The 55,673-nt window shown below is 71.8% G+C and carries 53 protein-coding genes and 1 pseudogene (1 of these 54 running past the window's edge); 40 read left to right on the forward strand and 14 right to left on the reverse strand.

What is annotated here, in order from left to right:
* A partial coding sequence (locus tag MKK64_RS22995) for a DUF2786 domain-containing protein (protein WP_243937728.1) occupies window positions 1-571 on the reverse strand: 571 nt, incomplete at its 3' end.
* 246 nt (window positions 572-817) lie between these two features.
* On the opposite strand from MKK64_RS22995, the pseudogene MKK64_RS23000 reads away from it, so the two are divergent.
* The 8 genes and pseudogenes from MKK64_RS23000 to MKK64_RS23035 all read left to right on the forward strand — a co-directional run.
* Window positions 818-961: pseudogene (locus tag MKK64_RS23000) on the forward strand (phage BR0599 family protein); the annotation flags it as partial.
* A gap of 11 nt (window positions 962-972) precedes the next feature.
* Window positions 973-1,428: a peptidase P60 gene (locus MKK64_RS23005; RefSeq protein WP_243937730.1), complete on the forward strand. Its 456-nt coding sequence runs from the start codon at window positions 973-975 to the stop codon at window positions 1,426-1,428.
* A gap of 146 nt (window positions 1,429-1,574) precedes the next feature.
* Window positions 1,575-5,468 (forward strand): glycoside hydrolase/phage tail family protein, encoded by a 3,894-nt coding sequence (locus MKK64_RS23010; RefSeq protein WP_243937739.1) that lies wholly within the window; start codon window positions 1,575-1,577, stop codon window positions 5,466-5,468.
* A 28-nt stretch (window positions 5,469-5,496) separates the two neighbouring features.
* Window positions 5,497-7,092, forward strand: a complete 1,596-nt coding sequence (locus tag MKK64_RS23015) for a DUF2793 domain-containing protein (protein ID WP_243937741.1) — start codon at window positions 5,497-5,499, stop codon at window positions 7,090-7,092.
* Window positions 7,093-7,141: 49 nt separating this feature from the next.
* Entirely contained in the window at window positions 7,142-7,768 is a 627-nt protein-coding gene (locus tag MKK64_RS23020; RefSeq protein ID WP_243937743.1) for a lysozyme, read from the forward strand.
* A gap of 71 nt (window positions 7,769-7,839) precedes the next feature.
* On the forward strand, window positions 7,840-8,346 hold the full coding sequence (locus MKK64_RS23025; protein ID WP_243937745.1) for a hypothetical protein: 507 nt from the start codon (window positions 7,840-7,842) through the stop codon (window positions 8,344-8,346).
* A gap of 81 nt (window positions 8,347-8,427) precedes the next feature.
* Window positions 8,428-8,850 carry a hypothetical protein gene (locus MKK64_RS23030; protein WP_243937274.1) on the forward strand — a complete coding sequence of 141 codons (423 nt, stop codon included), beginning with the start codon at window positions 8,428-8,430 and terminating at the stop codon, window positions 8,848-8,850.
* Complete coding sequence (locus MKK64_RS23035; protein ID WP_243937747.1) at window positions 8,847-9,356, forward strand: hypothetical protein; 510 nt, start codon at window positions 8,847-8,849, stop codon at window positions 9,354-9,356. Before MKK64_RS23030 ends, MKK64_RS23035 begins: the two co-directional genes overlap by 4 nt.
* Here the strand turns inward: MKK64_RS23035 and MKK64_RS23040 are convergent.
* Window positions 9,316-10,602, reverse strand: coding sequence for a family 16 glycosylhydrolase (locus MKK64_RS23040; protein WP_243937755.1), 1,287 nt, complete (start codon window positions 10,600-10,602; stop codon window positions 9,316-9,318). The genes MKK64_RS23035 and MKK64_RS23040 overlap by 41 nt on opposite strands.
* A gap of 447 nt (window positions 10,603-11,049) precedes the next feature.
* Here MKK64_RS23040 and MKK64_RS23045 point away from each other — a divergent pair, with 447 nt between their 5' ends.
* The 8 genes from MKK64_RS23045 to MKK64_RS23080 all read left to right on the forward strand — a co-directional run bounded on the left by MKK64_RS23045 (window position 11,050) and on the right by MKK64_RS23080 (window position 19,407).
* Window positions 11,050-11,424, forward strand: coding sequence for a PepSY domain-containing protein (locus MKK64_RS23045; RefSeq protein WP_147844218.1), 375 nt, complete (start codon window positions 11,050-11,052; stop codon window positions 11,422-11,424).
* A 36-nt stretch (window positions 11,425-11,460) separates the two neighbouring features.
* Window positions 11,461-12,138, forward strand: coding sequence for a response regulator transcription factor (locus MKK64_RS23050; RefSeq protein WP_147729507.1), 678 nt, complete (start codon window positions 11,461-11,463; stop codon window positions 12,136-12,138).
* A 124-nt stretch (window positions 12,139-12,262) separates the two neighbouring features.
* Complete coding sequence (locus tag MKK64_RS23055) at window positions 12,263-13,681, forward strand: sensor histidine kinase (RefSeq protein ID WP_147729508.1); 1,419 nt, start codon at window positions 12,263-12,265, stop codon at window positions 13,679-13,681.
* Window positions 13,682-13,947: 266 nt separating this feature from the next.
* A complete protein-coding gene (gene ccmI, locus MKK64_RS23060; RefSeq protein ID WP_243937757.1) occupies window positions 13,948-15,432 on the forward strand; it encodes a c-type cytochrome biogenesis protein CcmI in 1,485 nt (494 codons plus the stop codon).
* Between the two features lie 144 nt (window positions 15,433-15,576).
* Window positions 15,577-16,098, forward strand: coding sequence for a cytochrome c maturation protein CcmE (gene ccmE / locus MKK64_RS23065; protein ID WP_147729140.1), 522 nt, complete (start codon window positions 15,577-15,579; stop codon window positions 16,096-16,098).
* Window positions 16,099-16,150: 52 nt separating this feature from the next.
* Complete coding sequence (locus MKK64_RS23070; RefSeq protein ID WP_243937759.1) at window positions 16,151-18,154, forward strand: heme lyase CcmF/NrfE family subunit; 2,004 nt, start codon at window positions 16,151-16,153, stop codon at window positions 18,152-18,154.
* The gene (locus MKK64_RS23075) at window positions 18,151-18,621 is read left to right on the forward strand and encodes a cytochrome c-type biogenesis protein CcmH (RefSeq protein ID WP_147859380.1); all 471 of its coding nucleotides are present in this window, start codon (window positions 18,151-18,153) and stop codon (window positions 18,619-18,621) included. Before MKK64_RS23070 ends, MKK64_RS23075 begins: the two co-directional genes overlap by 4 nt.
* Window positions 18,622-18,750: 129 nt before the next feature.
* On the forward strand, window positions 18,751-19,407 hold the full coding sequence (locus tag MKK64_RS23080) for a glutathione S-transferase family protein (RefSeq protein ID WP_147728451.1): 657 nt from the start codon (window positions 18,751-18,753) through the stop codon (window positions 19,405-19,407).
* A 64-nt stretch (window positions 19,408-19,471) separates the two neighbouring features.
* On the opposite strand, the gene leuC is transcribed toward MKK64_RS23080, so the two are convergent.
* Both leuC and MKK64_RS23090 read right to left on the reverse strand, forming a co-directional pair.
* A complete protein-coding gene (gene leuC / locus MKK64_RS23085; protein ID WP_147728450.1) occupies window positions 19,472-20,884 on the reverse strand; it encodes a 3-isopropylmalate dehydratase large subunit in 1,413 nt (470 codons plus the stop codon).
* 156 nt (window positions 20,885-21,040) lie between these two features.
* Window positions 21,041-21,250, reverse strand: a complete 210-nt coding sequence (locus MKK64_RS23090; RefSeq protein ID WP_243937768.1) for a DUF1127 domain-containing protein — start codon at window positions 21,248-21,250, stop codon at window positions 21,041-21,043.
* A 115-nt stretch (window positions 21,251-21,365) separates the two neighbouring features.
* Here MKK64_RS23090 and MKK64_RS23095 point away from each other — a divergent pair, with 115 nt between their 5' ends.
* The 3 genes from MKK64_RS23095 (at window position 21,366) to MKK64_RS23105 (ending at window position 24,642) form a co-directional block, all read left to right on the forward strand.
* Entirely contained in the window at window positions 21,366-22,706 is a 1,341-nt protein-coding gene (locus tag MKK64_RS23095) for a PLP-dependent aminotransferase family protein (RefSeq protein WP_243937770.1), read from the forward strand.
* A gap of 125 nt (window positions 22,707-22,831) precedes the next feature.
* Entirely contained in the window at window positions 22,832-23,785 is a 954-nt protein-coding gene (locus MKK64_RS23100; protein ID WP_243937834.1) for a 2-hydroxyacid dehydrogenase, read from the forward strand.
* Window positions 23,782-24,642: an AprI/Inh family metalloprotease inhibitor gene (locus MKK64_RS23105; protein WP_243937772.1), complete on the forward strand. Its 861-nt coding sequence runs from the start codon at window positions 23,782-23,784 to the stop codon at window positions 24,640-24,642. The genes MKK64_RS23100 and MKK64_RS23105 overlap by 4 nt, the downstream gene beginning before the upstream one ends.
* 42 nt (window positions 24,643-24,684) lie before the next feature.
* On the opposite strand, the gene MKK64_RS23110 is transcribed toward MKK64_RS23105, so the two are convergent.
* A complete protein-coding gene (locus MKK64_RS23110) occupies window positions 24,685-25,299 on the reverse strand; it encodes a PRC-barrel domain-containing protein (protein ID WP_313898936.1) in 615 nt (204 codons plus the stop codon).
* 216 nt (window positions 25,300-25,515) lie between these two features.
* Between MKK64_RS23110 and MKK64_RS23115 the strand changes: the two genes are divergently transcribed.
* Window positions 25,516-26,082 (forward strand): glutathione peroxidase, encoded by a 567-nt coding sequence (locus MKK64_RS23115; protein WP_243937779.1) that lies wholly within the window; start codon window positions 25,516-25,518, stop codon window positions 26,080-26,082.
* 17 nt (window positions 26,083-26,099) lie between these two features.
* Here MKK64_RS23115 and MKK64_RS23120 read toward each other — a convergent pair whose 3' ends face one another.
* The gene (locus tag MKK64_RS23120) at window positions 26,100-26,666 is read right to left on the reverse strand and encodes an NAD(P)H-dependent oxidoreductase (RefSeq protein WP_409567998.1); all 567 of its coding nucleotides are present in this window, start codon (window positions 26,664-26,666) and stop codon (window positions 26,100-26,102) included.
* A gap of 758 nt (window positions 26,667-27,424) precedes the next feature.
* On the opposite strand from MKK64_RS23120, the gene MKK64_RS23125 reads away from it, so the two are divergent.
* Window positions 27,425-27,832, forward strand: coding sequence for a DoxX family protein (locus MKK64_RS23125; RefSeq protein WP_147842910.1), 408 nt, complete (start codon window positions 27,425-27,427; stop codon window positions 27,830-27,832).
* On the opposite strand, the gene MKK64_RS23130 is transcribed toward MKK64_RS23125, so the two are convergent.
* Together MKK64_RS23130 and MKK64_RS23135 are read right to left on the reverse strand one after the other, a co-directional pair.
* Window positions 27,826-29,016, reverse strand: coding sequence for an SMP-30/gluconolactonase/LRE family protein (locus MKK64_RS23130; protein ID WP_243937262.1), 1,191 nt, complete (start codon window positions 29,014-29,016; stop codon window positions 27,826-27,828). The two genes, MKK64_RS23125 and MKK64_RS23130, sit on opposite strands and share 7 nt — an antisense overlap.
* A gap of 13 nt (window positions 29,017-29,029) precedes the next feature.
* Entirely contained in the window at window positions 29,030-30,013 is a 984-nt protein-coding gene (locus tag MKK64_RS23135) for an SMP-30/gluconolactonase/LRE family protein (protein WP_243937781.1), read from the reverse strand.
* 347 nt (window positions 30,014-30,360) lie between these two features.
* Between MKK64_RS23135 and MKK64_RS23140 the strand changes: the two genes are divergently transcribed.
* A complete protein-coding gene (locus MKK64_RS23140; protein WP_279593334.1) occupies window positions 30,361-31,062 on the forward strand; it encodes a ParA family protein in 702 nt (233 codons plus the stop codon).
* A 27-nt stretch (window positions 31,063-31,089) separates the two neighbouring features.
* On the opposite strand, the gene MKK64_RS23145 is transcribed toward MKK64_RS23140, so the two are convergent.
* Window positions 31,090-32,475, reverse strand: coding sequence for a M20/M25/M40 family metallo-hydrolase (locus MKK64_RS23145; RefSeq protein ID WP_147727411.1), 1,386 nt, complete (start codon window positions 32,473-32,475; stop codon window positions 31,090-31,092).
* A gap of 270 nt (window positions 32,476-32,745) precedes the next feature.
* Here MKK64_RS23145 and MKK64_RS23150 point away from each other — a divergent pair, with 270 nt between their 5' ends.
* The 14 genes from MKK64_RS23150 to MKK64_RS23215 all read left to right on the forward strand — a co-directional run bounded on the left by MKK64_RS23150 (window position 32,746) and on the right by MKK64_RS23215 (window position 45,220).
* Window positions 32,746-33,273 (forward strand): (2Fe-2S)-binding protein, encoded by a 528-nt coding sequence (locus tag MKK64_RS23150; RefSeq protein WP_147727412.1) that lies wholly within the window; start codon window positions 32,746-32,748, stop codon window positions 33,271-33,273.
* Window positions 33,270-34,283 (forward strand): FAD binding domain-containing protein, encoded by a 1,014-nt coding sequence (locus MKK64_RS23155; RefSeq protein WP_243937783.1) that lies wholly within the window; start codon window positions 33,270-33,272, stop codon window positions 34,281-34,283. Before MKK64_RS23150 ends, MKK64_RS23155 begins: the two co-directional genes overlap by 4 nt.
* A 7-nt stretch (window positions 34,284-34,290) precedes the next feature.
* A complete protein-coding gene (locus MKK64_RS23160; RefSeq protein ID WP_147727414.1) occupies window positions 34,291-36,546 on the forward strand; it encodes a xanthine dehydrogenase family protein molybdopterin-binding subunit in 2,256 nt (751 codons plus the stop codon).
* A 210-nt stretch (window positions 36,547-36,756) separates the two neighbouring features.
* Window positions 36,757-37,125, forward strand: a complete 369-nt coding sequence (gene crcB, locus MKK64_RS23165) for a fluoride efflux transporter CrcB (protein ID WP_147841999.1) — start codon at window positions 36,757-36,759, stop codon at window positions 37,123-37,125.
* Window positions 37,126-37,138: 13 nt separating this feature from the next.
* A complete protein-coding gene (locus tag MKK64_RS23170; RefSeq protein WP_243937785.1) occupies window positions 37,139-37,576 on the forward strand; it encodes an EamA family transporter in 438 nt (145 codons plus the stop codon).
* 203 nt (window positions 37,577-37,779) lie between these two features.
* Window positions 37,780-37,926: a hypothetical protein gene (locus MKK64_RS23175; RefSeq protein WP_243937793.1), complete on the forward strand. Its 147-nt coding sequence runs from the start codon at window positions 37,780-37,782 to the stop codon at window positions 37,924-37,926.
* A complete protein-coding gene (locus tag MKK64_RS23180; RefSeq protein WP_243937802.1) occupies window positions 37,923-38,243 on the forward strand; it encodes a hypothetical protein in 321 nt (106 codons plus the stop codon). The genes MKK64_RS23175 and MKK64_RS23180 overlap by 4 nt, the downstream gene beginning before the upstream one ends.
* 129 nt (window positions 38,244-38,372) lie before the next feature.
* Window positions 38,373-38,528 (forward strand): hypothetical protein, encoded by a 156-nt coding sequence (locus MKK64_RS23185; RefSeq protein ID WP_187274828.1) that lies wholly within the window; start codon window positions 38,373-38,375, stop codon window positions 38,526-38,528.
* 268 nt (window positions 38,529-38,796) lie between these two features.
* Window positions 38,797-40,134 carry an MFS transporter gene (locus tag MKK64_RS23190; RefSeq protein WP_147728166.1) on the forward strand — a complete coding sequence of 446 codons (1,338 nt, stop codon included), beginning with the start codon at window positions 38,797-38,799 and terminating at the stop codon, window positions 40,132-40,134.
* Between the two features lie 94 nt (window positions 40,135-40,228).
* A complete protein-coding gene (cyoA, locus tag MKK64_RS23195) occupies window positions 40,229-41,425 on the forward strand; it encodes a ubiquinol oxidase subunit II (protein WP_409567999.1) in 1,197 nt (398 codons plus the stop codon).
* Between the two features lie 43 nt (window positions 41,426-41,468).
* The gene (gene cyoB / locus MKK64_RS23200) at window positions 41,469-43,472 is read left to right on the forward strand and encodes a cytochrome o ubiquinol oxidase subunit I (RefSeq protein ID WP_147728168.1); all 2,004 of its coding nucleotides are present in this window, start codon (window positions 41,469-41,471) and stop codon (window positions 43,470-43,472) included.
* 4 nt (window positions 43,473-43,476) lie between these two features.
* Entirely contained in the window at window positions 43,477-44,103 is a 627-nt protein-coding gene (gene cyoC, locus MKK64_RS23205) for a cytochrome o ubiquinol oxidase subunit III (protein ID WP_147728169.1), read from the forward strand.
* Window positions 44,100-44,516 (forward strand): cytochrome o ubiquinol oxidase subunit IV, encoded by a 417-nt coding sequence (gene cyoD, locus MKK64_RS23210; RefSeq protein WP_243937808.1) that lies wholly within the window; start codon window positions 44,100-44,102, stop codon window positions 44,514-44,516. Before cyoC ends, cyoD begins: the two co-directional genes overlap by 4 nt.
* A 44-nt stretch (window positions 44,517-44,560) precedes the next feature.
* Entirely contained in the window at window positions 44,561-45,220 is a 660-nt protein-coding gene (locus MKK64_RS23215; protein WP_409568000.1) for an SURF1 family protein, read from the forward strand.
* A 346-nt stretch (window positions 45,221-45,566) separates the two neighbouring features.
* On the opposite strand, the gene MKK64_RS23220 is transcribed toward MKK64_RS23215, so the two are convergent.
* Window positions 45,567-46,856 (reverse strand): PQQ-dependent sugar dehydrogenase, encoded by a 1,290-nt coding sequence (locus MKK64_RS23220; protein WP_243937843.1) that lies wholly within the window; start codon window positions 46,854-46,856, stop codon window positions 45,567-45,569.
* A gap of 297 nt (window positions 46,857-47,153) precedes the next feature.
* On the opposite strand from MKK64_RS23220, the gene trxA reads away from it, so the two are divergent.
* Entirely contained in the window at window positions 47,154-47,483 is a 330-nt protein-coding gene (gene trxA / locus MKK64_RS23225) for a thioredoxin (RefSeq protein WP_147751865.1), read from the forward strand.
* A gap of 199 nt (window positions 47,484-47,682) precedes the next feature.
* On the opposite strand, the gene MKK64_RS23230 is transcribed toward trxA, so the two are convergent.
* From MKK64_RS23230 to trpA, 4 genes are all read right to left on the reverse strand, one after another.
* On the reverse strand, window positions 47,683-48,534 hold the full coding sequence (locus tag MKK64_RS23230) for an outer membrane protein (RefSeq protein ID WP_147728404.1): 852 nt from the start codon (window positions 48,532-48,534) through the stop codon (window positions 47,683-47,685).
* Window positions 48,535-48,701: 167 nt separating this feature from the next.
* A complete protein-coding gene (locus MKK64_RS23235) occupies window positions 48,702-50,027 on the reverse strand; it encodes a bifunctional folylpolyglutamate synthase/dihydrofolate synthase (protein ID WP_243937810.1) in 1,326 nt (441 codons plus the stop codon).
* Window positions 50,028-50,041: 14 nt separating this feature from the next.
* Window positions 50,042-50,953 (reverse strand): acetyl-CoA carboxylase, carboxyltransferase subunit beta, encoded by a 912-nt coding sequence (accD, locus tag MKK64_RS23240; protein WP_147728406.1) that lies wholly within the window; start codon window positions 50,951-50,953, stop codon window positions 50,042-50,044.
* 106 nt (window positions 50,954-51,059) lie between these two features.
* Complete coding sequence (gene trpA, locus MKK64_RS23245; RefSeq protein ID WP_243937627.1) at window positions 51,060-51,896, reverse strand: tryptophan synthase subunit alpha; 837 nt, start codon at window positions 51,894-51,896, stop codon at window positions 51,060-51,062.
* Between the two features lie 330 nt (window positions 51,897-52,226).
* On the opposite strand from trpA, the gene MKK64_RS23250 reads away from it, so the two are divergent.
* The 3 genes from MKK64_RS23250 to MKK64_RS23260 form a co-directional block, all read left to right on the forward strand.
* Window positions 52,227-52,772, forward strand: coding sequence for a hypothetical protein (locus MKK64_RS23250; protein ID WP_243937819.1), 546 nt, complete (start codon window positions 52,227-52,229; stop codon window positions 52,770-52,772).
* 168 nt (window positions 52,773-52,940) lie between these two features.
* Window positions 52,941-53,789 (forward strand): oxidoreductase, encoded by an 849-nt coding sequence (locus tag MKK64_RS23255; protein ID WP_243937821.1) that lies wholly within the window; start codon window positions 52,941-52,943, stop codon window positions 53,787-53,789.
* Window positions 53,790-53,903: 114 nt separating this feature from the next.
* Window positions 53,904-55,673: the 5' portion of an ATP-binding protein gene (locus tag MKK64_RS23260; RefSeq protein ID WP_243937829.1), read on the forward strand. It continues 255 nt past the right edge of the window; only the first 1,770 of its 2,025 coding nucleotides appear in the window; its start codon is at window positions 53,904-53,906; its stop codon lies beyond the right edge, outside the window.

Here is a 55,673-nt window from a genome sequence, read left to right on the forward strand (position 1 = left end):
TCAGCTTCAACTTGAGGGCGAGGTACTGCTTCTCGACGACAGCATCCTTGACGAGAACGAGGGACGTTCCATCCGCTGTCGTCGCTGTCCTCCCGCGAGCCGCGGTCATGTCGTCGAAGCGCTCCGAGAGACGGTAGGCCATCGCGACCATGAACGGCTTGCGCAGCGTACGAACGTCTTTGTCCCAAGGGCACAGGTCTGACTTAGCGAATCCTTTGAAGCCGACGTCCATCGCCGATCGGCACAGATCCGTCATATAGGTCGCGATGGTGACGTCGACCGGCAAGCCAAAATACTGGATGCGTCCACTCTCCAGCCAGTGCCGGCAGTTGCAGAACCGGGCGATCGCACAGGCCACCAGGTCGACATCGTGCCGGCGATCCGTGGCTTCTCGCTGTCGACAACGCGCCTGTTTGATCTCGAAATCCGAATAGGTCAGCCCGTAGCGATCCATGAGCTCGCTGACTTTGGCTGCGGCAGCCATCGCTTCGCTCTCGCTGCAGCCGTTCGCGACGGTTTTCGCCATCAGAGCGCGGATCCGTTGCATGGCAGCTAATCTGTTGGCGTTCATCCTAGCCGATCTCCGTAATTGCCTTTTTGGCAATGCCGCTCTCACTCCTCAAGCAGTCTCGTAGTGCTCCCAAACGGAGAATGGGTTTGTCGGCCCGGCTGCGAGGCATGAAGAGGGAGTAGCCAACGAGATATCCAAGCAATGACGAGCCGATCGACGTCAACCTTTATTTGATGCGGGCCAACTATACGTCACATCGCGGGCTAACTACCCCAATTTGCGGGCGAGCTTGACGCTCGGCACAGCGACAAGCGCCTCGCCACCTGCCGCGGCACCTTTGCGAATGCCCTGAACTTCCAGGGCTTCCCGCACATGCCGGGCAACGATTTCGTCGTGCGCTACGCGCCCGGCGCGGGTCCCGGCCTCGACGGCGGCTCGCTGTTCCGCTGAAAGGACGCCCCATGCGCGACCCGCTCGACGGTGCCGCGGTCGCGGCCGAGGCCCGGCTCTGGCTCGGCACGCCCTACCGGCACCAGGCCTCGCTGATCGGCGTCGGCTGCGACTGCCTCGGCCTGCTGCGCGGCGTCTGGCGCGGCCTTCTGGGCGACGAGCCCGAGGCGCCGCCGCCCTATTCCGGCACCTGGGCGGAGTCGGCTGCCCCCGGCACCGACCCGCTGACGGAGGCCGCCGCCCGCCACCTCGTCCCGGTCGCGGCCGACCTCGCGCGCTACGGGCCGGCGCCGGGCGAGGTGCTGCTCTTCGCCTTCCGCGCGCACCTGCCCGCCCACCACTGCGCCATCGCCACGCAGGCCGGGATGATCCACGCCCACGACCGCGCCGCGGTGACGGAGGTGGCCTTCACGCCGTGGTGGCGGCGGCACCTGGTCGGGGTGTTCCGTTTCCCGGGGGCGGGGTGAGGGCGTGGCGCGCGGGAAGTCTCCAGGAGCCGGTTCGCCTCGGAGTCTAGCCCTGTTCCTCCCCTGCAGAGAGGGGAGGGAAGCACTTGCGCTGCGATTTTCGATTGAAGCGGCAATCCCATCGAGCTGAAGCCCCGGAGCCCGCCATGGCCACGCTGATCCTGTCCACGGCGGGGGCGGCGGTCGGGACCGCGCTCGGCGGGCCGATCGGGAGCGTGGTCGGGCGGGTGGCCGGCGCGGCGGCGGGGGCCGGGCTCGACGGCGCCCTGTTCGGGGCGGGGACGAGCCCGCGCTTCGTCGCCGGGCCGCGGCTGTCGGACGTCGCCGGCCTGTCCTCGACCGAGGGCGATCCGGTGCCGCGCGTCTACGGCCGGGCGAAGCTCGGCGGCACCCTGATCTGGGCGACGCGGCCGCTCGAGGTCGCCAACACGGCCGTCGAGCGGGCGTCCTCCCCGGCGAAGGGCGGCGGCGGGCAGAAGACCGTGCGGACGCGCTACGCCTACTTCGCCAACCTCGCGGTCGGCCTGTGCGAGGGCGAGATCGCCCTCGTCCGGCGGATCTGGGCGGACGGGATCGAGCTCGACCGCACCGCGATCACCTGCCGGGTCCATGCCGGCGCGGCCGACCAGGCGCCCGATCCGCTGATCGTCGCCAAGGAGGGCGCCGACGCGCCGGCCTATCGCGGCCTCGCCTACGTGGTGTTCGAGGGGCTGCCGCTGGCCGATCACGGCAACCGCATCCCGCAATTCGCGTTCGAGGTGGTGCGGCCGGTCAACGGCGTCGCGCCGCTGATCCGCGCGGTGAACCTGATCCCCGGCGCGTCCGAGTTCGGCCTCGACCCGATGCCGGTCACGGTCGATCTCGGCCTCGGCCGGACGCGGGCCGCCAACCGGTTCCAGCTCCAGGCGGCGACCGACGTGGTCGCGTCGCTCGACGCGCTGCAGGCGTTGTGCCCGAACCTCGCCCGCATCGCGGTGGTGGTGGCGTGGTTCGGCGACGACCTGCGCGCCGGGCACTGCACGGTCGCGCCCCGCGTCGAGATCCGCGACAAGGCGACCACCGGCGACGGCTGGCTCGTGGCCGGCCTCGACCGCACGCAGGTCGCGCCCGTCTCCGCCGCGCCGGACGGCACGCCGGCCTATGGCGGCACGCCCTCCGATGCCGGCCTCGGCCGCCTGATGCCGGAGCTGGCCCGGCGCGGCCTCGCGGTGGTGCTCTACCCGTTCGTGATGATGGACGTCGCCGCCGGCAACGCGCTGCCCGATCCCTACGCGCCCGGCAGCGTCGGCCAGCCGGCCTACCCCTGGCGCGGCCGCATCACCTGCGATCCCGCCCCCGGCCAGCCCGGCAGCCCGGACGGGACGGCGGCGGCCGAGGCGCAGGTGCTGGCCTACTTCGCCGGTGCGCAGGGCTATCGCCGGCAGGTGCTACACTATGCCGACCTCGCGGCCGGCTGGGCGGCCGCCGGCACGCCGCTCTCCGGCTTCGTCCTCGCCAGCGAGCTCGTCGGCCTCACCCGCGTGCGCGGCGCGGGCGAGACCTGCCCGGCGGCAACGGCGCTGATCGACCTCGCCCGAACGGTGCGCCGGAGGCTCGGGCCGTCGGTGAAGCTCGTCTACGCCGCCGACTGGACCGAGTACGGCGCCCAGGTCCGCGACGGCGGCGCCAGCGTGCGCTTCCCCCTCGACGCGCTGTTTTCCGACCCGAGCATCGACGCGGTCGGGATCGACTATTATCCGCCGATCTCGGACTTTCGCGACACGCCCGCGCAGGCCGACCTCGCCGAGACCGACACGATCTACGACCGCGGCTTCCTCAAGGCCCGGCTCGGCGGCGGCGAGGCGTTCGACTGGTACTACGCCGACGACGAGGCCCGCGCCGCGCAGCGCCGCAGCCCGATCACCGACGGCGCCTACGGGAAGCCGTGGACGTTCCGGCCCAAGGACCTCGTCGGCTGGTGGTCGAGCGCGCACGTCGAGCGGGCGGGCGGGGTCGAGACCCGCGCCACGGCCTGGGTGCCGCGCGGGAAGCCGATCTGGTTCACCGAGATCGGCGTGCCGGCGGTCGACAAGGGCACCAACGGACCCAACGTCTTCCCCGACCCGAAATCCTCCGAGAGCGCCTTTCCGCCCGCCTCGCGCGGCCTGCGCGACGAGCTGATCCAGCTGCGCGGCCTGGAGGCGATCCTGTCGCGGTTCGATCCCGCCGCGGCGGGCTTCGCGGCCGCCGACAACCCGGTCTCGCCCGTCTACGGCGGGCCGATGGTCGACCCGGGCGCGGTCTTCGTCTGGGCCTGGGACGCGCGGCCCTACCCGGCCTTTCCCGACCAGGGCTCGGTCTGGGCCGATGCCGGCAACTGGCGGGTCGGCCACTGGATCACCGGCCGGATCGAGGGCTGCGACCTCGACCGGCTGATCGAGCGGATCCTGTCCGACCTCGGCGTCGCCGTGCCGATCGCGATCGAGGCCGCCGCCTACCTCGACGGCGCGGTGATCGACCGGCCGCTCTCGGCCCGCGCCGCCCTGGAGCCGCTGGCGCAGCTCTACGGCCTCGACGTGTCGGCGGTCGCCGGCACCCTGCGGCTGCGCGGGGCGCGGCGCGAGGCGGCGGTGATCATCGCCGACGACGACCTCGTGCGCGTCTCCGAGGACGAGGCGCCGCTGCGCCGGGTGCGCGCCGAGGAGAGCGGCCTGCCGCGCTCGATCGAGATCGGCTTCACTGATTCCGAGAACCCGGACTATCGCCGCGCGTCCGCCGCCGCGATCCGGCCGGCCGGCGGCCGGCGGCGCGAGACCCGGATCGAGGCGGCGGTCGTCACCCGGCGCGAGACCGCAGAAAACCTTGCCGAGGCGCTCCTCGACCGGGCCATCGCGGGCCGCGACACCGCCGGGCTGACGCTCAGCCCGCGCCGCCTCGATCTCGAGCCCGGCGACCTGCTGGCGACGTCGGCCGGCCTCCAGCGCATCGTGCGCATCGACGACGGGCCGGCCGGCCGCCGGCTTGAGACCCGCGGCGTGCCGTTGCACGGGCCGGGCACGCGGCCGGCGCGCCGCGCGTCGACGACCCGGCCCGTCCGGCCTCCGCTGCTCGCCGGCGCCCCGTTCGCGCTTGCCCTCGACCTGCCCGCCGACCGCGGAACCCCGACCGCGCTTCAGTACCTCGCGGCGACCGCCGAGCCGTGGCCCGGCGCGCTGGCGATCTGGCGCTCGGACGGCGCGGGCGCGCCGCTGACGCTCCACGGCACCGCCGACTACCCGGCCTGCCTCGGGCGGACGCTGACGGCGCTGCCCCCGGGGCCGCTCTGGCGTCTCGACCGCGCGACGCGCCTCGATGCGACCCTGCGCAACGCCGGCGCGCTCGGCAGCCTCGACCTGCCTGCGATGCTGGCCGGCGGCAACCTGTTCGCGGTGATCGCGCCGGACGGCAGCGTGGAGGTGATCGCGGCGCAGGAGGCCGTGCTCGTCGGGCCCGAAACGTTCCGTCTCGGCCGTTTGCTGCGCGGGCTCGCCGGCAGCGAGGCGGCGGCATCGCGCCCGGCCCCGGCCGGAAGCCTGATCGTGCGCCTCGACGACGGCGCGGTGATTCCCCTCGTCGACCGGCTCGACGAGGCCGGGCGCCGGTTCCGCTACCGGATCGGCCCGGCCTCGCGCGATCCCGGCGACCCGTGCTTCGTCGAGATCTTCGCCGCCGCCGGCCTCGCGGCGCTGGCGCCGTCGAGCCCGGTCCACCTCCGCGCCCGGCGCGAGCCCGGCGGCGTGCGCCTGTCGTGGATCCGCCGGGCGCGCCGCGACGCCGACAGCTGGGACGTCGCGGACATTCCCCTCGACGAGGCGGTGGAGGCCTACGCCGTCACCGTCTTCGCCGCCGACGGCCACGGGCTTCGCAGCCTCGCCGCCGCCGGGCCGAGCTTGCTTTACGCCGACGAGGCCGCGGATTTCGGCGGCCCGCAGGCGGTGCTCGACATCGCCGTCGCGCAGGTCGGGGCGGTGTTCGGGCCGGGTCCGGCCACCCGCGCGCCCGTCGCCGTGCGCCGGGGGTGACACCTCGATCCCTCGACGGAGCCCGCCGATGCCGGACACCACGCAGAACCTCGCGCTGCCGCTGATCGCGGCCAACCAGGCGCAGAAGCACGTCACCCACAACGAGGCCTTGGTGCAGCTCGACGCGCTGGTGCAGCTCGCCTGCCTCGACAAGGACCTCGCCGCGCCGCCGGCCGCCCCGGTCGAGGGCGACCGCTACCTTGTCGTCGCGGCCGCGCCCACCGGGGCCTGGGCCGGGCTGTCGGGCCAGGTCGCCTGCTTCCGGGACGGGGTCTGGGTCGGGCTCGCGCCCCGACCGGGCTGGCTCGCCTTCGTGGCCGACGAGGGCGACCTCTACATCTTCACCGGCAGCGCCTGGACGAGCTTCCGCGCCACCCTGGCGAGCCTCCAGAACCTCGCCCGCCTCGGGATCGGCACCGCGGCCGACGCCGTGAACCGCCTGGCGGTGAAGTCCGAGGCCGCTCTGCTCTCCTGGGACGACGCGACGCCGGGCTCGGGCAGCGTGCGGCTCACCCTCAACAAGCAGGCGGCGGCGCGCGATGCCGGCCTGGCGTTCCAGACCGGGTTCTCGACGCGGGCGCTGCTCGGCACCTTCGGTGCCGACGACGTGGCCCTGAAGGTGAGCCCGGACGGCGCGAGCTTCTCGACCGCGCTCTCGGTCTCGGCGGCGACCGGCCGGCTCGCCCTCGGCCGGATCGCCGGGCCGGTGGAGATCGGCACCCATGCCGGCGCGCTTCCCGACGCGCCGCCCCAGACGGTGCTGCGGGTCTCCGGCGCCGACGGGACGACGCCGCGGCTCGTCCTCGACGGCTACGGCGCCAACGCCGCGGGACACCTCGCCTTCCGGGCCGCGGCCGGGAGCGCCGCCGCGCCGGCTGCCCTCCCGCCGGGTGCCGCGATCGGGCAGCTCTCCGCATACGGCTACGGCGCCTCCGGCTACGCGTCGGCGCCGCGGGTGCAGGTCGCCTTCCTGGCCTCGGAGGCGTGGTCGGACGCGTCGCAGCCGACGCGGATCAGCCTGCGCACCACGCCGGCCGGCGCCACGGCCACGGTCGAGGCGTTCGCCGTCGAGGCCAGCGGGGCGGTGCGCCTCGCGCCGCTGGCCGCCGACCCGACGACGGGGCTCGCGCAAGGGCAGCTCTACGCCGACAGCACCGCGACCGCGCTCAAGTGGTACACCGGCACGGGCTGGGCGCGGATCAGCAACTTCGCCAAGGCGGCGGCGACCACGAGCTTCGACAACTACGTCCCGGCCGGCGCCTGGACGAAGGTGCAGTTCAACATCGCCGACAGCAACGACCAGGGCGCGTTCGCGGCCGCGACGAACCGCTTCACCGCCCCCGAGGCCGGCCTCTATCGGGTCTCGGCCATGCTCACCTACAAGCGCAACAACGCGAGCGCGCCGACGGCCTTCGAGGTCCAGCTCTACCGGAACGGCGCCCCCGCCGGGCGCGGCCGCGCCGCCGCGACCGGTGCGCTGGTGGACGGGGTCACCGCCCTGTCGCTCGCCACGACCCTGAAGCTCGCGGCCGGCGACGGCGTCGAGGTCTGGGTGCGGTTCACGGGGGCCGACGGCTACGTGGCCGCGGCCGACGCGTCCTTCGGCGCGCAGCAGCTGGGCTGAGGCCGGGCGCCCGCCGCACCGTCCGCCGTTCCCCGCCCCGGAGATCCCCATGAATCTCACCCCCATCGGCGAGGCGTGCCTCATCGCGCGCGAGGGACGGCGGCTGACGGCCTACCGCGATTCCGTCGGCGTCTGGACCATCGGCGTCGGCCACACCTCCGCGGCGGGGCGCCCCCGCGTCGTCCCCGGCCTCGCGATCACCGCGGCCGAGTGCGACGCGATCTTCGCGCGCGACGTCGCGGCCTACGTCGCCGCGGTCCGCGACGGCCTGACGGCGGCGGTCGGGCCGCACGCCTTCGATGCCCTCGTCTCGCTCTGCTACAACATCGGCCCGGCGGCCTTCGCCGGCTCGACCGTCCTGAGACGGATCAACGCCGGCGACGCGGCCGGTGCCGCCGACGCGCTGCTGCTGTGGCGCAAGCCCGCGGCGATCCTGCCCCGCCGCCGCGCCGAGGCCGAGCAGCTCGTCACCGCCTACGCCGTCGCCCTGCCGCGCCCGACCGTGAACGCCGCGCGGCTCCGGATCGCGGCCCCCGTCGCCGCGGTCACGGACCCGGGCGTCGCGACCCCGGTCCTGGTGCCGACCGTGCCGCGGCCGGGTCGGCTCGCGCGGCTGCGGCACCGAATCGAGGCCTGGCTCGCCGCGGCGGCCGCGTCGGCGAAGGCCCGGGCCTGATCCGCCGCGCCCGATCCCAGATCCCGTGCCGGCCGGGTCCAGCCGCGCAACCCCAGCCGAAGGATTCGACCATGTCCCGCTTCTCCGCGGCGCCGGCGCTCGCCGGTGCCCTCTCGATCGGCCTCGCGGCCCCGCCCGCCCTCGCCGCGGCGGGGGGCGCCGTCGTGCTGCCCTGGGGCGACTGGATCGTCGGCTTCGCCACGACGGCGCAGGCGGTGCTGACGCCGCTCCTCGTCGCCCTGGCGACCGGGCTGATCGCCCGGTTCGCGCCGCTGCTCGGCTATGTCCTGTCGAAGTCCGTCGTGGAGGGCATGGTCCGCCGGGTCACCAACTACGCGCTCAACGCGGTGGCCGGCGCCGCCAAGGGGCAGGTGCTCACCGTGCCGGTCGGCTCGGCCGTCATCGCCGCGGCCGTGCAGCGGGCGTCCGACCAGGTGCCGGGCTTCGTCGTGAAGGCCGCCGGCGGCCTGCCCGGCATCGCCGAGAAGGTGTTCCGCCGCCTCGCGCTGGAAGACCGCGCGACCGCCGCCAACACGCTCGCGCCGGCCCTCGCCGCCGCCGGCCTCGCGGCGCGATAGCGCCGGAGCGACGGCCCCGTCCGCGGCCGGGACGCCCGTGCGGGTGCTCGAACGACACGCTGGCATCCGCGGAGGGACGGCATGGACGCGACACCACGAAGCCCGGCGGAGCGCGACCCCGCCTGCCGCCGGGCGGCCCTCGCGGCGATCGGCGAGGGTGTCGGCCGGGTGCTGCCGCCCCCCGACGACGGCCTCGGCGAGACCCTGATCCGCCGCGCCTACGCCGAGCGTGCCGCGACCGAGCCGGACGAGGACCGGCTGGTCGTCCGGTTCGGCACCGAGTGGCGCAGCTTCATCCGGCACCAGACGCCGGACCGCCTCGCCGCCCTCGACGCGGTGATCGACGACCGGATCGAGCGGCGGGCGCTGGCCCGGTACTACCGGCGGATGAAGCATGCGGCGGTCGCCGTCGCCGTCACGGCCTTCGCGCTGGCGCAGTTCGGGATCGACCGGCTGCCGCTCGTCCGCCAGATCTGGCGGCTGTTCCGGGGAGATCTGCGATGAGCGCCGCCCTCGACCGCTGGCTCACCCGGCTCTACCACGCGGTCGGCGGGAGCCTGTTCCTCGCGCTGTGCGCCTTCGTCTCCTACACCGCCGGCGACTGGCACGGGCCCTACCGCGTCCGCTCGACGGACCTGCTGACGCCCGAGGTCGCGCCCGGCGGCGCCCTGCGCCAGACGCGGGTGATCGCCTACGGCGCCGAATGCGCGCTGCACGTCACGTGGGGCCTGCAGAGCCTCGGCGCCGACGGGCGCCGGGTGATGCTCCCCGAGATCGCCTTCGATGCGCCGCCCTGGGACCGCGACGGCCGGCCCCAGACCATCGAGACCGAGATCCCGGCCGACTTCCCCTGCGGCCCCGCGATCCTGGTCGAGAGCCCGTCGGCCGCCTGCAACTGGCTTCAGCGCACCGTCTTCCGCCAGCGCCAGCCGGACGCGATCACCCCCTTCCGGGTGACCTGCGGCGGGGTCACAGGTCCAGCATTCCGGGCGACGGCGCGTGCACCGTGAAGGCCGCCCCCTCGTGAACCCAGCTGCCGCCGGCCTGGGCCTTCTCGAAGGCCGCCGTCTCGGCGGTGCCGGCCGTGTAGTGGTGCTCGCCGGTCGCGGTGTCGAGGAAGCGCTGCACCGTCAGCGCGTCTGCGCCGGCCAGCGCCGGGTCGGCATAGGCCTGGAACGCCACGCCCTCGTCGTGGAAGCTCGGCATCATCGCGTCGATGTGGTCGCGCTCCGTGGGGCTCGCCGTATAGAAGTGCTCGCCCGTCCGCGTATCGACGAAGCGGAACACGTCCACCGTGTCCGCGCTCGCGGCGGGCGCCATCCAGGCCACGCCCTCCGCGGTGTAGGACGGCAGGTTCTGCGCGACGTAGGCCCGTTCGCTCGCGCTCGTCGTGTAGAGGTCGTCGCCGGTGCTCGCGTCGCGGAAGTGGAAGGTGTCGCTCGGCGACGCCGCGGTCGGCGCGCTCGCATAGGCCCGGATGTAATCGATCGTCATCTGCGCCGACGCCGCGTCCGGGTCGCCGGCCCAGGCCCCGCCGACGGCGAGGTTGGCGATCAGGTACATCGGCTTGTTGAGATCGGCCGGCGTGGCGGCCTGGAAGGTCGGGTGCCCGTCGTAGTACCAGGTGATGGTGTCGGGTTCCCAGTCGACGCCGTAGGTGTGGAAGCCCGACGTCATGTCCGGCACGGCGACGTTCGCCTCGTCCAGGTAATGCGTCGCGTCGACCCGCTGGCTGCCCGAGACCTGGCTGTGGACGGTGTTGCGCAGGGTGTTCGGGTCGCCGCCGACCATCTCCATCACGTCGAGCTCCGGCGGCCAGCTCCCGTCCGCGGGCAGCATCCAGAACGCCGGCCACATGCCGTGGGCCGCGGGGAGTTGCGCGCGGATCTCGAAGTAGCCGTAGGTCTGGCTGAAGCTGTGGTAGGTGTTGATCATCCCCGACGTGTAGGTCTGCCCCTCGATCGAACCCTGGATGTCGGGGGCGGCCGGCGCGGCGGAGATCGTCAGCGCGCCGTCGGAGACCTGGAACGGGTCGGGCAGGCCGGCCGTGCCGCCCGCGGCGCCGTCCGCGCCGGCGACGTAATATTGCAATTCATCGTTGTATGGCATCGTCCCGGTCGCGCGGACCTTCGTCGACCATTGCGGCGCCCCGACCGTGTCGAGGCCCGTCGTGCCGTTCCACGGCGTGAACGCGTCGAACTCCTCGGCGAAGGTCAGCGTCGCGGTCTGCGACAGGTGGTTCGGATCGATCGCCATGACAGGTCCCGCCTCACGCGGGCGGCCGAAGCCGCCGCGCATGATGAATACAACCGAGAGTAGAATAATCGGTTTACAAACTTGGTTCCGCGGTGCGCTGGGTCGTTTGCGGTCTTCGGCCGCCGCTTCGGGCGCCATCTGCGTCTTTGTTGGGCGGGTTCGCGTATAAACTACCGACGGCCTCGGCGTTCGACAGTCGTCGCGCATGGCCTCTTCGTCGCCGATCCTCGCTCCGTCCGGCGGCGGCCGGACGCGCATCCCCGTGGATCGCACGGGGCATGATGGAACCGCTGCGGTTCTCGGCCGTAACGCTTCGCAGCTTCCCACGGACCTTCGATGAGACCCGCCGCCGCCCGAGCCGCCCTCCGCCCGCACGGCCCCGGTCATGGGTCCGCGGCCGGCGGCATTCAGGGCGCATTCAGTGCCTCGGGCCGACAGTCCCTCCCCATGCGCTACCCCCTCGCCCTCGCAGCGATCTGCCTGACCGCCGCGGCCCTTGCGGCGGGCGGCCTCGGCATATCGGCGGAGGAGACCCGCGAGGCGGCCCCGGCCGTCGCCGCGCCCGGCCCGCCGCAGCTGCGGGTCGAGGAGTGCCTGTCGCCCGCCGACATGCGCGAGGAGGTGTCCGAGCGCCGGGTGATCGCGCCGGTGACGGCGATCAAGGCCGCGCGCACGGTGATCCCGCGGGCCGAGATCCAGCGGGCGAGCCTGTGCCGCCACGCCGACGGCCTCGTCTACATGCTGACCGCCTTGCGTCGGGACGGCCACTTCGTGCACGTGATGGTCGACGCCAAGACCGGCCAGGTGGCGGGCCAGTACTGACGGCCGGGAAGGTCGTCGCTCGAGGGAGGGTGATCCGTGCGTCTGCTCGTGGTCGAGGATGACCGGGACATCAACCGGCAGGTGGTCAGCGCGCTGGAGGAGGCGGGCTACGTCGCCGACAAGGCCTTCGACGGCGAGGAGGGCGGCTACCTCGGCGAGAGCGAGCCCTACGACGCGATCATCCTCGACATGGGGCTGCCCAAGGCCGACGGCGTCAGCGTCCTGCAGAAGTGGCGCCGCGCCGGGATCAAGACCCCCGTCATCATCCTCACCGCGCGCGACCGCTGGTCCGACAAGGTCGACGGGTTCGATGCCGGCGCCGACGACTACGTCACCAAGCCGTTCCACATGGAGGAGCTGATGGCGCGCGTCCGCGCGCTGCTCCGCCGCGCCGCCGGCCACGCCACCAGCCAGATCGCCTGCGGCCCCGTCACCCTCGACACCCGCTCGGGGCGGGTGTTCGTCGACGGCAACCCGATCAAGCTGACGAGCCACGAATACCGGCTGCTCTCCTACCTGATGCACCACACCGGCCGCGTCGTCTCCCGCGCCGAGCTGACCGAGCATCTCTACGACCAGGATTTCGACCGCGATTCGAACACCATCGAGGTGTTCGTCGGCCGCCTGCGGAAGAAGCTCGCGGTGGACCTGATCCAGACGGTGCGCGGGCTGGGCTACCTGGTCGACCCGAGCCAGCCGCCGGCACGGGTGTGACGGAGCGGGCTACGACCGAGCGCGACCGTCATGTCGGCTCGAGGGGAAGCCTTCCCGCCGAGCCGGATCACGGTATCCCACCCGGCGGTCGGTCCCGCCGCCCGTGCCGCAGCATGCGCCACCCATGAACGCCGTCCTCAGCCTGTTCTCGCTCCGCCGTCGCTCGATCGCCGTGCGGCTCGCCGTCTCGGCGCTGCTCGCCAGCTCCGCGATCCTGCTGATCGCCGCCTGGATCCTGACGACGCTGTATCGCGAGACCACCGAGCGGGCCTTCGACAGCCGGCTGCTGGTCTTCGCCAACAACCTCGCCACCGACCTCGTCACCCCGAGCGACACCGAGAGCCGGGCCTTCACGCTCGGCGACCCGCGCTTCGACCTGCCGCTGTCGGGCTGGTACTGGCAGGTCGGCAAGCCCGACGCCCGGCCGCGGGACCTGCGCACCTCGCGCTCCCTGGTCGGCGTGCCCCTGAAGCCCGCCACCGATCCCGACGGCAAGGCGGGGGTCGGGCAGATCCGCCAGGGCTACGGGCGGGCGCAGGACGACCGGCTGCTCCGCATCATCGAGCGCGACGTCGACCTCGGCGAGGACGGGCGCTACACCGTGCGCGTCGCCGGCCCCGCCGACGAGATCGTCAACGACGTCGAGCGCTTCCGAAATTCCCTGTTCATGACCTTCGGCCTGCTCGGCCTGTCGCTCGCGCTGACGACCCTGCTGCAGATTCGCTTCGGCCTGGCGCCGCTGAAGAAGATGCGCGCGGCCTTGGGCGCGATCCGGCGCGGCGAGGCCGACCGGATCACCGGCACCTATCCGCGCGACATCGCCCCGCTCACCGGCGAGGTGAACCTCCTGATCGAGACCAACCGCGAGATCCTGGAGCGCGCCCGCACCCAGGTCGGCAACCTCGCCCACGCGCTCAAGACGCCGCTCTCGATCATCGTCAACGAGGTCGGCGCCTCCGACGCCCCGGCCGACCTCGCAGAGAAGATCCGCGAGCAGGCGGCGGTGATGCGCGACCAGGTGAACTACCACCTCGACCGGGCGCGCGCCGCCGCGCTCGCCGGCACGCTCGGGACCTCGACCGACGTCGAGCCGGCGCTCGCCGGCCTGGTGCGGACCTTCGGGAAGATCTATCGCGACAAGGACATCGCCTACGAGGTCCACGTGCCGCCGGGCCTGCGCTTCCGCGGCGAGCGCCAGGATTTCGAGGAGATGGTCGGCAACCTCGTCGACAACGCCTCGAAATGGGCAGCCGGCCGCGTCGCGATCCGGGCCGAGGCGGTAGATGCCCACGATTATCCCCACCTTCTCGTGGCGATCGAGGACGACGGCCCCGGCCTGCCGGAGGAGGCGCGCTCGGCGGTGCTCGGGCGCGGGCGGCGGATGGACGAATCGAAGCCCGGCTCCGGCCTCGGCCTCTCGATCGTCGCCGACCTCGCCACGCTCTATCGCGGCCGCTTCCGCCTCGAGCAGGCGGCGCTCGGCGGCCTGCGCGCCGTGCTCGAGGTGCCGGGCGACGTGCCCAAGGGCGCCGCCGGGCATTGATCCCTGCGGCCGTGGCGGCGGCCGCCCCCGCCCCGTCGCTCCCGTCCCGTCGCCCTTGCCCTGTTTGCTCTCGTCCCGTCCGCCCTTGTCATCGCGAAAAACTTGCGTGACACCGTGACGCCGAGGGCGGGCATCGTGCCGCCCGTGCCCGCTCTCTACCATCGGCGGCACGGCCATTCGGCTCCAGCGGGGGCCGTCTTATCAATCGAAGGGATGGAGCGGCCGCGGCCTCGCCTTGCGCGAACCGGGACCGCTTCGAAGGTGCGATGACGGCGATCTGGTTCATTCTGGCGGGCATGACCGCCGCGGCCGTCCTGGCCCTGCTCTGGCCGATGTCGCGCCGCGTCGCCATCGTCCCCGATGCGGCCGGCACCGTCACCGAGACGGCGTTCTACGAGGACCAGCTCGCCGAGATCGAGCGCGACCTCGATCGTGGGCTGATCGCCCCGGCGGAGGCGGAATCCGCCCGCACCGAGGCCGCCCGCCGGCTCCTGCGCGCGAGCCGCGCGCCGGGCCCCGGAGAGGCGAGCGTGGCCGAGCCGCGCCTGCGCCAGCGCCGCGCGGCCTCGGCCTTCGCGCTCTCGACGATCCCCCTGGTCGCCCTGCTCGCCTATGGCCTCTACGGCTCGCCCGACCTGCCGGCCCAGACGCCGGCCGACCGCCAGGCGGTGCAGTCGGGCGCGCAGGACCTGATGAAGGCCGTCGGCCAGATCGAGGCGCGGCTGGCGGCCGACCCGAACGACGCGCGGGGCTGGGCCGTGCTGGCGCCGGTCTACATGCGGCTCGGGCGGTTCGAGGATGCCGCGCGGGCTTACGCGGCGATCGTCCGGATCAAGGGCGAGACCGCCGAATCCCTGTCCGACTGGGGCGAGGCGATGGTGGCGGCCGGCAACGGCATCGTGCCCGAGGAGGCCAAGGCCGCCCTCACCCGCGCCCTCGCCCTCGACCCGAAGGCGCCCAAGCCCCGCTTCTACCTCGCCCGTGCCGCCGAGCAGAACGGCGACACGGCCGAAGCGATCCGCCAGCTCACCGCCCTGAACGACACGAGCCCGGCCGACGCGCCCTGGCTCGGGCTGGTGCGCGAGAACCTGGCGCGGCTCAAGGGCGAGCCCGCACCGCAATTGTCCGGGACGCCGTCGAAATCCGCCCCCGGGCTGCCGCCCGAGCAGCGCGCCGCGATCCAGGGCATGGTCGACGGCCTCGACGAGCGGCTCGCGGCCAAGGGCGGCAGCGCCGACGAGTGGCTGCGGCTCGCCCGCTCCCGCGGCGTGCTCGGCGAGCCCGAGCGGGCGCAGGCGGTGCTGGAACGCGCCCGCGTCGCGCTGAAGTCCGATCCCGCGGCGCTCGCGAGCCTGGAAGCGGGCGCGCGCGACCTCGGCCTGTCCGGCAGGCCGGCCGACGGCATGGCGCGCGATGGGCGCAGCGCCGCGCCTCCGGCCGCCCTGAACGCCACGACACCCGAATCCCGCGCCGAGACCGAATCGGCGGCCGCCGCGGTGTCGGCGATGCCGCCGGCCGAGCGCGACGCCGCGATCCGCGGCATGGTCGCCGGCCTCGATCGCCGGCTCGCGGCCAAGGGCGGCAGCCTCGACGAGTGGCAGCGCCTGGTGCGCTCCTACAGCGCCCTCGGCGATCCCGAGCAGGCCGGCAAGGTCCTGAGCCGCGCGCGGATGGCGCTCGCCGCCGACCCGGGCGCGGCCGAGAAGCTCGACACCCTGGCCAAGGAGCTCGGCCTTCCGGTCCGCCCCTGACGATCTGTCCCGGCACGGGCGACTTGACCCGGGACGCGCCGCGTCCGACATCCGAGGAACAAGAATGAGGACGGTCCCGCACCGGGCCGACCTCCGTGAGGTCGGCACCGGGGCCGGACCAACCCGCCGGGGACGGACCCACTCGTGACGCGCAAGAGCCGCCGCCTGATCCTGATCGCCGCCTGCGGCGCCGTCCTGGCGCTCGCCGTCGGGCTCATCCTGTCGGCGATGAGCGGCTCGATCGTGTTCTTCCGCTCCCCCAGCGAGGTGGCGGCACAGGGCGTCGGGCCGGGCACGCGCTTCCGCCTCGGCGGCCTGGTCAAGGACGGCTCGCTCCAGCGCGGGCCGAACCAGACGGTGGACTTCGCCGTGACCGACACCAACGCCACCGTCCAGGTCCAGTATACCGGCCTTCTGCCCGACCTGTTCCGCGAGGGGCAGGGCGTGGTCGCCGAGGGGACGCTCGAGCCGGGCGGCATCTTCCGCGCCGACACCGTGCTGGCCAAGCACGACGAATCCTACATGCCGCGCGAGGTCGCCGACGCGCTCAAGGCGCAGGGGCGCTGGCAGGAGGGCGGCAAGGACGGCAAGGGCTCCGTGAGAATGGACCCGCCGAAGGCCGCCGACGCCGCGCCCCCGAACCTCGGACCGCGCACCGAGCGCTGAAACCGATGTCCGAACGCCGAAAACCGATGTCATTGACTCGAGGAACCGCCGCTTGATCGTCGAGGTCGGACATTTCGCGTTGGCGCTCGCGCTGGCGCTCTCCCTGGTCCAGTCGGTGATGCCGATCTGGGCCGCCCGCTCGGGCGACGCCGCCCTGCGGCAGGTGGCGACGCCGGCCGCGCTCGGCGCCTTCGCCTGCGTGCTGTTCGCGTTCGCCGCGCTGACCTACGCCCACGCCACGTCCGACTTCTCGGTCCAGAACGTGGTCGAGAACTCGCACACGACGAAGCCGTTCATCTACAAGCTCTCCGGCGTCTGGGGGAACCATGAGGGCTCGATGCTCCTCTGGATCCTGATCCTCACCCTGTTCGGCGCGATGGTGTCGGTGGCGCGGGACTCGGTGCCGCCGGTGCTGCGGGCCAACACCCTGGCGGTGCAGGGTTTCATCACCTTCGTCTTCGTGCTGTTCGTGATCACCACCTCGAACCCGTTCACGCGGGCGGTGCCGGCGCCGGTGGAGGGCAACGACCTCAACCCGCTGCTGCAGGATTTCGGCCTCGCGGTGCATCCGCCGCTGCTCTACGTCGGCTATGTCGGCTTCTCGATCACCTTCGCCTTCGCCATCGCCGCGCTGATCGACGGGCGCATCGACGCCGTCTGGGCCCGCGCCGTGCGCCCGTGGACGCTGACCGCCTGGAGCTTCCTGACGCTCGGCATCGCGATGGGCAGCTACTGGGCCTATTACGAGCTCGGCTGGGGCGGCTGGTGGTTCTGGGACCCGGTCGAGAACGCCTCGCTGATGCCGTGGATCGCCGGCACGGCGCTCCTGCACTCGACCGTGGTGATGGAGAAGCGCGACGCGCTGAAGGTCTGGACGGTCCTGCTCGCGATCCTCACCTTCTCGCTCTCGCTGCTCGGCACCTTCATCGTGCGCTCCGGCGTGCTCACCTCGGTGCATTCCTTCGCCACCGACCCGACCCGCGGCATCTTCATCCTCGCGATCCTGATCCTGTTCATCGGCGGCTCGCTGACGCTGTTCGCGTGGCGCGCCCCGATGCTGCGGCAGGGCGGCTTGTTCGCGCCGATCTCGCGCGAGGGCGCGCTGGTGATGAACAACCTGTTCCTGGTGGCCGCCTGCGCCACCGTGCTCGTCGGCACGCTCTACCCGTTGCTGCTCGAGATGCTGACGGCGGAGAAGATCTCGGTCGGGCCGCCGTTCTTCAACTACACCTTCGTGCCGCTGGCGATCCCGCTGCTGCTGATCGTGCCGTTCGGGCAAACGCTGGCCTGGAAGCGCGGCGATGTGCTCGCTGCCTCGCAGCGCCTGTTCGCCGCGCTGGGCCTCGCCCTGGCGATCGGCCTCGGCACCCTGGCCTGGACCTGGGGGGGGCCGGCGATGGCGCCCGTCGGCGTGGGCCTGGGCGCCTACCTCATCGTCGGCTCCGTCCTGGAGATCGTCTCGCGGGCCCGCGGATACGGCAGCAGCCGCACCCGCGCGGTCGGCGTGGTCTGGCGCCGGGCGCTCGGCCTGCCGCGCTCGGCCTGGGGCACGGCCATCGCCCATGCCGGCGTCGGCGTGGTGGTGCTCGGCATCGCGGCGCAGGGCTGGGCCACCGAGGGCCTCGCCACCCTGAAGCCCGGCCAGACGCTGGCCACCGGCCCCTACGTCGCGACGCTCGATCGCGTCGCGCCGCGCCCCGGCCCGAACTACGAGGAGGTCGCGGCCTTCCTCACCATCCGCAACAAGGCCGGCGACGAGATCGGCCGGGTCGACACCGGCAAGCGCTTTTACCCGAGCCGCAAGATGACGGTGACGGAATCGGGCCTGCTCACCCGCGGCGTAAGCCAGGTCTATGCCAGCCTCGGCGAGATCGCGCCCGACGGCAGCATCGGCCTGAGGCTGTACTACAAGCCGCTGGTGCTGCTGATCTGGCTCGGCGCTGTGGTGATGGCCCTCGGCGGCGGCCTGTCGCTGACCGACCGGCGCATGCGCGTCGGGGCGCCCGCTCGCGCCAAGCTCAAGCCGGTTCCCCCGCACGCGGTCCCGGCCGAATGAGCCCCGCGCGCGCGCTCCGCCGCGTCCTGCTCGCCGGCCTCGTGCTCGGGGGGGCGACCGCGGCCCAAGCCGTGCAGCCGGACGAGGTGCTGAAGGACCCCGCCCTCGAGCATCGCGCGCGGGACATCTCGTCGGGCCTGCGCTGCCTGGTTTGCCAGAACCAGTCGATCGACGATTCGGATGCGCCGCTGGCCAAGGATCTGCGGCTGATCGTGCGCGAGCGGCTCAAGGCCGGCGACACCAACCAGGGCGTCGAGGATTACGTGGTGAACCGCTACGGCGAGTTCGTGCTGCTGCGCCCGGTCCTGGCCCTGCACACCGTCCTGCTGTGGCTGACGCCGCTGCTCGCGGTGCTGCTCGGCGGCTTCGGCATCTGGCGCCTGTCGCGCCGGAAGGCGCCGGCGCCGGAGCGCGGCCTGTCCGCCGCCGAGGAGGCCGACGTCGCGGCGCTGCTCCGCCGGGAGTGATCCGCGCGCCGTGGCGTTTCCCGGACGTTCGGCGCATGATGCGCGCCGGCGGATTCGAGACGGCGCGTTCAAAACGGCACGAGTCTTGGATCCGCCTTTCGCGAGAAGAACCCGCGAAGGGGAACGCGCATGGCCACGGCGACTCTCACCATCTCGAGCCGAAACTACTCGTCGTGGTCGCTCCGCGGCTGGCTGATCTGCAAGATGGCCGGTCTCGACTTCGAGACCGAGGTGCTGCCCGGCGGCGACGAGACCTCCCGCGCCGAGCTCCTCCACCTGTCGCCCTCGTTCCTCGTGCCGCGCCTGCACCACGAAGGCATCGTGGTGTGGGACACGCTGGCGATCGCGCAATACCTCAACGAGACCTTCCCCGAAGCCGGCTTCCTGCCGAAGGACGCCGCCGCGCGGGCGCATTGCCGCTCGATCAGCGGTGAGATGCATGGCGGGTTCATCAACCTGCGCTCGGCCCTGCCGATGAACCTGAAGGCCTTTCACCCGCGCTTCCGTGTGTTCAACGGCGCCAGGGGCGACATCGAGCGCATCGTCACGATCTTCGACGATTGCCTCGCCCGCTACGAGGGCCCGTTCCTGTTCGGCGAGCGCCCGACGCTGGCCGACGCGATGTACGCCCCGGTCTGCACCCGCTTCCGCACCTACGACGTGACCCTGCCGCCGCGCGCCACCGCCTACCGCGACGCGATCCTGCACTGGCCGCTGATGGTCGAGTGGGCGGAGGCCGCCGCCGAGGAGCCGGAGGAGATCGAAGAGCTCGACATGGAGTTCTGAGGACGGGCTTCTTCCTCCCCCCGCAGAGGGGGAGGGGAGGTCGCGCGCGAACCTGCCGAAGTGCCTACCCCTTCGGCCAAGCCCGGATGTCGACGAAGCGGCCCGCCACCGCCGCCGCCGCGGCCATGGCCGGGGAGACGAGGTGGGTGCGGCCGCGATGGCCCTGGCGGCCCTCGAAGTTGCGGTTCGAGGTCGAGGCGCAGCGCTCGTTCGGGCTGAGGCGATCGGCGTTCATGCCGAGGCACATCGAGCAGCCCGGCTCGCGCCAGTCGAAGCCGGCGGCCTTCAGCACCGCGTCGATCCCCTCGGCCTCGGCCTGCGCCTTCACCAGCCCGGAGCCCGGCACCACCATCGCCGAGACGCCCGCGTGGACCTTCTGGCCCGCGACCATCTTGGCGACGATGCGCAGGTCCTCGATCCGGCCGTTGGTGCAGGAGCCGATGAACACCCGGTCGAGGGTGATGTCGGTGATCTTGGTGCCCGGCGTCAGCCCCATGTAGGACAGCGCCTTCTCCTTCGAGGCGCGCTTGTTCTCGTCGAGGATCGTCGCCGGATCGGGCACCGAGCCCAGCACCGAGATCACGTCCTCGGGGCTCGTGCCCCAACTCACGATCGGCGGCAGGCTCGCGGCGTCGAGCCGGACCTCGCGATCGAAATGCGCGCCCTCGTCGCTGACGAGGCTCTCCCAATAGGCGCGGGCCCGTGCGAAGGCCTCGCCCTTCGGCGCCATCGGCCGGCCCTCGCAATAGGCGTAGGTCGTGGCGTCGGGCGCGACGAGGCCGGCGCGCGCGCCGCCCTCGATCGACATGTTGCAGATCGTCATCCGGCCTTCCATCGACAGCGCGCGGATCGCCTCGCCCGCATATTCGATGACGTGGCCGGTGCCGCCGGCGGTGCCGATCTCGCCGATGATCGCGAGCACGATGTCCTTGGCGCTCACGCCGGCCGGCAGCGCGCCGTCGACGGTGACGCGCATGTTCTTGGCTTTCTTCTGCAGCAGCGTCTGCGTGGCGAGCACGTGCTCGACCTCCGAGGTGCCGATGCCGTGGGCCAGCGCCCCGAACGCGCCGTGCGTCGAGGTGTGGCTGTCGCCGCAGACGATGGTCTGGCCGGGCAGGGTGAAGCCCTGCTCGGGGCCGATGATGTGGACGATGCCCTGGCGGCGATCGAGCGCGTCGTAGAACTCGATGCCGAAATCCTGGACGTTCTGCGCCAGCGCCTCGAGCTGGATCCGGCTCTCCGGGTCCTCGATGCCCTTGGAGCGGTCCGAGGTCTGGACGTTGTGGTCGACCACCGCCAGCGTCTTCTCCGGGGCGCGCACCGTGCGGCCGGCCACGCGCAGGCCCTCGAAGGCCTGCGGGCTCGTGACCTCGTGGACGAGGTGCCGGTCGATGTAGAGCAGCGTCGAGCCGTCGGCCTCGACGTCGACGACGTGGTCGTCCCAGATCTTGTCGTAGAGGGTGCGCGGGCTCGTCATGGCTCTGGTCGCTTCGCGGCGTGTCTGTGGCCGGCCTCTAGCCGGCGCGGAGGTCTTTAGTAAGGTTCGAAACGCGATTTCGGAAGTGCTCGCCGGCCGGCCGCCGCAAATGGCTGACCGGCATCGGCTGCAGGGGTGGCGGCCGGCCGCCTCCGGTCACGGCCGCCAGAACGGCTTGTCGGCCTCCGCGCGGACGGCACGGCGGTCGAGGCCGGCGTCGCGAAGCTGGTCGTCCCGCAGGCCGGCGAGCTCGCGGCGCGCCCGGTGGCGCCGGATCCAGGTCCGCACCACGGACGGATCGAGACCGAAGATCCGCCCCAGGTGGGAGGCAGGTGGCGACTGGGGTAGGGACGTGACGGCGGGCATGATCAGCGGTCCGAAGCGGGGAGGGGAAAGCGATCCGGCCGGGATTGCCCGGGCAGGATTGAACCGATACGAACCTCGGTTCAATGTGTTTATTGGCCTCGGATCAATTTGGCGGATGACCGATTATCGGAGCGTCGCCGACGCGGTCGCGGCGGAGATCGCCAGCGGGCAGATCAAGCCGGGCCATCGCCTGCCGCCGCAGCGCGCCTTCGCCTACGAGCGCGGCATCGCGGTCTCGACGGCGAGCCGCGTCTACGCCGAGCTGGCCCGGCGCGGCCTCACCCTCGGCGAGGTCGGGCGCGGCACCTACGTCCGCTCGGACCTGAGCGCTCCGGTCCGGATGCAGCCGGAGCCGGCCCCGGGCGCGGTCGACCTCCAGCGCACCCATTCCAACCTGCCGGAACAGGACGTCGTGCTGACCGAGGGGCTGGCCGCCCTCTCGCGAGCCGGCGCCACGGGCGCGGCCCTGAACCAGTACGGACCGGCGGGCACGCCCCGGGCGCGGGCCGTCGCCGCGCGCTTCCTCGCACGCGGCGATTTCGCCCCCGATCCCGACGGCGTCCTGTTCACCGGGAACGGGCGGCAGGGCTTGGCCGCGGTCCTGGCGGCGCTGGCGCGGCCCGGGGACCGCATCGGCTGCGAGCCACTGACCTATCCGGTGGTGAAGGGCATCGCCGCCCGCCTCGGGATCGCCCTCGTCCCGCTCGCCCTCGACGCGGAGGGCATCCGGCCCGACGCGATCCTGCAGGCGCATCGTGCCGCCCCCTTGAGCGGCCTCTACCTCCAGCCGACCCTGCAGAACCCCCTCGGCCTCACCATGGGGGCGGGCCGCCGGTCCGAGATCGCGGCGGTGCTGGCCCAGACAGGCCTCGTCGCGATCGAGGACGCGGTCTACAGCTTCCTCTCGGATGCGGTGCCGCTGGCGGCCCGGGCGCCGGGCCGGACGATCGTGATCGACAGCCTGTCGAAGCGCGTCATGCCGGGGCTGACGGTCGGCCTGATCGCGTCGCCGCCCGATTGGACCGACCGCCTCTCGGCCTCCGTCCGCCAGGGCGGATGGGCCGCGACCGGGTTTCCGCTCGCCGCCGGAACGCACTGGATGGGCGACGGCTCCGCCGCGCGGCTCGCCGTGGTCAAGCGCGCGGATGCGGTCGCGCGGCAGAACCTGGCCCGCGACTGCCTGGGCGACCTGTCGATCGGCGGCGACCCCTGTGCCTATCATCTCTGGCTCGACCTGCCCGAGACCTGGCGCGCCGAGGCCTACGCGGCGGCGGCCCTGCGGCAGGGCATCGCCATCACGCCGGCCTCGGCCTTCGCCATCGTCCCGGGGCATGCCCCGAACGCCGTGAGGCTCGCGCTCGCCGCGCCGCCGCGCGACGACCTGCGCCGCGCCCTCACGGCGCTGCGCCGCCTGGTCGATGCGCGCGACGACCAGATGATCGACGAGATGGGATAGCCTGGACCCGGAGCCGCGCGGCCCGTACGGCCTTGTCGCCACCGCATGAGGCGCCCATCATCGCGCCGGAACCATGCCCCGACGGCGCCAGGAGCCGACCTTTGAGCCTTCGACCCGAACTCCTGATGCTGAAGCCGATGCTCGCGAGCGTCGGCGAGGCGTTGACGCCCGCCTTCGACCTGCACCGGCTCGACGCCGCGACCGACCGCGACGCGTTCCTCGCCGAGGTCGGCCCGCGCATCCGCGGCCTCGCCGTCAACGCCCAGGCCGTGGTCGACGGGCCGCTGATGGACCGTCTGCCCAACCTGGAGATCGTCGCCAATTTCGGGGTCGGCTACGACACCATCGATGCGGCCGAGGCCGGGCGGCGCGGCGTCGTCGTCACCAACACCCCGGACGTGCTCACCGACGAGGTCGCGGACCTGGCGATCGGCCTGCTGCTCGCCACGGTGCGGCAGATCCCGCAGGCGGACCGGTATCTGCGCGCCGGGCGCTGGCCGGAGAAGCCGTTCCCGCTCACGGCGTCGCTGCGCGGGCGCCGGGTCGGCATCCTCGGGCTCGGGCGGATCGGGCGGGCGATCGCGAGGCGGCTCGAAGGCTTCGGCGTCGCGGTCGCCTATCACGGGCGGCGCCCGCAAGGCGACGTGCCCTACGCCTATCATCCGACCCTGGTCGGGCTGGCGCAGGCCGTCCACGTGCTGATGGTGGTGGCGCCGGGCGGCGCCGGCACGGACGGCCTGGTCGATGCCGCGGTGCTCGCCGCCCTCGGGCCGGAGGGCCTCCTGATCAACGTCGCCCGCGGCAGCGTGGTGGACGAGGCGGCGCTGGTCGCGGCGCTGGAGGCCGGCACGATCCACGCGGCCGGCCTCGACGTCTTCGCCGCCGAGCCGCACGTGCCGGAGCGGCTCGTCGCCCTCGACCGGGTGGTGCTGCTGCCGCATGTCGGATCGGGCACGCACGAGACCCGCGCCGCCATGGGGCAACTCGTCGTCGACAACCTGATCTCGTGGTTCGAGGGCCGCGGGCCGCTCACGCCGGTGGCGGAGACGCCCTGGCCGGCGGCGGGCGCCCGGGCATGAATCCGGCCCGGAACACCGTTTGCCTGCGGCTGGCCGCCGGGGCCTGGCTCGCGCTGGTCGGCGCGGCCGCCGGGCAGGATGCTCCCGCCCCGTCCGCTCCTCCGGCCGTGCCTGCATCCGAGCCTCCGGCCGCGCCCGCACCCTTCGCGATCACCCTGCCCGAGGGGCGCGGCGGCGTGCCCGGCACCTGGGACCTCTCGCGCGACGGCACCAACCGGCGCTGCGTGATGACGCTGGCCTCCGAATCCGGCGAGGCCGGGCAGAAGGTGTACTTCCCGGCCGGGTGCCGGCGGTCGGTGCCGGTGGTGGGCGCGGTCGCTGGCTGGCTCTTCGCCGACGGCGTCGTCCGCCTCGTCGACCGCAACGTCCGCCCGGTGCTGGCCTTCGCCAAGCGGCCCGACCAGCGCAGCTACGTCGCCACCGCCGAGGCGGGCGAGAGCTACAGCCTGGTGCCCCTCGAGATCGCGGCGATGCGTGCGTCGAGCCCCCTCGACCCGACGGCAATCGCCGCGGCGCCGCCCGAGGCCGCGCCCGATCCGGTGCCGGCGCAAGCTCCGCGGTCGGCCCCGGGGCCCGGGGCGCCGGCGGGGATCTACGCGCTCGACCGCCTGCTCAACCGCGACGTCTGCCGCCTCGATCTCGGCGACGGGCCGGGTGCGCCGGTGCGCCTCCTCCCGGGCTGCCGCGACAGCGGGATCGAGGTGTTCGATCCGGCGACGTGGCGCACGAGCGAAGGCCGCATGACCCTGGTGGCCAAGCGCGGGCACGTGGTGAACCTCGTGCCCGCCGGCGACGGAACCTGGCGGCGCGACCCGGAGACCGGCGTCGCCTTCGTGCTCCGCCGGGTCGCGCCCTGAGGCTTGCCGCCGCGGGGCTCGTCCGCTGCTCGCGACGGGCCTTTACTTGGCAGCGTCCGCCTTGCCGGCATCGTCCTTCGGCTTCTCCTTGCCGAGGTAGATGTATTCCGGCGCCGCGCGGAGCTGGTCCTTGTCGGTGTTGATCATCGCCCGCAGCGCCTTGCCGTCGACGCGCTGCAGATGCATCGCGCTCGGGTCGACCGCGACGTACTTGGTGCCGATCCCGAGGAAGCCGCCGACGCCGACGACCCAGGCCTTCACCTTGCCGTCGAAGCCGATCACCACGTCGGCGATCTCGCCGATGGTCTCGTTGGCGCCGTTGATGATGGTCTGGCCCACGAGCTTCGAGCTGACCATGTCGTCGGGCGACTGCGCGACGAAGGTCGGCCGCAGGTTGTCGGTGAAGGTCGCGGGCTGCCCCGGCACCGCCTCGACCGGCTTCATCGGCGCCGCCGACGCGTCGGGCTTCGCCGGATCGGGCTTGACGACGTCGGGCTTGGGCGCATCCGGCGAGGCCGTCGCCGGCTTCTCGGGCGGCACGGCCTGGGTGCCCGGCGCGGCCGTGGTCGGGGACGACGTCTGCGCGAGCGCGAGGCTCGGTCCCAGGGCGGTCGTGCCCAGGGTGAGGAGGACCGTTCCGGCAATCAGGCTGCGCATCGCGTCTCGTCTTTCCATCGGCGCCCCGAGCCCGATCCGGCCCGGGGTCTACAGTGAAGCTCCCCCGCAAAAGGCCCGCCGCATCAGAAGGTTCCACCGTGCCCGCGTGGTGCGCCGGCTCCGGAAAACGCGCGGGGCCCGCCCTGGACCTCGCGGCCGCGTGCGCCATCTGGTCGTGGGCCGAGCCCGCGACCGCTCCGGAGGCCGTACCCGCCCATGACCCTGCTCCGCCGCGAAGCTCTCACCCTCCTCGGTGCGGCCATGGGTGCCGCCGCCGGCAGCGCCCACGCCCTCGATGCCGGGACGCGCGCCACCGCCTTCGCCTTCGACGGGCCGGAGGGCGGGGCGATGCCGCTCTCGGCCTATGCCGGGCGGCCGATCCTGGTGGTCAACACCGCCACCGCCTGCGGCTATGCCGGGCAGCTTACCGGGCTGCAGACGCTGTGGACGCGCTTCCAGGAACGCGGGCTGACGGTGATCGGCGTGCCCTCGCCCGATTTCGGCAACCAGGAGCCCCTCGACGGCGCCGCCATCGCCGAGGCCGCCCGCAAGAACCACGGCGTCACCTTCCCGCTCACCGCCAAGACGCGGGTGAAGATGCCGGGCGCCCACCCGTTCTACCAATGGGCGGCGCTGGAGAAGCCCGGCGAGACGCCGCGCTGGAACTTCCACAAGTACCTCGTGGCCCGCGACGGAACGCTGGCCGCCGCCTTCGCGATCCAGGTCGAGCCGACCGACCCGCGGGTGATCAGCGCGATCGCCGCGGCGCTCGACAAGGCTTGAGCGTCACGGCCTGAGGCTCACGCCGCCGGCGCCTTCTCCCGGTTGGCCCCGCGCGACACCTTCAGCAGCGCGTCGAGCTCGCGTCCTGCCGCCTCGATGCGCGCGGCCACGGTCGCGTCGGCGACGACGCCGTCCGCGATCTCGTCGCCGCCGGCATAGACCGAGGTCGGCGCGATGTGCGCGGAGAAGAACCCGAACAGCGGCCGGAGCGAGTGCTCGACCACCAGCGCATGGCGCAGGCCGCCCCCCGTGGCGGCGAGCGCCACCGGCATGCCGACGAGGGCCTCGGCGTCGACGAAATCGAACACGTGCTTGAACAGGCCGGAATAGGCGCCCTTGTAGACCGGCGTCCCGACGATCAGCGCGTCGGCCCCCTCGATCGCCGCGACCAGCGCCTCGGCCGCCGGCGGGAGGCCGTCGCGCGTGAGCGCGCCGAGGCCCGGCCCGGCATCGATCAGGTCGATCACGCTCAGGTCGATGCGGCGATGGCGGCCGAGCTGCGCGCCGATCGCCTCGACGAGCGTGCGGGTGCGCGAGGGCCGGTTGATGCTCGCCGAGAACGCGACGACGCGGGGCAGGGGCACGGATGGAACCTCGGGACTCGCCGGAGCGCCCCGGCCCGTGGAGGCCGGCGGCGCGATCGGTCCGTTGTGACCGGTCCGGCGACGCTTGGGAACCACCGCGGGCCGCGACTCCGGCACCGTGTCAGGGCCTGTCCGTCCGCCCCGTGGGGGCCGCGATGGGAGACCCGAGGTCATGGCGTCGGTCCTTCGAGCGCGGGGGACGATCCGGCGGAGCGCCGGATCGGAGGCTGAGGACGGCGCCCACGAGACCGGGACCGGTCGGCCCGTGCTTCGGGCCGAAGCCGCGCAGCCGCCGGAACCGGACCGCGCAGGGGGGGCGAGCCGGTGCGCAGGGCGACGACCGCCTCGATGCGGTCGACATCCGATAAGGATCGCGACGTCGATCAGAGCCGGCCGCCACAGCCGCGGCGCGACCGCCCACGCGATGCCGAGCGTGCCCGCTCGGGCGGAGAACGGCTCCGGTCCGCCCGCCGCACGCTCCTTGGCCCGTGCCATCGGGGCGGTTCGTAGCGGGACGCCGAAGGCGACGTGCTTCGCGATCATCGTCACCGCGAGCGCCGCCGTCGTCGAGACCGGAACCAGCAGCATCGTTCCCCCGAGCGTCGCCCCAGGCCGGAAGCGTTGCACGCGCCGGTTGGCATCTCCTGAACCGGCGCGGGCGCGCGGGCGGCGTCCCGTTCCGCAAATGCGAAACCTTGACAGGCGGGGCGAAGTCCTCGCGATGGTGCCTCCCCGAAGCGTCGGAGACCGGTCCGCCCATGAACTCGCTCGTCCCGCGCCTGAACGGCTACGCGCCCTACGCCCTGTCGCTGCTGCGCGCGGTGACCGGCCTCGTGTTCCTGCAGCACGGCACGCAGAAGTTGCTTGGGCTTCCGCCGCGGACGATGCCGGCGCCCGAGCTGCTCTCGCTCGCCGGTGCCGCGGGCCTGCTCGAGCTGGTCGGCGGCACGCTGATCGTCCTCGGGCTGTTCACCCGGCCGGTCGCGTTCCTGCTGTCGGGCCAGATGGCGGTGGGCTACTTCCTCGTCCACGCACCGAAATCGCCGTTTCCGGCGGTGAACGGGGGCGATGCCGCGATCCTGTTCTGCTTCGTGTTCCTCTACCTCGTCTTCGCGGGCGCCGGCCCCTTGAGCGTGGACGCCGCCCGCGCCGGCCGCCGCTACTGAGCGAGGCCGTCGACCGGGTCGGCATCGATCCGCACCCGCAGGATCGCGTAGGGCGGCTCCTGCAGGTCGCGGCCGTGGTTGTACTCGGGCCGGCGGTTCACCTGGGCGGCCGAGATGTAGAGCCAGCGGTCGGCGGTGATCCAGAACGTGTCCGCCCAGATCAGCCGCGGATCGGAGGCGATCACGGTGATCGTCCCGTCGGGGTCGCGCCGCCCGACGGCGTTCTGCTCCTGCAGGCTGAGATAGACCCGGTCCTTGGAATCGGTGGTGAGGCCGCCGGTCATCCCCTTCTCGCCGAGGTCCTTCACGGTCGCGGCCACCTCGGCATCCGAAACCTTCGGGTCGAGCAGGCCTGCCGTCTCGACCGAATACAGCCGGCGCGCCATCAGCGGCGCGTAGTACAGGCGGCTGCCGTCGGGGCTGAGCGCGATGCCGTTGGCGCCGCCCTTCGGGTGCTGCGGCGGGCCGTCGCCCTTGGTCTGCATCACCGGGCGCTCCTCGACGAACTTCACCACCCCCTTCTGCGACTTGGTGCTGGCATGCTCGGCCAGCCGCCGCGCCACCTGGCCGGTGGCGAGGTCGACGGCGAGGATCGCCCCGTCCTCCCCCTGGCCCTGGTCGGTGATGTAGGCGCGCTGGCGCCCAGGCCTGATCTCGACGCGCAGGTCGTTCAGCGACGAGGTCGGCACGATGCCGGCCTCGAGCGGGATCATGCGGACGATGCGGTTCGTCGCCAGGTCCATCTGGACGAGCTTCGCCCCGCCCGGCACCGGCGCGCCCTTGCCCTCGGGCAGGCCGGAATCGAGCAGCCACAGGCTGTCGTCGGGGGCGAAGACGCCGTTCGGAACGTGGAAGAACGTCGCCTGCGGCCGGCCCGCGTCGGGGGTGTTGGTGGCCTGGTCGGGATAGGGCTTCACCGAGCCGTCGGGCAGCACCTCGCCGACGGTGACCGTCTCCTTGCCGGTGAAGCGGGGCATCATCACGAAGACGCGGCCCCCGTGCGAGATCGCCAGGCCCGTCGGCGTCGAGGGCGCGTGCGCGGCCAGCGCCAGCTCCATCCGCGGCGCGGTCCGGCTCGCGACCGCGGTGCCGCCCGGCGCGGGCGAGCCCGTCTCGGCCGCGGCCGCGGGCAGGGCGAGGGCGGCGAGGCCGCCGGCGAGGAGGTGGCGTCGGACGAGGGGCATGGAGCTTACCGTTTCAGCCGCGAGGCGCGACGCGCAGGTCGATGGCGAGGATGGCGTGGCCGGCGGCGACGAACAGCCGCCGCCCGTCCGATCCGCCGAAGGCGAGGTTCGCGGCCGGCGTCGGCGTGGCGATGCGGCCGAGCGGCATGCCGTCGGGAGCGAAGATGCGGATGCCGTCGCCGCAGGCGGCGTAGACCCGCCCGGCGCCGTCAACCTTCAGGCCGTCGGGCACGCCGGCCTCGATCGGCGCGAAGGTTCGCGGCGGCCCGAGCCGGCCGTCCGCGCCGACGGAGAACGCCATTACGGCCCGGCCGGCCTCGGGGTTGAGCGACGCGCCGGATTCGCTGACGTAGAGGGTGCGCCCGTCGGGTGCGAAGGCGAGGCCGTTCGGCTGGTCGAGGGCGTCGGTCATCGCCTCGACCTTGGCCGCCGGCATGCCCGGCGCGGTGATCCGGTAGACGCGGCGCGCGCCCTGCTCGGGCTCGGCCAGGATGCCCTCCTCGGGCTGGGTGATGCCGAAGACCGGGTCGGTGAACCACACCGCCCCGTCGGCGGCGACCACCGCGTCGTTGGGCGAGTTTAAGCGTCTGCCGGCGAAGGCGTCCGCCAGCACGATCTTCGTCCCGTCCGGCTCGCGCCGCACCACCCGCCGGGTGCGGTGCTCGCAGGTAATCAGCCGCCCCTGCCCGTCGAGCGTGTTGCCGTTGCCGTTCTCGGAGGGGTCGAACAGGGTTTTCACCGACCGGTCGTCGGCGAGCACGCGGATGCGGTTGGCCTTGGTGTCGCTGAACACCAGCCCGCCGAGCCCGGGTGCCCAGCACGGCCCCTCGCACCAGCGCCCGTCGTCGAACAGCGTCCGGATCGGGGCGGCGGGATCGATCAGGGCGTCGAGCCGCGGATCGTCGACCCGCACCACCGCGCCCGCTGCCCGCACCGTCGAGGCCGCGAGCAGGCCGAGGCCGGCCGCGAGGACGACGCGTCTGTGAAGGTTCGGCATGGCATTCCAAGGACCCGAGCCCATCACCCGGGACCGGGTGAACGCCCAAGGCCCGCAAGCGATCCCGGATCCGATCCGCGCCCGCATCCGGGACCGACGCGTGCCGCGCGGACCTTCGGAATGCGTGGGGATCCTCGGGCTGGCGGTCGTGCGCATTCGGCATGGCCGACGGGCGAGAACCGCTGGCCTATCCGACTATCCTCCCATAAGCACCTCCCTGCGGGCAGGTGGCGGAATGAATTCCTGTGGCGAATCGGTCCCACCCCGCTCGCCTCCGCGAAGGTCGCGGACGGCCGCGGAGCACGACCGCGCCGCGCATGGATCGAGATCGAACGGGCGGGACGCACATGGCCCTCGAAGGATCCCACCCGCATCCGCCGATCGGGAGCGGCCTTCTGCGGCCCCGGGTCGTGGCCGTCGCGGTGCAGAAGGGCGGCACCGGCAAGACGACGCTCGCAGCCTCGTTGGCCGTCGCCGCGGCGGAGGCGGGCGAGCGCGTGATCGCCCTCGACCTCGATCCGCAGGGCTCTCTCGCGTCCTGGGGGGCGATGCGCGCGACGGGCTCGGTCGCGGTCGACCGCATCCAGCCCTGGGAGATCGGGCAGCTCGACGACGTCCTCGTTCAAGCCGCCGACGACGGCGCGACGCTCGCCGTGGTCGATACCGCGGGCGCCATGGCCGGGGTCGCCCACGCCTTGCGGATCGCCGACCTGGTCTTGATGCCGGTGCGTCCCTCCCGCCTCGATCTCATCGCGGCCGGGCCTACGCTGCAGGCCCTGGTCGGCCTGGGGATGCGGCGGAAGCTGGCCTTCGTGCTGAACCAATGCCCGCCCCCGCCATCGCCGCGGACGGAGGCCTATGCCGTGCAGATGCGGACGCTCGGCGTGCTCGCCGAGCCGAGCATCATCCAGCGGGTCGACCACCAGGATGCCCTGGCCATGGGCCTCGGCGTCACCGAGTGCGCCCCGGGGGGGCAGGCCGCCGCCGAGATCCGCGCGCTCTGGATATGGATCGACGCGAAGATGGGGCATCCGGTGCCGGCAGCCTGACCCCGTGCCCTGCCGTGCGCGCGGGGGTCAGCCCCGTCCGAGCGCCGACAGGATGCGCGCCCACGAGCGCGTGCCCTTGTGGAAGCTGCGCAGGTCGTACTTCTCGTTCGGCGAGTGGATGCGGTCGTCGTCGAGGCCGAAGCCGATCAGCAGGGTGTTGCGGTCGAGCAGGCGCTTGAAGTCGCCGACGATCGGGATCGAGCCGCCGGCGCCCACCGTCACCGCGGGCACGCCCCACTCGTCGGCGAGCGCGGCGCGGGCGGTCTCGAGCTCCGGCATGTCGAAGGGCAGGCTGATCGCGCGCGAGCCCTTGTAGCAGATCACGTTCACCGAGCAGTCGGCCGGGATGCGCTGGCGCACGAACGCCTCGAAGGTCTCGGCGAGCCTCTGCGGGTCCTGGTCGTCCACGAGGCGGAACGAGACCTTGGCGCTCGCCTTGCCGGCGATCACCGTCTTGGTGCCCTCGCCGGTGTAGCCGCCGATGATGCCGTTGACGTCGCAGGCCGGCCGGGACTGCACCAGCTCGATCAGCAGCCGGCCGCGCTCGCCGGCCGGCTCCGACAGGCCGATCGGGCCGAGGAACTTCTCGGGGGTGAAGTCGAGGCCGCGCCACTGCTCCAGCACCTCGGGCGGGCGCTCGTGCACCCCGTCGTAGAAGCCCGGCAGGGTCACCCGGCCGTCGGCGTCGTGCAGGTCGGCGAGGATGCGCGACAGCACGTGGATCGGGTTGCGCGCCGCGCCCCCGAAGAAGCCCGAATGCAGGTCGCGGTCGGCGCAGGTCACCTCGACCTCGAAGTACGCGAGCCCGCGCAGGGACGAGGTGATCGCCGGCGTCGTCGGGTTCCACATGGAGGTGTCGCACACCAGCACGACGTCGGCACCGAGCCGGTCCTTGTTCTGCGCCACCCATTCGGGCAGCCCCTGCGAGCCGTTCTCCTCGGCGCCCTCGATCAGGATCGTGACCGCGCAGGGCAGCTCGGCGTTCATCGCCAGATGCGCCCGGCAGGCCTCGACGAAGGTCATCACCTGGCCCTTGTCGTCGGAGGCGCCGCGGGCGACGATGGTCTTGTTGCCCTTGGCGTCGGTGGCGATCCGCGGCTCGAACGGCGGCGTCTCCCACAAGGCCAGCGGATCGACCGGCTGCACGTCGTAGTGCCCGTAGAACAGCACGTGCGGCGCCCCCGGCTTCGGCTTGTGCGCCAGCACGACCGGATGGAGCGAGGTCTCCTCCACCGAGGTCTCGAACCCGAGCGCCGTCAGGTCCGCGGCGAGCCAGGCCGCCGCCTCGCGGCACGGGCCGGCATAGGCCGGATCGGTGGAGATCGACGGGATCCGCAGGAAGGCGAACAGGCGCTCCAGGGCGTTGTCGAGATCCTTGTCGATGTCGTTGAGGACGGAATCGAGGGCGGCCATCGGGGCTCCTGGGACGGTTCGGCTGTCCGGCCCAGGGTTAGCCGAGGCGTGCGCAAACGGAAACCGTTTCGCCCGCAGCGCGATCGCCCGCCCCGGGGAACAGCCGCAGATTGGAACCGTTATCGGGAGGAACGGCGGCCGTCGCGCAGCCTGGCCGGACGCAAGTCCTGCGACACGTCCCGCGACCCGTCGCGAGACCGGGCGGTGCCCGACGTCGGTCGCCCTCCCCCGCGCGGTTCGTGCGGAAACCCCTTTTTCTTGGAACGCCCCATGCTCATCGAAAGCGGCTCGCCCGTCGCGGCGGACAACCGGATCGGCATCCGCCTCACCATCAACGGCCAGCCGCGCGAGCTTCAGGTCGCGCCCTGGACCACCCTGCTCGACCTGCTGCGCGAGCACCTCGACCTCACCGGCACCAAGAAGGGCTGCGACCACGGCCAGTGCGGCGCCTGCACGGTGCTGGTCGACGGCACGCGGGTGAATTCCTGCCTGGCGCTGGCGGTGATGAAGGACGGGGCCGAGATCACCACCGTCGAGGGCCTCGCCGGCATCGCCAACGCGGGCGCCGGCTCGAACGGGCTCCACCCGATCCAGGAGGCCTTCATCGAGCACGACGCGTTCCAGTGCGGCTACTGCACGCCCGGCCAGCTCTGCTCCTCGGTCGGCCTGATGAACGAAGGCCACGCCCACTCGCGCGACGAGATCCGCGAGGCGATGAGCGGCAACATCTGCCGCTGCGGCGCCTACACCAACATCGTCGACGCGATCGAGGACGTGATGCAGGGGGAAGCCCGATGAACCGCTTCGACTACGTCCGCGCCGACACCGTGGCCGAGGCGGTCCAGGCCTTCGCCGCCGCGCCCGGGGCCCGCTTCATCGCGGGCGGCACCAACCTGATCGACCTGATGAAGTACGACGTCGAGCGGCCCGGCCGCCTCGTCGACATCACCCGCCTGCCGCTCGGCGAGATCGTCGAGCACGACGGCGGCCTGCGCCTCGGCGCGCTGGCGACGAACGCCACCGTCGCCTACGACGCGCGCGTCCGCGCCCGCTACCCGCTGCTGTCGAATGCGATCCTGGCCGGCGCTTCGGCGCAGCTGCGCAACGCCGCCTCGACCGGCGGCAACCTGCTCCAGCGCACCCGCTGCTATTATTTCTACGACACGTCCACGCCGTGCAACAAGCGCCAGCCCGGTTCCGGCTGCCAGGCGATCGGCGGCGTCACCCGCATCCACGCGATCTTCGGCACCAGCCCGAGCTGCATCGCGACGCACCCTTCCGACATGTGCGTGGCGCTGGCCGCGCTGGAGGCGGTGGTGCAGGTGAGCGGGCCGGACGGCGACCGGGCGATTCCCTTCTCCGAGTTCCACCGCCTGCCGGGCGACGCCCCGGAGCAGGACACCACGCTGAAGCCCGGCGAGATCGTCGTGGCGGTCGACCTGCCCGAGCGCGATTTCGGCCAGCACGTCACCTACCTGAAGCTGCGCGATCGGCTCTCCTACGCCTTCGCGCTGGTCTCGGTCGCCGCCGCCCTCGAGCTCGACGGCGACACGGTTCGGACCGCCCGCCTCGCGCTCGGCGGCGTCGCCCACAAGCCCTGGCGCAACCGCGAGGCCGAGGCGCTGCTGCAGGGCAAGCCCGCCACCCGCGAGAGCTTCCAGGCGGCGGCCGCCCTGATCGTGGCCGAGGCCCAGCCGCAGGCGGGCAACGCCTTCAAGGTCGAGCTGGCGCGGCGCGCCATCGTGCGCGGCCTGGAGCAGGCCGCCGCCGGCACGCCGCAATCGATCACCGACAAGCGCATCCAGTGAGCCCCCGATGACCCAGACCTTCTCCTCCACCGGCCGGGACACGTTCGTCGGCAGCGCCCGCAGCCGCGTCGACGGCCCAGCCAAGGTGACGGGCCTCGCCAAGTACGCGGGCGAGTTCGCCGCCCCCGACCTGCTGCACGGCTACGTGGTGTCGAGTGGCATCGCCAAGGGCCGGATCAGGACCATCGACACCGGCAAGGCCGAAGCCGTGCCCGGCGTCGTCAAGGTGCTGACCCACGAGAACCGCACCCGCACCGCCTGGCTCGACTACAATTACCAGGATCAGGTCGCGCCCCCCGGCTCGCCCTTCCGCGCCCTGTACGACGACAAGATCCACTACAGCGGCCAGCCGATCGCCCTGGTGCTGGCCGAGGATTTCGAGACGGCCCGCCACGCCGCGGCGCTGGTGGCGGTCGACTACGAGGTCGAGGAGCCGCTGACGGATCTCGAAGCCGCCAACGCCTTCGCCTACGAGCCGCCGATGCGGCGCAACGGCATCAAGCCGCCGCCCAAGCCCTGGGGCGACGCGGATGCGGCGTTCGACGCCTCGGCGATCCAGCTCAAGCAGGAGTATCGCCTCGCCACCGAGCATCACAACCCGATGGAGCCCCACGCCTCGACGGTGATCTTCGAGGGCGACGGCAAGTACACGGTCTACGACAAGGTCCAGGGCGTCTCGAACAGCCATGCCTACCTCGCGAAGGTGTTCGGCATCGCCAAGGACGACCTGCGGGTGCTCAACCCCTATCTCGGCGGCGGCTTCGGCTCGGGCCTGCGCCCGCAATACCAGCTCTTCCTGGCGATGCTGGCCGCGCGCGACCTCGAGCGCTCGGTGCGCGTGGTGCTGACCCGCGACCAGATGTGGAGCATCACCTACCGGCCGGAGGCGCTGCAGACCATCAGCCTCGGGGCCGAGCGCGACGGCACGCTCCTGGCGCTGCGCCACGACGCGGTCGGCGCGACCTCGACCTTCGAGGACTACCAGGAGGTGGTCGTGAACTGGTCGGGCGTGATGTACCGCTGCGACAACGTCCTCTTGACCTACAAGATCGCCAAGCTCGACACCTACACACCCGGCGACATGCGCGCGCCCGGCGCCGTCACCGGCGTCTTCGCGATCGAGACCGCGATGGACGAGCTTGCCTACGCGAGCGGCCTCGACCCGATCCAGCTCCGCCTGAAGAACTTCACCGAGGCCGACGCCACCGCCGAGAACAAGCCCTTCGGCTCGAAGGCGCTGAAGAGCTGCTTCTCGGAGGGCGCCGCGCGCTTCGGCTGGGACCGGCGCAACCCGGAGCCGCGCTCGATGCGCGAGGGCCGCGAGCTCGTCGGCTGGGGCATGGCCTCGGGCGTCTGGGAATCGATGATGATGCAGACGAGCGCCCGCGCCATCCTCACCCCCGACGGCAAGCTCGAGGTCGGCAACTCGACCGGCGACATCGGCACCGGCACCTACACGATCCTCACCCAGATCGCCGCCGACACCCTCGGCCTGACGATGGAGGACGTGACGACGAAGCTCGGCGACACCGCGCTGCCCGAGGCGCCGGTGGCGGGCGGCTCCTGGACCGCGGCCTCGTCCGGCACCGCCGTGATGAAGGCCTGCCGCGACGTCGGCGAGCAGGTGTTCAAGCTCGCCCGGCAGATGGAGGATTCGCCGCTGGCCAACGTCGACTTCGAGCGCGTCGCCTTCGCCGACGGGTGCATCGCGGTGGCGGGCGACCCCGCGCGCAGCGTCGCTCTGGTCGACGTGCTGCGGGCTTCCGGCGTCGACAAGGTCGAGGCCACGGCCAACGCCGCCCCCGACAAGGACTTCAACGCCAAGTACGAGGCCTACACCCACTCGGCGATCTTCGTGGAGGTGAAGGTGGACGAGGAGCTGGGCCAGGTCCGCGTCACCCGCGTCGTCTCGGCGATCGCGGCCGGAAAGGTGCTGAATCCCAAGACCGCGCGCAGCCAGATCCTCGGCGGCGTGGTGATGGGCATCGGCTCGGCGCTGGAGGAGGAGTCGATGATGGACGACCGCATCGGCCGCTTCATGAACCACAATCTCGGCGAGTATCACGTGCCGGTGAACGCCGACATCCACGACATCGACGTGATCTTCGTCGACGAGGAGGACAAGGCGAACCCGCTCGGCGTGAAGGGGCTCGGCGAGATCGGCATCGTCGGCACCGCGGCGGCGGTGGCCAACGCCGTGTTCCACGCCACCGGCAAGCGCATCCGCAACCTTCCGATCACGGTCGACAAGATCCTGGGCTAGCGGACCCGGCCCGAGCGACGTCCGCTCGGCGACGGTACGGTCGAGACGGCCTCGGCCGCGGCACCCGCCGCGGCCGAGGCCGTTCGCCTGCGAGGAGATCGCGACGGGCCCCGAGCGCCCGTCCGAAGCCGGCGGCCCGGATGCGGGCCGTCGCCGCGGTCCCGAATGTGCTACGGCGCCCGCTCCGAATCCTCGGGCCGTGCGGTCGTCATGAACCTCCTCCTCGTCTTCGTCGGTGCCGGGATCGGCGGCGTGGCGCGCTACGGCGTCAGCACCGCGTCCCTGCGGCTCGGGTCGGGCTTTCCCTACGGCACCATGGCGATCAACATCGTCGGCTCGGTGCTGATGGGCCTGTTCACCGGCTGGTTCGCCCTGCGGGGCGGCGGGCAGCCGCTGCGGCTGTTCATCGCCACCGGCGTGCTCGGCGGCTTCACCACCTTCTCGTCCTATTCGCTTGAGGCCGTGATGCTGCTGGAGCGCGGCCAGGCCGGCGCGGCGGCGATCTACATCGTCGGCTCGGTCGTGCTCGGCCTCGCCGGCCTGTTCGCCGGGCTGCTGCTGATGCGCGCGATCCTGTGACGGGCCCGGCGTGATGATGGCCTTGATGCAGTCCTGGCGCTTCTGGGCGCTGCTCTCGGCGGCCTTCGCCGCGCTCACCGCGATCCTGGCCAAGGTCGGCGTCGCCGGCGTGCCGCCGGACGTCGCCACCCTCGTCCGCACGGTGGTGATCCTCGGCCTCACGGCGGCGATCGTGGCCGTCACCGGCCAGGCGGCCGACCTCGCGCGGATCCCGGGGCGGAGCGCGGTCTTCCTCGTCCTGTCGGGACTCGCCACCGGCGCCTCGTGGCTCTGCTACTTCCGCGCCCTGTCCCTGGGCGATGCCGCCCGCGTCGCCCCGATCGACAAGCTCAGCGTCGTGCTGGTGGCGATCTTCGGCGTGGTCCTGCTCGGCGAGACGCTGAGCCCGACCAACTGGCTCGGCGTGGTGCTGATCGCCGCCGGCGCCGTGCTGGTCGCGATCGGTGCATGACGGCCGCGGCGTACCATGGAATCGTTTCAACTATAAACTTCGATATCGCACGACGAAGATTGAAATTACAACGTTTCCAATATTGTCGACGTCGCTTGATTGTCGATTTCCATCCCTGCTAGACCACTCTTCGGCGATGTACTTCCGCCTTGCTCTCAAGGTGGCGTGCTCGCCGAGCGCTGGAGTCCGGAATGGGACGGGTGATGGACCTGATCGATGCCTGCGTGACGGTGGCGTGGTGGGACGGCTCGTGCCTCGGCCTGCGCCTGCACCGCCTGCCGGACCTGATCGACCACGTCGCGGCGGGCCCGCAGCCGAAGCGGGCGCGCCGCCTCGGAGGCCGCCGATGATCGCCGAATCGAATCGGTGCCGCTGCGACGAGTCCCGCGGGCAGGCGGCGGTCGAGCAGGCGCTGACGCGGGCGTTCTGGCACGCCCTCGATGGTCAGGGCCTGTCGGTGATGGCCGCCCTCGAAGCCGCGTCGCGCACCATCGGCGTGCTCTACGGCCAGATCGCCGCGGCGCACGGCGCCGGCACGACCTGCACCTGCGGCTGGGTGCCCGACCCGGACACCGACCTGATCGTGCTGGAAGCGCATCCCGCCGCCGCCCTGCTTCAGCCGCGTGCGCCGGACCTCGCCCGGATGGAGGCCGCCGGCAGCGCCTGACGGCCCGACCCGCCCCGGCGCACGGCGCCCGCTGGCCTTCCCCCGGACAAGCCGGGCGGGCGGACGTTACGGTTCGCTTAACCCACCCGCGCGATCATCGCCCCCTGATGCGAGGTCGGAGCTCGGGCGATGGACGCATTCTACCACGGCCTCGAAACGTCGCTGCTGGCCTTCGGCTTCGCCCTGAGCGTCGCCGCCTTCGCGCTGCTCGCGAGCCCGCCCGCGCCCGCCGGCACGATCACGCTGCCGATGCTGACCGTCGACGTGCCGCAGAACGCCCGCTGACGCGGCTGCGTCGCGGCTCCTGCGTGACACGACGAAGACGTGGGACAGACGTGGTCATGCGTCCGGGACGGCATGGACATGCCGGATTCAAGGGAGACCATCGCGCAGCCTTGCGCTATCAGCCGGGACAGCCCTGATCGGCCTGCGACTACGCGGCGGTGTCACCGACGGCCCTGAGCGGATACCTTCCGGTCGCGGTCCCGGCGCACGACTCGCGTCGATCGCCGCACCGCGTCACCGTCGTTATCGAGCAAGCCGGCTGTCCGACATGATCCCTGAGCCCGCCCTGGCAAACTCCTCGCCCCTCGAGCGCGACGCGCACCTCGTCTCGACCGACCACAAGGTCGCGCCGGGAGAGATCGCGGCCGGCGTGGTGATCGGCCGGGCCTCGGAATATTTCGACTTCTTCGTCTACGGCATCGCCTCGGTGCTGGTGTTCCCGAAGGTGTTCTTCTCGTTCGAGCCGGATGCGCTCACGGCCACGCTGTACTCCTTCGCGGTGTTCTCCCTCGCCTTCATCGCCCGGCCGATCGGCTCGGTGATCTTCATGGCCGTCGACCGGCGGCACGGCCGCGGCGTCAAGCTGACGATCGCGCTGTTCATGCTCGGCGGCGCCACCGCGGCGGTGAGCTTCCTGCCGAGCTACGCCAGCATCGGCCACGCCTCGATCTGGCTGCTGGCCGGCCTGCGCATCCTCCAGGGCCTCGCGCTCGGCGGCGCCTGGGACGGGCTCGCCTCGCTCCTGGCGCTGAACGCCCCGCGCGAGCGCCGCGGCTGGTTCGCGATGATCCCCCAGCTCGGCGCGCCCCTCGGCTTCATCGTCGCCAGCGCCCTGTTCTCGTTCTTCCTCGTCAATCTCGATTCGGCCGACTTCCTCGATTGGGGCTGGCGCTTCCCGTTCTACTGCGCCTTCACCATCAACGTCGTGGCGCTGTTCGCCCGCCTGCGGCTGGTGGCGACCGACGAGTTCGTCCGCCTGATGGAGAAGGGCCGGCTCGAGCCGGTGCCGGTGATCGAGGTGGTGCGCCACCATGCGGTGGACGTGTGGATCGGCGCCTTCGTGCCGCTGGCCGCCTTCGCGCTGTTCCACCTCGTGACGATCTTCCCGATCAGCTGGCTGACCCTGTTCACCGATCGCTCGCCCGGCGAGTTCCTGATCGTGCAGTGCTCGGGCGCCATCGTCTGCGCCGGCGCGGTCGCGGCCTCCGGGCTGATCGCCGACCAGATCGGCCGCCGCAACGCGCTGCTGCTCAGCTCCGGCCTGATCGCCGTCTTCGCCCTCGGTAGCATCATCGCGCCCCTGGTGTTCGGCGACAGCGCGATCGGCCAGACCATGTACGTCACCATCGGCTTCATGCTGATGGGCCTCGCCTACGGCCAGACCGCCGGCGCGGTGACGGCGCGGCTCGGCGCGCGCTACCGCTACACCGGCGCGGCGCTGACCTCGGATCTGGCGTGGCTGTTCGGCGCAGGCTTCGCCCCGCTGGTCGTCCTCTGGCTCTCGTCCCGCTACGGGCTGTGGATGGTCGGCCTCTACCTGCTCTCGGGTGCGGCGGCATCGCTCCTTGCCCTCACCCTCGACCGTTCCGAGATGCGTCAGATGTAGTCGGGAGGCCCGCGTCGTCCCTCACCCCGTTCCGATACATGTTCGCGCCGAACGGCCCCAGGGCCCGCCGGCCAGGCAAACCGAGTTGATCGCCGTGGCACGCTCCGCCTCACCTTCCCGTCCCCCGGCCCGCACGGCCGCCCGGCTCCTGCGCGGCCTCTGCGCCGTGTCGCTCTCCGGGCTGCTCGCCGGCTGCAACCTCGTGGTGATGCAGCCCTCGGGCGACGTCGCCCTGCAGCAGCGGAATCTCGTCCTTGCCTCGGTCGGGCTGATGCTGCTGATCGTGCTCCCGGTGATCGCGCTGACGCTGATCTTCGCCTGGCGCTACCGGGCGACCAACGAGTCGGCCCCCTACGATCCGGACTGGCACCACTCGACCCAGCTCGAGGTGGTGATCTGGACGGCGCCGCTGCTGATCATCATCGCGCTCGGCGCGCTCACCTGGATCAGCACCCACACCCTCGACCCGTTCCGGGCGCTCCGGCGGATCGACTCCGCCCGCCCCGTGGCGGCCGGCGTGAAGCCGCTCGCCGTCGAGGTCGTCGCCCTCGATTGGAAGTGGCTGTTCTTCTACCCGGAATACGGGATCGCCACCGTCAACGAGCTCGCCGCCCCCGTCGACCGGCCGATCGACTTCAAGATCACCGCCTCCTCGGTGATGAACGCCTTCTACGTCCCCGCGCTGGCCGGGATGATCTACGCGATGCCCGGCATGCAGACGCAGCTCCACGCGGTGATCAACAAGCCGGGCGAGTATGCCGGCTTGTCCTCGCACTACAGCGGCACCGGCTTCTCGCGGATGACGTTCAAGTTCCACGGCCTCGACGATGCCGGGTTCGACGCCTGGATCGCCAAGGCGAAGGCGCAGGGCTCCGACCTCACCCGCGAGGACTATCTCAAGCTCGAGAAGCCGAGCGAGGCCGAGCCGGTGAAGTACTACAAGTCCGTCGCCGACGGGCTGTTCGACACCATCGTCAACATGTGCGCCGTGCCGGGCAAGATGTGCATGAGCGAGATGATGACCATCGACGCCAAGGGCGGCGCCGGCAAGGACTCCACCGAGAACCGCGAGCGCCTCCGCTACGACAACCGCCACATCGAGCAGGGCGACGAGGCGCCGGGCGCCACAGCACCCGCGTCCGGCCGCACCCCGCACGGCCAGGAGCAGCCGCAGGGCATGAAGCCCGACGGCAACAACCCGCACGTCCACGAAAACGGAACGAAACCCGAGAATCAGATGCCGGCGCCGGAGCGGGACTCGGTCGCCCCGTCGCAGCTCAACAACAAGTAGGACCGGCGCCCCGCCGCCGAACCACCCTCAACGGATCGAACCCATGTTCTCCAATCCGGATCTCCAGAAGCTCGTCTTCGGACGGCTCTCGCTGGAAGACATCCCCTACCACGAGCCGATCCTTCAGGTGACCTTCGCCATGGTGGCGCTGGGTGGCCTCGTCGTGCTCGGCGCGATCACCTACTACCGCTTCTGGGGCCCGCTCTGGCGGGACTGGCTGACCTCGGTCGACCACAAGAAGATCGGCGTGATGTACATCGTGCTGGCCTTCGTCATGCTGCTGCGCGGCTTCGCCGACGCGCTGATGATGCGCGCCCAGCAGGCGGTCGCGTTCGGCGCCAACGAGGGCTACCTGCCGCCGCACCACTACGACCAGATCTTCACGGCGCACGGCGTGATCATGATCTTCTTCGTGGCGATGCCGTTCGTCACCGGCCTGATGAACTACGTCGTGCCGCTGCAGATCGGCGCCCGCGACGTGGCCTTCCCGTTCCTCAACAACTTCAGCTTCTGGATGACGGTCTCGGGCGCCATGACGATCATGGCCTCGCTGTTCGTCGGCGAGTTCGCCCGCACCGGCTGGCTCGCCTATCCGCCGCTCTCGGGCGCGGACATGAGCCCGGGCGTCGGGGTCGACTACTACATCTGGGCGCTGCAGATCGCCGGCATCGGAACGCTGCTCTCGGGCATCAACCTGATCGCGACCATCGTGAAGATGCGCGCGCCGGGCATGACCATGATGAAGCTGCCGATCTTCGTCTGGACCTCGCTCTGCACCAACGTGCTGATCACGGCGGCCTTCCCGATCCTCACCGCCGTTCTCGCCCTGCTGTCGATGGACCGCTACGTCGGCACGCACTTCTTCACGAACGACCTCGGCGGCAACCCGATGATGTACTTCAACCTCATCTGGATCTGGGGCCACCCGGAGGTCTACATCCTCATCCTGCCGGCGTTCGGCATCTTCTCGGAGGTGACCTCGACCTTCTCCGGCAAGCGCCTGTTCGGCTACGCCTCGATGGTCTACGCGACCGTGGTCATCACCATCCTCTCGTACCTCGTCTGGCTGCACCACTTCTTCACGATGGGCTCCGGCGCCGACGTGAACTCGTTCTTCGGCATCACGACGATGATCATCTCGATCCCGACGGGCGCGAAGATCTTCAACTGGCTGTTCACGATGTATCGCGGCCGGATCCGGTTCGAGCTGCCGATGATGTGGACCGTGAGCTTCATGGTCACCTTCACCATCGGCGGCATGACCGGCGTGCTGCTCGCCGTGCCCCCGGCCGACTTCGTGCTGCACAACTCGCTGTTCCTGATCGCGCACTTTCACAACGTCATCATCGGCGGCGTGCTGTTCGGGAGCTTCGCCGGCGTGACCTACTGGTTCCCGAAGGCCTTCGGGTTCAAGCTCGACCCGTTCTGGGGGAAGATGTCGTTCTGGTTCTGGACGGTGGGGTTCTACTTCGCCTTCATGCCGCTCTACGTCCTCGGCCTGATGGGCGTGACGCGCCGTGCCAACCACTTCGACGATCCGTCGCTGCAGATCTGGTTCGTGATCGCCGCCTTCGGCGCGGTGCTGATCCTGCTCGGCATCCTGTCGATGATCGTCCAGTTCGTGGTCTCGATCCGCAACCGCGAGGCGCTGCGCGACCTCACGGGCGATCCCTGGAACGGCCGCACCCTCGAGTGGTCGACCGCCTCGCCGCCGCCGGACTACAACTTCGCCTTCACCCCGGTCATCCACGATCTCGACGCGTGGTCCGACATGAAGAAGCGCGGCTACGAGCGCCCGCTCAAGGGCTACAAGCCGATCCACATGCCGAAGAACACCGCCACCGGCGTGATCCTCGGCGTGGTCTCGATCGGCTTCTCGTTCGCGATGATCTGGTACATCTGGTGGCTCGCGGCCGCGACCTTCGCGACGATGTTCCTCGTCACCGTGATCCATACCTTCAACTACAACCGCGAGTTCTACATCCCCGCCGCCGACGTGGTGCGGGCCGAGGGGCAGCGGACGAGCGTGATGGCGGGACGGGCCTGAGCCGATGATGCACACCGACACGGCCCCGCCGGGCACCGAGGCTCCGGCCTTCTACCTCGACGAGGACCACGCCCACGAGTCCAGCACCATGCTCGGCTTCTGGATGTACCTGATGAGCGATTGCCTCATCTTCGCGGTGCTGTTCGCCACCTACGGGGTTCTCGGCCGCAACTACGCGGCCGGGCCTTCGCCGCGCGACCTGTTCGAGCTGCCGCTGGTGGCGCTCAACACCTCCATGCTGCTCCTGTCCTCCATCACCTACGGCTTCGCCATGCTGGAGATGGAGAAGGACAACGTCCGGACGATGCAGGTCTGGCTCGCGATCACCGGCCTGTTCGGCGCGTGCTTCATCGGCATCGAGCTCTACGAGTTCGCCCACCTGATCCACGAGGGCGCGACGCCGCAGCGCTCGGCCTTCCTGTCCTCGTTCTTCGCCCTGGTCGGCACCCACGGCCTGCACGTCTCGCTCGGCATCGTCTGGCTGATCGTGCTGATGGTGCAGACCGCCCAGAAGGGGCTGATCGTCGAGAACAAGCGCCGGCTGATGTGCCTGTCGATGTTCTGGCACTTCCTCGACGTCGTCTGGATCGGCGTCTTCACCTTCGTGTACCTGATGGGAGTGCTGCAATGAGCTCGGCGACGGGGGCGGGGCACCACGCCGAACCGCACGGTCACGGTCACGGCCACGACGCGCACGGCCACCCGGCCGGGGCGCACGGCTCGTTCAAGAGCTACATGACCGGCTTCGTGCTCTCGGTGATCCTCACCGCGATCCCGTTCTGGCTGGTGATGAGCGACGTGCTCGGCAACGCCGTGCACACCAGCCTGATCATCATGGCCTTCGCGGTGGTGCAGATCGTGGTCCACATGATCTACTTCCTGCACATGAACACGAAGTCCGAGGGCGGATGGACGATCCTGGCCCTGATCTTCACGCTGACCCTCGTCGTGATCACGCTGACCGGCTCGATCTGGGTGATGTATCACCTGAACACCAACATGATGCCGACGTCGCCGCACGACCTGATGCACCACAAGCCCTGAGGACGTCCCGCCTCGGCCTGACGGCCTTCAACCTCGCGAGCGCACTGGCGGTCGCGGGGCTCGTCGCCCTCGGGATCTGGCAGGTCGAGCGCCGGGCATGGAAGCTCGACCTGATCGCGCGGGTCGAGGCCCGAATCGGCGCGGCCCCGGTCCCGGCGCCCGGGCCGGCGGCGTGGCCGAGCGTGACCGAGGCCGCCGACGCCTACCGCCACGTCCGGGTGGCGGGCCGCTTCCGCCACGAGTCCACCACGCTGGTCCAGGCGGTGACGGTGCTCGGCGGCGGGTTCTGGGTGCTGACGCCGCTGGTCGCCGACGGCTTCACGGTGCTGGTGAACCGCGGCTTCGTTCCCTCCGATCGCCGCGATCCTGCCGGCTGGCGCCGGCCCGAGGGCGAGGTCGACGTCACCGGCCTGTTGCGCCTCACCGAACCCGGCGGCGCGTTCCTGCGCAGCAACGCGACCGCCGAGGATCGTTGGTATTCCCGCGATGTCGCCGCGATCGCTTCGGCCCGGGGGCTCTCCGGCATCGCGCCCTACTTCATCGATGCGGATGCGTCGGCGGATGATCGCTTGCCCATCGGCGGGCTGACGGTGGTCGCCTTCCACAACAACCACCTCGTCTACGCGCTGACCTGGTTCACCCTCGCCGCGATGACGCTGGGCGCCGCGATCTACGTGAACGTGGAGCGGCGGCGAGAGGGGTGAGGGGATCGTGCGCCGGACCGTCGTCCGTTGCCGCGCAGATCTGTCGCTGCTCATCGTTCAACGCGAGCGACCGGTCCGCATTCCCTCTCCCCGCTTGCGGGGAGAGGGCCGCGACGACCTAGTCGTCGTCGCGGCGAGGCGGAAGCCGATGGTGAGGGGGCTTCCGACGCGTGAGGCTCGTGCGGACGCGCCCCCCTCACCGCCGCTGCGGCTTCGCCTCCGCTTCCCGGCTGCACGACGGGGTGCAGCCGGGCCTCTCCCCGCGTGCGGGGAGAGGGGAAACCTGAGCCCTATCCGATGCCCCATCGGGCCGTTCGGTCAGCCGGCCTGCAACACGTTCGACCGCTCAGCCCGCGTTGGCCTTCGGCGTCAGCTTCAGGATCCGTCCGTCCGGGCCGTCGGTGACGGCGTAGACCGCGCCGTCGGGGCCGACGCGCACGTCGCGGATGCGGGCGTCGAGGGGAACGCGCTCCTCGGTGACGACCTTATCGCCGTCGCGCTTCAGCACCACGATCCCCTCGCTGACGAGGCCGCCGACGAGGAAGTCGTCCGTCCAGGCGGGAAACAGCGTGCCGGTGTAGAGCGCCATGCCCGACGGCCCGATCACCGGATCCCAGTAATAGACCGGCTGCACCGTGCCGGCGGCCTGGGTCACGCCCTCGCCGAGGGGCTCGCCGGAATACTCGATGCCGTAGGTCGCGACCGGCCAGCCGTAGTTGAGGCCGGGCCGCGGACGGTTGAGCTCGTCGCCGCCGCGGGGCCCGTGCTCCACGGTCCAGAGCCGGCCCTGGCCGTCGAGCGCCGCCGCCTGGACGTTGCGGTGGCCGTAGGACCAGATCTCGGGCTTGGCCTTGTCGCTGCCGTAGAACGGGTTGTCCTTGGGGGCTTGGCCGTCGGCGTCGATGCGGAACACCTTGCCGAGGCCGCTGGCGAGGTCCTGGGCCTGGACGCGCGTCGCCTTGTCGGAGCGCTCGCCCACGGTGACGAACAGCTTGCCGTCGGCGGCGAAGACCAGGCGCGAGCCGAAATGCTTGTCGCCGTCGTAAGTCGGCATCTGCCGGAAGACGACCTTCACGTCGTCGAGCTTCGCCCCGCCCTTGCCGTCCTGGACGAGCTTGGCCTTCGCCACGGTGGTGCCGTTGCCCTTGTCGCGGGGCTCGCTGTAGCTGAAGAACACCAGCCCGTCGGTGGCGAAGCCGGGGCTCAGGGCGATGTCGAGCAGGCCGCCCTGGCCGCGCGCGTCGACCTTCGGCACGCCGGCGATCGCCGGGCCGACGGTGCCGTCCTTGGACACGATCCGGATCTTCCCGGCCTTCTCGGTGACGATCATCCGGCCGTCCGGCAGGAACTCCATCGCCCACGGGCTCGCGAGCCCCTTCGCGACCGTCGCGATCTCGACCTTCATGGCGTTCGCCGGCTTCGGGGCGCGGGTCTGGTTCGGCAGCAGCGGCTTGTAGCCGGTGTTCGGCGGGGCGGTCTCGGCGGGGGTGTCGCCAGCGCTCTTCGCCGCGGGTGCGCTGAAGGCGTCGCCCTCGATGCGGGACGGCCGCTGGGCGGCGCTGTCCTCGGCGAAGGCACCCGGTGCCAGCGCAACCGCCGCCACGGTGGCGAGCGCGAGGGATCGGAAGCGCGGCACCTGCAAAAATCCTGTCACCGTCAAGAATCCTCCTGGATCGGGGCGGCCGCACCCGCGGCATCGGTCTGGCGTCCTCGGTCACATGGGGCGGGGGCGCCGCCAAAGCGAGCGCGGGACGGCCGGAGCCGTCACGTCCGCTGCGCTGCGGACCGAATCGCCATGAACCGGGTGGGCAGCCGGCATGCGGTCCGGTCGGCCGCCTTGACCGCAGCACGGCGGGTCGCCAATTCTTCCTTCACCGATCGGCGGGCGGCCTGCTGCAGGCGTTCGCGCGGTCCTTGAGAAGGGTATTTTCCGATGGCGACGGTGAAAGTGACCGACGCGAGCTTCGAGCAGGACGTCCTCAAGTCCGTCGAGCCCGTGGTCGTGGATTTCTGGGCGGAGTGGTGCGGTCCCTGCCGGCAGATCGGTCCGGCGCTCGAGGAGATCGCGTCCGACATGCAGGGCCGCGTGAAGATCGCGAAGGTGAACGTGGACGAGAATCCCGGCATCGCCTCGCAGTACGGCATCCGCTCGATCCCGACGCTGCTGCTGTTCAAGAACGGCGAGCGGGTCGACCAGAAGGTCGGCGCGGCGCCGAAGGGCGACCTGTCCCGCTGGATCAGCGCGCAGACCGCCAGCGCCTGACGCGGCGACCGATCAGGACGAGCCCGCCTCCTCACGGAGGCGGGCTTTTTTCGTGCGCGTCGGTTTTTTCGGTGCGTCGACGGTGCGCGCAAAAAGAAAGCCCGGCCGTGAGGCCGGGCTTTCTCGCGTTTCGAAACCCAATTCGAATGATCGGAGCCGACCCCGGGCTCTGAGCGGCCCGTGGGTCGGAGGTCGGATCCTAGTAGGAGCCGAACTTGTAGTTCAGGCCTGCGCGGACGACGGCGAACTCGGTGTCGTTGCGGCGGGCGACGTAGCCCGGAGCGAAGAACACGGCGCCGGCGGCGTTGGTGGCGTAAGCGCCGTTCAGACGGTTGTTCTGATCGAGGTTCACGTAGAGGGCTTCGACCTTCACCGTCACGGCCGACGAGCGGAAGAAGTTCAGGAACGAGTCGGTCGGGAGGGCGTACTCGACGCCGCCGCCGGCGGTCCAGCCGGTCCGGAAATCGTCACGGCTGCTGTTCGGCAGGCCGAACTCGCGGCCACCGCCGGCGCCGTAGGCAAAGCCGCCGGTGCCGTAGAACAGAGCCTTGTCGACCGCGTAACCGATGCGGCCGCGCACGGTGCCGAAGAAGTCGAGGCTGGAGATGCCGTTCGGGCTGAACGCCTGGACGCCGGGCGCGAGGGCGAACCCGGGGGTGACGACGTAGCGGTTCCGGTTGCGGCCGAAGTCGACGTACTGGGCGTCCGCCTCGATACCGATCACGACGCCGGAGCCCGGGGTGAACTGGTAGTTGTAGCCGACCTGGCCACCGCCGGTGAACCCGTCGGTGGAGTTCGAGCCGCCGAAGGCGATCTGGGTCGGGACGGCGGCCGCGACGGCGGTGCCCGGAGCCACGTTCACGACGGTCGCGCCGGAGCGGTCGTTCGCGTCGAAGCCGTAGCCGGCGTTGATACCGAAGTAGAAACCGGTCCAGGTGAAGACCGGCACCGGCGTGAACACCGGCGGAGGCGCGCGGCGCGGCAGGTCGGCGGCCGAAGCGGCAGCGGTGAGCGCCGTGAAGGCGGCCAATGACGTCAGAAGCGTTTTCATGTTTTTTTGATCCCCAGCGTGTTGCCCGATCGATGCTGAGGATAAGTGATTTCCCACGGCCAAGATGTAACATCCGGGCCACAGCTGCCTGGTGTCTGCATTGTTGCGCCGATCGCGTGTGCTGTGCAGCAAAATAAGTCTGAGGTTTACCGCAGATCAACGCAAGGTCAGGTTGGCGGCGTGCCGTTGGCGGTCAGGACGGCGCCGACGAGGTAGAGCGAGCCGCAGATCAGGATCCGCGGCGGCTGCTCGAAGGCGATGTCGGCGACCATGGTCAGCGCCGCCTCGATGCTCGGCGCGATGCGGGCGCTGAGGCCGACCTGGGTCGCGATCTCCTCGACCTCCTCGGCGGGCCGCGCCGCCATCGATCCGGCGATCGGCACCGCGATCAGCGCGCGCGCCAGCCCGACGAAGTGGCGCAGGAAGCCCTCCGCGTCCTTGGTGCCGAGCAGGCCGACGATCAGGACCAGCGGCACGTCGCTGCGCTCGCCGAGGTCGGCCAGCGCCGTCGCGAGGATGCGTCCGCCGTCGATGTTGTGGCCGCCGTCGAGCCAGAGCTCGGAGCCGGGCGGCACCAGGGCCGCCAGCCGTCCGCGGGCGAGGCGCTGCATCCGGCCCGGCCAGTCGACGTTGCGCAGGCCGGCTTCCACCGCGCCGACGCCGATGTCGCCGAAGCCCGCCGCCCGCAAAGCTGCGATGGCGGTGCCGGCATTGGTGAACTGGTGGCGGCCGACGAGCTTGGGGCGCGGCAGATCGAACAGGTCCGTCTCGTCCTGGTAGACGAGGCGGCCGCTGTCCTCATGGACCGAGAAATCCTGGTTGCCGACCCAGACCGGCGTGGCGCCGACCGCCGCGGCGCGGCGGCACAGCACCGCGTCCGCCTCGGCGTAGTCCTGGGCCGCGATCACCGCCGGGCAGCCGCGCTTGAAGATGCCGGCCTTCTCGATCGCCACCAGCTCGACGGTGTCGCCGAGATACTCGGCGTGGTCGCGCCCGATCGGCGTGACGACCGCCGCCGCGACCGTGTCGATCACGTTGGTCGCGTCCACGCGGCCGCCCAAGCCCACCTCGAGCAGCAGAACGTCGGCCGGCGCCTCGGAGAACAGCAGCAGCGCCGCCGCAGTGGTGATCTCGAACACCGTGATCGGGTCGCCCGCGTTGGCGGCCTCGCAGCGCGCGAAGGCCTCGGCGAGCCAGTCCTCCGGGACGTAGTGGCCGCCGCCGATGCCGCCGAGCCGGATGCGCTCGTGGAAGCGCACGAGGTGGGGCGAGGTGTAGACGTGCGCGGCCAGGCCCCCGGCCTCCAGGATCGCCCGCATGAACGCGATGGTCGAGCCCTTGCCGTTGGTGCCGCCGACGTGGATCACCGGCGGCAGCCGGCGCTCGGGGTGGTTCAGGCGCGCGAGCAGGCTCTGGATCCGGCCGAGCGACAGGTCGATCGTGCGCGGGTGCAGGGCCAGGAATCGCGCCATCAGCGCATCGGAGGAATCCATGGGCGTGCGGCGCGTCAGGCGGGTTCGAGGATCGGTGCGGATGCGGCCGGCGCCGGCGCGGCGGGCGGGCTTACGTTCATCAGCAGGCCGCAGATCCGCACGATGGTGTCCTTCAGCGCGTGGCGGTGGACGACCTGATCGAGCATGCCGTGCTCGAGCAGGTACTCGGCGCGCTGGAAGCCATCGGGCAGCTTCTCCCGGATCGTCTGCTCGATGACGCGCGGGCCGGCGAAGCAGATCAGGGCGCCGGGCTCGGCCAGGTGCACGTCGCCGAGCATCGCGTAGGAGGCGGTGACGCCGCCGGTCGTCGGGTTGGTCAGCACGACGACGTAGGGAAGCCTTGCCGCGCGCAGGCGCCGGATCGCCACGGTGGTCCGCGGCATCTGCATCAGCGAGAGGATGCCCTCCTGCATCCGCGCGCCGCCCGAGGCCGCGAACATCACGTAGGGCGTGCGCTTCTCCAGCGCCGTCTCCGCGCCGCGGATGAAGGCCTCGCCCGCCGCCATCCCGAGCGAGCCGCCCATGAACGCGAAGTCCTGGACCGCCAGCGTCATCGGCTGGCCGCCGACCCGGCCGAACCCGACCTTGAACGCATCCTGCATCCCGGTCTTGGTGCGCGCCTCCTTGAGGCGGTCGGCGTAGCGCTTCTCGTCGCGGAACTTGAGCGGGTCGACGGCGACCTCCGGCAGCGGCACGTCGATCCAGGTGCCCTCGTCGAACATCATCTTGAGACGCGCGCTCGCGCTCATCTTGAGATGGTGCTCGGAGCCGGGGATGACCCAGTGGTTCCCCTCGACTTCCTTGTGGAACACCATCTGCCCGGTATCCGGGCATTTCACCCAGAGGTTCTCGGGCGTCTCGCGCTTGAACAGGGTCTTGATCTTGGGGCGCACGACCTCCGAGATCCAGTTCATCGGTTCGACCATCATGAAGCGCCCGTCCGGTTCGATCGGGCCGACATCGTCGATCGGCCCCGCGTAGCTCAGGCTTGCATATCGGGGCCGGTGCCCCGGTCGGCCAGTGCCGTCGGCGTCAGGCCGCGCGGGCCGAGGCCGAGCGCACCCCGGCGGCGAGCTCGCGCACCAGCGTCGAGACCGCCTCGACGCTGCCGCCGGTGGCCTGGCCCGCGCCGTCGAGCGTCCGATGCAGCGCGTCGACGAGCGCCGAGCCGACGACGACGCCGTCGGCGCCCTTGGCGATGGCCGCGGCATGCGCCCCGGTCCTCACGCCGAAGCCGACCACCACCGGCAAGGCAGTGTGGCGGCGGATGCGCCCGACCGCGGTGCCGACCGCGGCGAAATCCGGCGTCGCCGTCCCGGTGATGCCGTTGATCGACACGTAGTAGACGAAGCCCGCGGTGTTCGCGAGCACGGCCGGCAGGCGGCGCTCGTCGGTGGTCGGCGTCGCCAGCCGGATGAAGGCGAGGCCCTTGGCCAAAGCCGGCAGGCAGAGCTCGTCGTCCTCCTCCGGCGGCAGGTCGACCACGATCAGCCCGTCGATGCCGGCCGCCGACGCGTCGTCGAGGAAGCGCGCGACGCCGTAGGTGTGGATCGGGTTGAAGTATCCCATCAGGATCACCGGCGTCTCGGCGTTGCCGGCGCGGAACCGGCGCACGAGGTCGAGCGTCTTCGCCACGCCCTGGCCGGCCTTGAGCGCCCGCAGGCCCGCGGCCTGGATCGCCGGGCCGTCGGCCATCGGGTCGGTGAAGGGAAGGCCGAACTCGACGATGTCGGCGCCCGACGCCGGCAGCGCCTCCAGCACCTTCAGCGAGGTCTCGGGATCGGGATCGCCCGCCATCACGTAGGTCACGAGGGCGGCGCGGCCTTCCGCGCGGCAGCGGGCGAAGGTGGCGTCGATGCGGGCGGCCATGGTGCCTGTCCGTTCCTGGTGTCGAAGAAGGAGATCGCGAAGGGATCGAGGAGCGATCGAGGGTTGGCGGACGGGATCGCCCGAGGGGTTGGTGCCGCGCCTACACCATCGGCGGCGGCCCGTGAAGCGGAGGCGGTTTGGCGGCCCGTCCTCGCGTGCGCGAGGCGGCCGAGTGCGCATGCCTCGAAAGCGGGCATGGACGTTCGCGCGCCAGCCGCCCATTGTGCGGGCAGGCGGGAATACTTTGCACACTATTGTGGCAGATCAAGAAAAATCCTAGGTCTCGAATCACGGTCGCCAAAGATCGACAATCGAATTCGAGGATACGCCATGACCAATCCTTCCGAGATCAAGAACCGCTTCCACGCCAGCCTCGAGGCCTCCGAGGCCCGCGAGAACGGCTTCCGCAGCCGTCTGCTCGCCGAGGGCGCGCGCGCGCTCCAGCCGGTGCTCGGCGTCCTGACCCTGATGTCCGAGGTGCTCGACGAGCGCGACAACGTGCACGGCAGCATCACCGGCCTGGATTGCGCGATCGACAGGGAAGAGTTCGTCACCCTGCGCGCGGTCCTCAGCGGCACCTCGCAGCCCGAGCAGCGGATCGTGATCAAGTACGGCCCCGAGCTCGGCGGCCGCAACCTGATCTCGGTTTCCGGCATCGGCCAGGCCTACGCCGAGAAGCTCGTCGCCAAGACCCATTGCGCCGCGAGCCTCGGCCGCTCGGTCGGCAGCGACCTGCAGCTCGACGTCGCCCGCGCCGAGGACCTCGCCGAGGTCGTGCGCGAGATGGTCGAGGCCTACTTCGTCGGCCAGGCCCAGGTGCCGGTGCAGCACCATGCCGGCGCCATCGAGGGCCACGCCCGCTACGCCGTGCAGTGATCCCGCGCCGCAAGGCGCCCGCCCGACCTCCGCTCCGGCGACGGTTCCCCCGTCGCCGGAGCGTCGGCGCGTCCTATCTGCGTGACGACGCAGCGTGTCCCGGCCCCTGCCGGACCCGCGACCCCCTCACGCATCGCCCCGGTTCTCAGGGCGCACGGGACGCTCCGCATGGCTTCCATGACCACCCCCGTCTGGTTCATCACCGGCTGCTCCACCGGCTTCGGCCGCGACCTCGCCCGCGCCGTGCTCGCCCGCGGCTGGCGCGCGGTGGTGACGGCCCGCGACGTCGGCCGCGTCGCCGACCTCGCCGAATCGTCCGGCGACCGCGCCCTCGCGCTCGCCCTCGACGTCACCGACCAGGGCCAGGTCGACGCCGCGGTCGCAGCCGCCCACGCGGCGTTCGGCCAGGTCGACGTGCTCGTGAACAATGCCGGCTACGGCTACCAGGCCTCGGTGGAGGAGGGGGTCGAGGCCGAGATCCGCGCGCAGTTCGACGCCAACGTGTTCGGCCTGTTCGCGCTGACCCGCGCGGTGCTGCCCGGGATGCGGGCGCGGCGCAGCGGCCGCATCCTCAACATCACCTCGGTGGCCGGCTTCATCGGGTTTCCCGCATCCGGCTACTATTCGGCGAGCAAGCACGCGGTCGAGGGCTGGTCGGACGCGCTCGCCGCCGAGACCGCGCCGCTCGGCATCAAGGTGACCTGCATCGAGCCGGGCCCGTTCCGCACAGACTGGGCCGGGCGCTCGCTGAAGCAGACGCCGAGCGCGATCGCCGATTACGCCGAGACCGCCGGCGCCCGCCTCACGGCGACGTCCGAGAAGAGCGGCACCCAGGCCGGCGATCCGGCCCGCGCCGCGGAGGCGATGATCCATGTCGCGGAGATCGAAGATCCGCCGCGTCACCTCGTCCTCGGCGCCTGGGGCTACGATGCGGTGACCGCGAAGCTGAAGGCGCGGCTCGCCGAGATCGAGGCCTGGCGCGAGACCAGCCTCGGGGCGGATTTCCCGGCGGGCTGACGCGGTCTCGCGTCCATTGGCGCAACCTCCGGTTAAGCGCCCTTGCAAACCCATCGTTCAGCCTCTGCTGCGATGGTCGCTCCGCCCGGACGCGTCACGCCGGGGGAGATCCGCATGGACCCCAGGGACCTCGTCGTCGCGCTCGCGCTCCTCGTCGCCATCGCCAGCCTCGCCTTCGCCTGGGCGCGGCGCGGGCGGGCGGGCGCCCTGGACGACGCCGAAGACCTCCACGACCGGATCTGGCAGGTCTCCGAGAGCGAGGACCGCTACCGCGCCCTGGTCGAGGCCACGACCGATGTGATCGTCCAGCGCGACGCGGCCGGCCGCATCACCTTCGCCAACGAAGGCTACGCCGCGCTGTTCGACCGGACGCCGCTCGCGATGATCGGCGCGACCCTCGATCTCCAGGTGCTCGAGACCGCCGGCGCCGAGACCGGCCCGGACGGCGTGCGCCGGAGCGAGGCGCGGGTGATGCCGGCCGACGGCGTGCCGCGCTGGTTCGCCTTCGTCGAGGTGCCCGTCGCCCGCGGATCCGAGCCGATCCAGTGGCTGCGGGCCGGCCGCGACGTCACCGGCCGGGTCGAATCGGCCCGCGCCCTTGACGTGGCGCTGTCGCGCGCCGAATCGGCGAGCGTCGCCAAATCGCGCTTCCTCGCCACCGTCAGCCATGAGTTCCGCACGCCGCTCAACGGCATCCTCGGCATGGCCGACCTCGTCCTCGACACGAGCCTCGACGGCGAGCAGCGCACCTACGTCCAGGCGGTGCGCACCAGCGGGCAGGCGCTGCTCGCGCTGATCGACGGCATCCTCGACTTCTCCCGCATCGAGGCCGGCCGCATCGACCTCGCCGCCGAGCCGTTCGACGTCTCCGCCACCGCCGAGGCGGTGGTCGAGCTGTTGGCGCCGCGCGCCCAGGATAAGGGCATCGAGATCGCCCTCGACGTCGCCGACGGCGTGCCGGGCCTGGTGATCGGCGACGGCGACCGGGTGCGGCAGATCCTGGTCAACCTCGTCGGCAACGCGGTGAAGTTCACGCAGGGCGGCGGGGTCGGCGTCAGCGTGGCGCAGACCGACGGCGCGATCGTGCTCGCGGTCGCCGATACCGGGCCGGGCATCGCCGACGACCGGGTCGGATCGCTGTTCGAGGAGTTCGAGCAGGGCGACGGCAGCGCCAGCCGCAGCCACGAGGGCACCGGCCTCGGCCTCGCCATCACCCGCCGCCTCGTCCTGCGGATGGGCGGGCGGATCGAGGCGGAATCGAAGCTCGGGCGCGGCTCGACCTTCCGCGTCGTGCTGCCGCTGCCGGCGGCCGAGCATCAGCCCGCCGCCGTGCCGCGCCCGGTGCTCGCCGCGCGCAAGGTGCTGATCGTCGCCGATTCGCCGTTCCAGGCTCCGTTCCTCGCGCGCAACCTCGCCCGCACCGGCGCGTCCGCGGTGGTGATGCCGAACCTCAAGGATGGGCTCGATGCGCTCGCCGGCGTCGGCTTCGACGCGGTGATCGCCGACCGCGCGCTCGGCGACGACGCCGTGCGGCGCCTCGCCGACCAGGCCAAGGCCTGCGGCGTGCGCTGCAGCCTCGTCCTGCTCTCGCCGTTCGACCGGCGCGAATTCGGCGCGCCGAATGCGGCCGGGTTCGATACCTACCTAATCAAGCCGGTGCGCGCCCGCTCGCTGTTCGACCGCCTGCTCGCGCCCACCCCGCCGGCCGAGCCCGCGCCCGAAGCGGCCAACGCCGCGCCCGTGCGCGCGGGCACGGGCCTGCGCGTGCTGCTGGCCGAGGACAACCCGATCAACGCGCTCCTGGCGACCAAGGCCCTGGAGCGCCTCGGCGCCGAGGTGGTGCACGCGGCCGACGGGCTCGAAGCCCTGGCCCGCCTCGCGGAG

Origin of the sequence: Methylobacterium sp. E-025 (assembly GCF_022829705.1) — a bacterium.
Classification (GTDB): domain Bacteria; phylum Pseudomonadota; class Alphaproteobacteria; order Rhizobiales; family Beijerinckiaceae; genus Methylobacterium.

Coding starts and splice junctions, on each gene's coding strand:
- MKK64_RS23015 (WP_243937741.1), top strand. CDS start 5,497: ATGCCGGACACCACGCAGAACCTCGCGCTGCCGCTGATCGCGGCCAAC.
- MKK64_RS23185 (WP_187274828.1), top strand. CDS start 38,373: ATGGACGCATTCTACCACGGCCTCGAAACGTCGCTGCTGGCCTTCGGC.
- MKK64_RS23160 (WP_147727414.1), top strand. CDS start 34,291: ATGACCCAGACCTTCTCCTCCACCGGCCGGGACACGTTCGTCGGCAGC.
- MKK64_RS23145 (WP_147727411.1), bottom strand. CDS start 32,475: ATGGCCGCCCTCGATTCCGTCCTCAACGACATCGACAAGGATCTCGAC.
- MKK64_RS23025 (WP_243937745.1), top strand. CDS start 7,840: ATGTCCCGCTTCTCCGCGGCGCCGGCGCTCGCCGGTGCCCTCTCGATC.
- MKK64_RS23255 (WP_243937821.1), top strand. CDS start 52,941: ATGGCTTCCATGACCACCCCCGTCTGGTTCATCACCGGCTGCTCCACC.
- MKK64_RS23035 (WP_243937747.1), top strand. CDS start 8,847: ATGAGCGCCGCCCTCGACCGCTGGCTCACCCGGCTCTACCACGCGGTC.
- MKK64_RS23080 (WP_147728451.1), top strand. CDS start 18,751: ATGGCCACGGCGACTCTCACCATCTCGAGCCGAAACTACTCGTCGTGG.
- MKK64_RS23230 (WP_147728404.1), bottom strand. CDS start 48,534: ATGAAAACGCTTCTGACGTCATTGGCCGCCTTCACGGCGCTCACCGCT.
- cyoB (WP_147728168.1), top strand. CDS start 41,469: ATGTTCTCCAATCCGGATCTCCAGAAGCTCGTCTTCGGACGGCTCTCG.
- MKK64_RS23125 (WP_147842910.1), top strand. CDS start 27,425: ATGAACTCGCTCGTCCCGCGCCTGAACGGCTACGCGCCCTACGCCCTG.
- MKK64_RS23045 (WP_147844218.1), top strand. CDS start 11,050: ATGCGCTACCCCCTCGCCCTCGCAGCGATCTGCCTGACCGCCGCGGCC.
- MKK64_RS23115 (WP_243937779.1), top strand. CDS start 25,516: ATGACCCTGCTCCGCCGCGAAGCTCTCACCCTCCTCGGTGCGGCCATG.
- MKK64_RS23235 (WP_243937810.1), bottom strand. CDS start 50,027: ATGGATTCCTCCGATGCGCTGATGGCGCGATTCCTGGCCCTGCACCCG.
- MKK64_RS23135 (WP_243937781.1), bottom strand. CDS start 30,013: ATGCCGAACCTTCACAGACGCGTCGTCCTCGCGGCCGGCCTCGGCCTG.
- MKK64_RS23170 (WP_243937785.1), top strand. CDS start 37,139: ATGATGGCCTTGATGCAGTCCTGGCGCTTCTGGGCGCTGCTCTCGGCG.
- MKK64_RS23155 (WP_243937783.1), top strand. CDS start 33,270: ATGAACCGCTTCGACTACGTCCGCGCCGACACCGTGGCCGAGGCGGTC.
- MKK64_RS23180 (WP_243937802.1), top strand. CDS start 37,923: ATGATCGCCGAATCGAATCGGTGCCGCTGCGACGAGTCCCGCGGGCAG.
- MKK64_RS23090 (WP_243937768.1), bottom strand. CDS start 21,250: ATGCCCGCCGTCACGTCCCTACCCCAGTCGCCACCTGCCTCCCACCTG.
- MKK64_RS23130 (WP_243937262.1), bottom strand. CDS start 29,016: ATGCCCCTCGTCCGACGCCACCTCCTCGCCGGCGGCCTCGCCGCCCTC.
- MKK64_RS23030 (WP_243937274.1), top strand. CDS start 8,428: ATGGACGCGACACCACGAAGCCCGGCGGAGCGCGACCCCGCCTGCCGC.
- trxA (WP_147751865.1), top strand. CDS start 47,154: ATGGCGACGGTGAAAGTGACCGACGCGAGCTTCGAGCAGGACGTCCTC.
- MKK64_RS23175 (WP_243937793.1), top strand. CDS start 37,780: ATGGACCTGATCGATGCCTGCGTGACGGTGGCGTGGTGGGACGGCTCG.
- cyoD (WP_243937808.1), top strand. CDS start 44,100: ATGAGCTCGGCGACGGGGGCGGGGCACCACGCCGAACCGCACGGTCAC.
- MKK64_RS23020 (WP_243937743.1), top strand. CDS start 7,142: ATGAATCTCACCCCCATCGGCGAGGCGTGCCTCATCGCGCGCGAGGGA.
- cyoC (WP_147728169.1), top strand. CDS start 43,477: ATGATGCACACCGACACGGCCCCGCCGGGCACCGAGGCTCCGGCCTTC.
- MKK64_RS23005 (WP_243937730.1), top strand. CDS start 973: ATGCGCGACCCGCTCGACGGTGCCGCGGTCGCGGCCGAGGCCCGGCTC.
- MKK64_RS23110 (WP_313898936.1), bottom strand. CDS start 25,299: ATGCGCAGCCTGATTGCCGGAACGGTCCTCCTCACCCTGGGCACGACC.
- MKK64_RS23190 (WP_147728166.1), top strand. CDS start 38,797: ATGATCCCTGAGCCCGCCCTGGCAAACTCCTCGCCCCTCGAGCGCGAC.
- MKK64_RS23095 (WP_243937770.1), top strand. CDS start 21,366: ATGACCGATTATCGGAGCGTCGCCGACGCGGTCGCGGCGGAGATCGCC.
- trpA (WP_243937627.1), bottom strand. CDS start 51,896: ATGGCCGCCCGCATCGACGCCACCTTCGCCCGCTGCCGCGCGGAAGGC.
- accD (WP_147728406.1), bottom strand. CDS start 50,953: ATGGTCGAACCGATGAACTGGATCTCGGAGGTCGTGCGCCCCAAGATC.
- MKK64_RS23010 (WP_243937739.1), top strand. CDS start 1,575: ATGGCCACGCTGATCCTGTCCACGGCGGGGGCGGCGGTCGGGACCGCG.
- MKK64_RS23140 (WP_279593334.1), top strand. CDS start 30,361: ATGGCCCTCGAAGGATCCCACCCGCATCCGCCGATCGGGAGCGGCCTT.
- MKK64_RS23075 (WP_147859380.1), top strand. CDS start 18,151: ATGAGCCCCGCGCGCGCGCTCCGCCGCGTCCTGCTCGCCGGCCTCGTG.
- MKK64_RS23100 (WP_243937834.1), top strand. CDS start 22,832: ATGCTGAAGCCGATGCTCGCGAGCGTCGGCGAGGCGTTGACGCCCGCC.
- ccmI (WP_243937757.1), top strand. CDS start 13,948: ATGACGGCGATCTGGTTCATTCTGGCGGGCATGACCGCCGCGGCCGTC.
- crcB (WP_147841999.1), top strand. CDS start 36,757: ATGAACCTCCTCCTCGTCTTCGTCGGTGCCGGGATCGGCGGCGTGGCG.
- MKK64_RS23150 (WP_147727412.1), top strand. CDS start 32,746: ATGCTCATCGAAAGCGGCTCGCCCGTCGCGGCGGACAACCGGATCGGC.
- MKK64_RS23040 (WP_243937755.1), bottom strand. CDS start 10,602: ATGGCGATCGATCCGAACCACCTGTCGCAGACCGCGACGCTGACCTTC.
- MKK64_RS23250 (WP_243937819.1), top strand. CDS start 52,227: ATGACCAATCCTTCCGAGATCAAGAACCGCTTCCACGCCAGCCTCGAG.
- leuC (WP_147728450.1), bottom strand. CDS start 20,884: ATGACGAGCCCGCGCACCCTCTACGACAAGATCTGGGACGACCACGTC.
- MKK64_RS23105 (WP_243937772.1), top strand. CDS start 23,782: ATGAATCCGGCCCGGAACACCGTTTGCCTGCGGCTGGCCGCCGGGGCC.
- MKK64_RS23055 (WP_147729508.1), top strand. CDS start 12,263: ATGAACGCCGTCCTCAGCCTGTTCTCGCTCCGCCGTCGCTCGATCGCC.